The sequence below is a fragment of the Kribbella sp. NPDC050241 genome (assembly GCF_044459685.1).
Lineage (GTDB): Bacteria > Actinomycetota > Actinomycetes > Propionibacteriales > Kribbellaceae > Kribbella.
Genome location: NZ_JBITJE010000004.1, coordinates 54,881 through 110,121, shown reverse-complemented (window position 1 = coordinate 110,121; position 55,241 = coordinate 54,881). Strand labels below are relative to the sequence as shown.

General features: G+C 69.0%; 54 protein-coding genes (2 of these 54 running past the window's edge). 24 read left to right on the top strand and 30 right to left on the bottom strand.

Annotation, left to right across the window (positions count from 1 at the left end; all coding sequences use genetic code 11):
• The 3 genes in view from ACIBG5_RS20790 to ACIBG5_RS20780 are tightly spaced (at most 31 nt apart) and all read right to left on the bottom strand, a layout consistent with a single transcriptional unit that may run on beyond the window.
• Positions 1 to 427 carry the 5' portion of a DinB family protein gene (locus ACIBG5_RS20790; RefSeq protein WP_396393126.1) on the bottom strand. Its footprint begins 74 nt before the window's first position, so the window shows 427 of its 501 coding nt (coding positions 1-427); the start codon lies at positions 425 to 427; its stop codon lies off the left edge, out of view.
• A gap of 14 nt (positions 428 to 441) precedes the next feature.
• Positions 442 to 1,854, bottom strand: coding sequence for a ricin-type beta-trefoil lectin domain protein (locus tag ACIBG5_RS20785; protein ID WP_396393125.1), 1,413 nt, complete (start codon positions 1,852 to 1,854; stop codon positions 442 to 444).
• A 31-nt stretch (positions 1,855 to 1,885) separates the two neighbouring features.
• Complete coding sequence (locus ACIBG5_RS20780; protein ID WP_396393124.1) at positions 1,886 to 2,989, bottom strand: DNA glycosylase AlkZ-like family protein; 1,104 nt, start codon at positions 2,987 to 2,989, stop codon at positions 1,886 to 1,888.
• 294 nt (positions 2,990 to 3,283) lie between these two features.
• On the opposite strand from ACIBG5_RS20780, the gene ACIBG5_RS20775 reads away from it, so the two are divergent.
• Both ACIBG5_RS20775 and ACIBG5_RS20770 read left to right on the top strand, forming a co-directional pair.
• A complete protein-coding gene (locus tag ACIBG5_RS20775) occupies positions 3,284 to 4,012 on the top strand; it encodes a hypothetical protein (protein ID WP_396393123.1) in 729 nt (242 codons plus the stop codon).
• A gap of 104 nt (positions 4,013 to 4,116) precedes the next feature.
• Positions 4,117 to 4,386: a hypothetical protein gene (locus tag ACIBG5_RS20770; protein WP_360454617.1), complete on the top strand. Its 270-nt coding sequence runs from the start codon at positions 4,117 to 4,119 to the stop codon at positions 4,384 to 4,386.
• Between the two features lie 25 nt (positions 4,387 to 4,411).
• Here the strand turns inward: ACIBG5_RS20770 and ACIBG5_RS20765 are convergent, their stop codons facing one another.
• The 5 genes from ACIBG5_RS20765 to ACIBG5_RS20745 all read right to left on the bottom strand — a co-directional run bounded on the left by ACIBG5_RS20765 (position 4,412) and on the right by ACIBG5_RS20745 (position 10,021).
• Positions 4,412 to 6,778: a glycoside hydrolase family 65 protein gene (locus tag ACIBG5_RS20765; RefSeq protein WP_396393122.1), complete on the bottom strand. Its 2,367-nt coding sequence runs from the start codon at positions 6,776 to 6,778 to the stop codon at positions 4,412 to 4,414.
• Positions 6,775 to 7,518: a beta-phosphoglucomutase family hydrolase gene (locus ACIBG5_RS20760; RefSeq protein WP_396393121.1), complete on the bottom strand. Its 744-nt coding sequence runs from the start codon at positions 7,516 to 7,518 to the stop codon at positions 6,775 to 6,777. Before ACIBG5_RS20760 ends, ACIBG5_RS20765 begins: the two co-directional genes overlap by 4 nt.
• Positions 7,519 to 7,555: 37 nt before the next feature.
• The gene (locus ACIBG5_RS20755; protein WP_396393120.1) at positions 7,556 to 8,527 is read right to left on the bottom strand and encodes an RNA polymerase subunit sigma-70; all 972 of its coding nucleotides are present in this window, start codon (positions 8,525 to 8,527) and stop codon (positions 7,556 to 7,558) included.
• Positions 8,524 to 8,937 (bottom strand): VOC family protein, encoded by a 414-nt coding sequence (locus tag ACIBG5_RS20750; protein WP_396393119.1) that lies wholly within the window; start codon positions 8,935 to 8,937, stop codon positions 8,524 to 8,526. Before ACIBG5_RS20750 ends, ACIBG5_RS20755 begins: the two co-directional genes overlap by 4 nt.
• Positions 8,938 to 9,013: 76 nt before the next feature.
• Entirely contained in the window at positions 9,014 to 10,021 is a 1,008-nt protein-coding gene (locus tag ACIBG5_RS20745; protein WP_396393118.1) for an acetylxylan esterase, read from the bottom strand.
• A gap of 30 nt (positions 10,022 to 10,051) precedes the next feature.
• On the opposite strand from ACIBG5_RS20745, the gene ACIBG5_RS20740 reads away from it, so the two are divergent.
• Together ACIBG5_RS20740 and ACIBG5_RS20735 are read left to right on the top strand one after the other, a co-directional pair.
• Positions 10,052 to 11,506 (top strand): sulfatase, encoded by a 1,455-nt coding sequence (locus ACIBG5_RS20740; protein ID WP_396393117.1) that lies wholly within the window; start codon positions 10,052 to 10,054, stop codon positions 11,504 to 11,506.
• The gene (locus ACIBG5_RS20735) at positions 11,503 to 12,501 is read left to right on the top strand and encodes a phosphotransferase family protein (protein WP_396393116.1); all 999 of its coding nucleotides are present in this window, start codon (positions 11,503 to 11,505) and stop codon (positions 12,499 to 12,501) included. The genes ACIBG5_RS20740 and ACIBG5_RS20735 overlap by 4 nt, the downstream gene beginning before the upstream one ends.
• Here ACIBG5_RS20735 and ACIBG5_RS20730 read toward each other — a convergent pair.
• Positions 12,498 to 15,245, bottom strand: a complete 2,748-nt coding sequence (locus ACIBG5_RS20730) for an AAA family ATPase (protein WP_396393115.1) — start codon at positions 15,243 to 15,245, stop codon at positions 12,498 to 12,500. The genes ACIBG5_RS20735 and ACIBG5_RS20730 overlap by 4 nt on opposite strands.
• Positions 15,246 to 15,424: 179 nt before the next feature.
• On the opposite strand from ACIBG5_RS20730, the gene ACIBG5_RS20725 reads away from it, so the two are divergent.
• The 5 genes from ACIBG5_RS20725 to ACIBG5_RS20705 are packed head-to-tail and all read left to right on the top strand — an operon-like array spanning position 15,425 to position 20,999.
• Positions 15,425 to 16,144, top strand: a complete 720-nt coding sequence (locus ACIBG5_RS20725) for an SDR family oxidoreductase (protein ID WP_396393114.1) — start codon at positions 15,425 to 15,427, stop codon at positions 16,142 to 16,144.
• A 13-nt stretch (positions 16,145 to 16,157) separates the two neighbouring features.
• A complete protein-coding gene (locus ACIBG5_RS20720) occupies positions 16,158 to 17,015 on the top strand; it encodes a DUF427 domain-containing protein (RefSeq protein ID WP_396393113.1) in 858 nt (285 codons plus the stop codon).
• Entirely contained in the window at positions 17,012 to 18,694 is a 1,683-nt protein-coding gene (locus tag ACIBG5_RS20715) for an MOSC domain-containing protein (RefSeq protein WP_396393112.1), read from the top strand. The genes ACIBG5_RS20720 and ACIBG5_RS20715 overlap by 4 nt, the downstream gene beginning before the upstream one ends.
• Complete coding sequence (locus ACIBG5_RS20710; protein WP_396393111.1) at positions 18,694 to 19,119, top strand: VOC family protein; 426 nt, start codon at positions 18,694 to 18,696, stop codon at positions 19,117 to 19,119. The genes ACIBG5_RS20715 and ACIBG5_RS20710 overlap by 1 nt, the downstream gene beginning before the upstream one ends.
• Entirely contained in the window at positions 19,116 to 20,999 is a 1,884-nt protein-coding gene (locus ACIBG5_RS20705) for a Na+/H+ antiporter NhaA (protein ID WP_396393110.1), read from the top strand. Before ACIBG5_RS20710 ends, ACIBG5_RS20705 begins: the two co-directional genes overlap by 4 nt.
• Here ACIBG5_RS20705 and ACIBG5_RS20700 read toward each other — a convergent pair.
• Complete coding sequence (locus tag ACIBG5_RS20700; RefSeq protein WP_396393109.1) at positions 20,986 to 22,062, bottom strand: mandelate racemase/muconate lactonizing enzyme family protein; 1,077 nt, start codon at positions 22,060 to 22,062, stop codon at positions 20,986 to 20,988. The genes ACIBG5_RS20705 and ACIBG5_RS20700 overlap by 14 nt on opposite strands.
• Positions 22,063 to 22,389: 327 nt before the next feature.
• Here ACIBG5_RS20700 and ACIBG5_RS20695 point away from each other — a divergent pair, with 327 nt between their 5' ends.
• The 5 genes from ACIBG5_RS20695 to crcB (ACIBG5_RS20675) all read left to right on the top strand — a co-directional run bounded on the left by ACIBG5_RS20695 (position 22,390) and on the right by crcB (ACIBG5_RS20675) (position 25,986).
• Positions 22,390 to 23,802, top strand: a complete 1,413-nt coding sequence (locus tag ACIBG5_RS20695; RefSeq protein ID WP_396393108.1) for an MFS transporter — start codon at positions 22,390 to 22,392, stop codon at positions 23,800 to 23,802.
• Between the two features lie 56 nt (positions 23,803 to 23,858).
• The gene (locus ACIBG5_RS20690) at positions 23,859 to 24,710 is read left to right on the top strand and encodes a helix-turn-helix transcriptional regulator (protein ID WP_396393107.1); all 852 of its coding nucleotides are present in this window, start codon (positions 23,859 to 23,861) and stop codon (positions 24,708 to 24,710) included.
• A gap of 93 nt (positions 24,711 to 24,803) precedes the next feature.
• Positions 24,804 to 24,947 carry a hypothetical protein gene (locus ACIBG5_RS20685; RefSeq protein ID WP_396393106.1) on the top strand — a complete coding sequence of 48 codons (144 nt, stop codon included), beginning with the start codon at positions 24,804 to 24,806 and terminating at the stop codon, positions 24,945 to 24,947.
• 185 nt (positions 24,948 to 25,132) lie between these two features.
• Entirely contained in the window at positions 25,133 to 25,615 is a 483-nt protein-coding gene (crcB, locus tag ACIBG5_RS20680) for a fluoride efflux transporter CrcB (RefSeq protein WP_396393105.1), read from the top strand.
• Positions 25,612 to 25,986, top strand: coding sequence for a fluoride efflux transporter CrcB (gene crcB / locus ACIBG5_RS20675; protein WP_396393104.1), 375 nt, complete (start codon positions 25,612 to 25,614; stop codon positions 25,984 to 25,986). Before crcB (ACIBG5_RS20680) ends, crcB (ACIBG5_RS20675) begins: the two co-directional genes overlap by 4 nt.
• 22 nt (positions 25,987 to 26,008) lie before the next feature.
• Here crcB (ACIBG5_RS20675) and ACIBG5_RS20670 read toward each other — a convergent pair whose 3' ends face one another.
• The 5 genes from ACIBG5_RS20670 to ACIBG5_RS20650 all read right to left on the bottom strand — a co-directional run bounded on the left by ACIBG5_RS20670 (position 26,009) and on the right by ACIBG5_RS20650 (position 30,154).
• Positions 26,009 to 26,302, bottom strand: a complete 294-nt coding sequence (locus tag ACIBG5_RS20670) for a DUF1905 domain-containing protein (protein WP_360454558.1) — start codon at positions 26,300 to 26,302, stop codon at positions 26,009 to 26,011.
• A 57-nt stretch (positions 26,303 to 26,359) separates the two neighbouring features.
• The gene (locus ACIBG5_RS20665) at positions 26,360 to 27,355 is read right to left on the bottom strand and encodes a cation diffusion facilitator family transporter (RefSeq protein ID WP_396393103.1); all 996 of its coding nucleotides are present in this window, start codon (positions 27,353 to 27,355) and stop codon (positions 26,360 to 26,362) included.
• Positions 27,356 to 27,414: 59 nt separating this feature from the next.
• Positions 27,415 to 28,338, bottom strand: coding sequence for a ketopantoate reductase family protein (locus tag ACIBG5_RS20660; protein WP_396393102.1), 924 nt, complete (start codon positions 28,336 to 28,338; stop codon positions 27,415 to 27,417).
• A gap of 36 nt (positions 28,339 to 28,374) precedes the next feature.
• Positions 28,375 to 29,802, bottom strand: a complete 1,428-nt coding sequence (rox, locus tag ACIBG5_RS20655; RefSeq protein ID WP_396393101.1) for a rifampin monooxygenase — start codon at positions 29,800 to 29,802, stop codon at positions 28,375 to 28,377.
• 208 nt (positions 29,803 to 30,010) lie between these two features.
• A complete protein-coding gene (locus ACIBG5_RS20650) occupies positions 30,011 to 30,154 on the bottom strand; it encodes a GPGG-motif small membrane protein (RefSeq protein WP_396393100.1) in 144 nt (47 codons plus the stop codon).
• A 140-nt stretch (positions 30,155 to 30,294) separates the two neighbouring features.
• Here ACIBG5_RS20650 and ACIBG5_RS20645 point away from each other — a divergent pair, with 140 nt between their 5' ends.
• Positions 30,295 to 30,978: an ANTAR domain-containing protein gene (locus tag ACIBG5_RS20645; RefSeq protein ID WP_396393099.1), complete on the top strand. Its 684-nt coding sequence runs from the start codon at positions 30,295 to 30,297 to the stop codon at positions 30,976 to 30,978.
• 25 nt (positions 30,979 to 31,003) lie between these two features.
• Here ACIBG5_RS20645 and ACIBG5_RS20640 read toward each other — a convergent pair whose 3' ends face one another.
• The gene (locus tag ACIBG5_RS20640; protein ID WP_396393098.1) at positions 31,004 to 31,951 is read right to left on the bottom strand and encodes a helix-turn-helix domain-containing protein; all 948 of its coding nucleotides are present in this window, start codon (positions 31,949 to 31,951) and stop codon (positions 31,004 to 31,006) included.
• A 367-nt stretch (positions 31,952 to 32,318) separates the two neighbouring features.
• Between ACIBG5_RS20640 and ACIBG5_RS20635 the strand changes: the two genes are divergently transcribed.
• A complete protein-coding gene (locus tag ACIBG5_RS20635) occupies positions 32,319 to 33,014 on the top strand; it encodes a GAF and ANTAR domain-containing protein (RefSeq protein WP_396393097.1) in 696 nt (231 codons plus the stop codon).
• Positions 33,015 to 33,084: 70 nt separating this feature from the next.
• Entirely contained in the window at positions 33,085 to 33,570 is a 486-nt protein-coding gene (locus tag ACIBG5_RS20630; protein ID WP_396393096.1) for a DUF6328 family protein, read from the top strand.
• 7 nt (positions 33,571 to 33,577) lie between these two features.
• On the opposite strand, the gene ACIBG5_RS20625 is transcribed toward ACIBG5_RS20630, so the two are convergent.
• On the bottom strand, positions 33,578 to 34,162 hold the full coding sequence (locus ACIBG5_RS20625) for a TetR/AcrR family transcriptional regulator (protein ID WP_360454531.1): 585 nt from the start codon (positions 34,160 to 34,162) through the stop codon (positions 33,578 to 33,580).
• Positions 34,162 to 35,088: a GTP-binding protein LepA gene (locus tag ACIBG5_RS20620; protein ID WP_396393095.1), complete on the bottom strand. Its 927-nt coding sequence runs from the start codon at positions 35,086 to 35,088 to the stop codon at positions 34,162 to 34,164. Before ACIBG5_RS20620 ends, ACIBG5_RS20625 begins: the two co-directional genes overlap by 1 nt.
• A gap of 208 nt (positions 35,089 to 35,296) precedes the next feature.
• Between ACIBG5_RS20620 and ACIBG5_RS20615 the strand changes: the two genes are divergently transcribed.
• Positions 35,297 to 35,695, top strand: a complete 399-nt coding sequence (locus tag ACIBG5_RS20615) for a VOC family protein (protein WP_396393094.1) — start codon at positions 35,297 to 35,299, stop codon at positions 35,693 to 35,695.
• Here ACIBG5_RS20615 and ACIBG5_RS20610 read toward each other — a convergent pair.
• On the bottom strand, positions 35,689 to 35,931 hold the full coding sequence (locus tag ACIBG5_RS20610; protein ID WP_360454522.1) for a hypothetical protein: 243 nt from the start codon (positions 35,929 to 35,931) through the stop codon (positions 35,689 to 35,691). The genes ACIBG5_RS20615 and ACIBG5_RS20610 overlap by 7 nt on opposite strands.
• 259 nt (positions 35,932 to 36,190) lie before the next feature.
• Between ACIBG5_RS20610 and ACIBG5_RS20605 the strand changes: the two genes are divergently transcribed.
• Together ACIBG5_RS20605 and ACIBG5_RS20600 are read left to right on the top strand one after the other, a co-directional pair.
• Positions 36,191 to 38,200, top strand: a complete 2,010-nt coding sequence (locus tag ACIBG5_RS20605; protein WP_396393093.1) for a hypothetical protein — start codon at positions 36,191 to 36,193, stop codon at positions 38,198 to 38,200.
• Positions 38,201 to 38,220: 20 nt separating this feature from the next.
• Positions 38,221 to 39,366: a S1C family serine protease gene (locus tag ACIBG5_RS20600; protein ID WP_396393092.1), complete on the top strand. Its 1,146-nt coding sequence runs from the start codon at positions 38,221 to 38,223 to the stop codon at positions 39,364 to 39,366.
• A 4-nt stretch (positions 39,367 to 39,370) separates the two neighbouring features.
• Here the strand turns inward: ACIBG5_RS20600 and glsA are convergent, their stop codons facing one another.
• The 10 genes from glsA to ACIBG5_RS20550 all read right to left on the bottom strand — a co-directional run bounded on the left by glsA (position 39,371) and on the right by ACIBG5_RS20550 (position 51,178).
• Entirely contained in the window at positions 39,371 to 40,369 is a 999-nt protein-coding gene (gene glsA / locus ACIBG5_RS20595) for a glutaminase A (protein WP_396393091.1), read from the bottom strand.
• A gap of 1 nt (position 40,370) precedes the next feature.
• On the bottom strand, positions 40,371 to 42,167 hold the full coding sequence (locus ACIBG5_RS20590; RefSeq protein ID WP_396393090.1) for an SLC13 family permease: 1,797 nt from the start codon (positions 42,165 to 42,167) through the stop codon (positions 40,371 to 40,373).
• Positions 42,168 to 42,182: 15 nt separating this feature from the next.
• Positions 42,183 to 43,844, bottom strand: a complete 1,662-nt coding sequence (locus ACIBG5_RS20585) for an AbgT family transporter (RefSeq protein WP_396393089.1) — start codon at positions 43,842 to 43,844, stop codon at positions 42,183 to 42,185.
• Positions 43,841 to 45,370: a leucyl aminopeptidase family protein gene (locus tag ACIBG5_RS20580; RefSeq protein ID WP_396393088.1), complete on the bottom strand. Its 1,530-nt coding sequence runs from the start codon at positions 45,368 to 45,370 to the stop codon at positions 43,841 to 43,843. Before ACIBG5_RS20580 ends, ACIBG5_RS20585 begins: the two co-directional genes overlap by 4 nt.
• A 21-nt stretch (positions 45,371 to 45,391) precedes the next feature.
• On the bottom strand, positions 45,392 to 45,613 hold the full coding sequence (locus ACIBG5_RS20575; protein ID WP_396393087.1) for a DUF1269 domain-containing protein: 222 nt from the start codon (positions 45,611 to 45,613) through the stop codon (positions 45,392 to 45,394).
• Between the two features lie 85 nt (positions 45,614 to 45,698).
• Positions 45,699 to 46,211: an RDD family protein gene (locus tag ACIBG5_RS20570; RefSeq protein WP_396393086.1), complete on the bottom strand. Its 513-nt coding sequence runs from the start codon at positions 46,209 to 46,211 to the stop codon at positions 45,699 to 45,701.
• Entirely contained in the window at positions 46,208 to 46,756 is a 549-nt protein-coding gene (locus ACIBG5_RS20565; protein ID WP_396393085.1) for a hypothetical protein, read from the bottom strand. Before ACIBG5_RS20565 ends, ACIBG5_RS20570 begins: the two co-directional genes overlap by 4 nt.
• A 123-nt stretch (positions 46,757 to 46,879) precedes the next feature.
• Positions 46,880 to 49,555: a LuxR C-terminal-related transcriptional regulator gene (locus tag ACIBG5_RS20560; protein WP_396393084.1), complete on the bottom strand. Its 2,676-nt coding sequence runs from the start codon at positions 49,553 to 49,555 to the stop codon at positions 46,880 to 46,882.
• 176 nt (positions 49,556 to 49,731) lie between these two features.
• Positions 49,732 to 50,565 (bottom strand): c-type cytochrome, encoded by an 834-nt coding sequence (locus ACIBG5_RS20555; protein ID WP_396393083.1) that lies wholly within the window; start codon positions 50,563 to 50,565, stop codon positions 49,732 to 49,734.
• Positions 50,566 to 50,668: 103 nt separating this feature from the next.
• Positions 50,669 to 51,178 carry a hypothetical protein gene (locus ACIBG5_RS20550; protein WP_396393082.1) on the bottom strand — a complete coding sequence of 170 codons (510 nt, stop codon included), beginning with the start codon at positions 51,176 to 51,178 and terminating at the stop codon, positions 50,669 to 50,671.
• A 110-nt stretch (positions 51,179 to 51,288) separates the two neighbouring features.
• Here ACIBG5_RS20550 and ACIBG5_RS20545 point away from each other — a divergent pair, with 110 nt between their 5' ends.
• On the top strand, positions 51,289 to 51,972 hold the full coding sequence (locus tag ACIBG5_RS20545) for a GAP family protein (RefSeq protein WP_396393081.1): 684 nt from the start codon (positions 51,289 to 51,291) through the stop codon (positions 51,970 to 51,972).
• On the opposite strand, the gene ACIBG5_RS20540 is transcribed toward ACIBG5_RS20545, so the two are convergent.
• Complete coding sequence (locus ACIBG5_RS20540) at positions 51,961 to 52,407, bottom strand: ester cyclase (protein ID WP_396393080.1); 447 nt, start codon at positions 52,405 to 52,407, stop codon at positions 51,961 to 51,963. The genes ACIBG5_RS20545 and ACIBG5_RS20540 overlap by 12 nt on opposite strands.
• Positions 52,408 to 52,496: 89 nt before the next feature.
• Between ACIBG5_RS20540 and ACIBG5_RS20535 the strand changes: the two genes are divergently transcribed.
• From ACIBG5_RS20535 to ACIBG5_RS20525, 3 genes are all read left to right on the top strand, one after another.
• A complete protein-coding gene (locus tag ACIBG5_RS20535) occupies positions 52,497 to 53,000 on the top strand; it encodes a MarR family winged helix-turn-helix transcriptional regulator (RefSeq protein ID WP_396393079.1) in 504 nt (167 codons plus the stop codon).
• 111 nt (positions 53,001 to 53,111) lie between these two features.
• On the top strand, positions 53,112 to 54,332 hold the full coding sequence (locus tag ACIBG5_RS20530; protein ID WP_396393078.1) for an MFS transporter: 1,221 nt from the start codon (positions 53,112 to 53,114) through the stop codon (positions 54,330 to 54,332).
• Positions 54,332 to 55,241, top strand: partial view of a quinone oxidoreductase family protein gene (locus ACIBG5_RS20525; RefSeq protein WP_396393077.1) — the 5' portion only. The gene runs 62 nt beyond the window's last position; 910 of the gene's 972 nt are visible here — the first part of the coding sequence; it begins with the start codon at positions 54,332 to 54,334; its stop codon lies beyond the right edge, outside the window. Before ACIBG5_RS20530 ends, ACIBG5_RS20525 begins: the two co-directional genes overlap by 1 nt.

The following is a 55,241-nucleotide window of genomic DNA, read 5'->3' as shown; positions in this document are numbered from 1 at the left end:
TCATGTGTACGTAGACCCAGCGCAGCGAGACCTCGCCGAGGCGCTCGTGCGGTACGACGTGATCCAGCGGCAGGTCAGCCGCTATTCGGCGGGACTCGGCGCACGCCTCCTCGTAGGCGGCGATGACGTCGTCGATGGTCACGTCGTCGGCAACCGTCCAGCTCTGCTCGCCGCCGCGTGCGTCACCCGCGATCTCCTCGCGGGGCCGCTGGGCGATGCTGTGCTGGAACCAGTTGCGCTCCACGCCGGCGAGATGGTTCACCAACCCGATCGGCGTGGTCAGCGACGGCACCAGCCGGCGCCGGGCGTCCGCCTCGGACAGGCCGCGGAGCTTGTCGACCGCGACCCGCCGGTGCGCGTCGAGGAAGGCTTCGAGCACCTCGCGCTCACCCGCGGTCCGGGCGAGGTCTTCATCAAACAGATCCACCCGCTGGACTGTAGTCAGGAGCGAGTCCATTTCTGGTTGTCCGCGCCGTTGCAGAGCCACACGTCGACCGCCGTACCGTTGCCTGTCCCAGCGCCGGCAGCGTCCAGGCACAGGTCGGGATCGGCCACGCTGGTGACGGTCTGGTCGGCGTTGAGCTCCCACGCCTGGTTGGTGGCTCCGGTGCAGTTCTCGATGGTGACCGCGCTCCCGGCGGCTGCCCCGGCAGTCATGCACTTGTCGGTGTAGACGGTGAGCTGCTTGTCCGCGGTGTAGTTCCACGACTGGTTACCGCCGTTGTTGCAGTCCCACAGGTCGAGCGCCGTACCAGGGCTGGTCGAGAAGCCCGGTACGTCGACGCACCGGCCGCTGGCGACTCCACGCAGCGGTGCGCCCGGAGGCGCGGGCGGCAGGTCGTTCGTCGGCTCCGTCTTGAGCAGACCCCAGCCCCACCACAGCTGCGCGCGACCACTCTGGCTGTTGACCTCCAGGTCCGCCGGGCCGACCTGCGTGGTCATCGAGTACGAGTCGCCGGTCCGCAGTCCGGGCCAGTAGACGATGCCCATCTTGTTCTCGCGCGCGACCTGCGTGAGAGCACCGAGGTACGCCGTATAGACGTTGCCCTCGTGGTTGCCGTAGTTCAAGCCGATCGTCATCGGTGAGCCGGCCTCGTCGATCACGGTGCGCCAGCCGTACGAACCGATCCGGGGCCGCAGGTTCGCGAGCCACGCAGCCTCGGTCGTGTCGGAGGCCCAGAAGCCGTAGAAATGCAGGGACAGCAGCGTGCCCTCGAGCTCGGGAGCCGCGCCGACTCCGGTGACGCTGTCGTTGTAGCCGGTGCCCGAGATGACGAACCGGCCGCGCGGAACGCTGTGGTGCCGCTGGATCCAGGACGAGGTGAGCGACACCCACTCGGGCAGCGAGTAGCCGAACGGCTCGTTCATCGGCTCGAAGTACACCCGCGGGTTCTTGCCGTAGGCCTTGAAGACGGTGTCCCACATCGCGTCGAACTTCGCGGGGTCGTCGACCCGGCCGTCCTTGGCGTTGTCGGCCTCCCAGTAGCTCAGGATCACCTTGAAGCCGCTCGCCACGGACGCGTCGATCGCGGCACGGTACGAATTCCACCAAGCCGTGCCCACGCTCGACGGGTTGATCGGCAGCCGGATCGTGTTGGCCTTCAGTTCGTGACGGAACTCGCCGACGATGCCGGTCGCCTTCCCGTACGTCGTCTCGTAGTCGTCAGCCGTGCTCAGTCCGGACGGGACCACTTCGTCGTCGGCGTAGTTGTCCCTTGGATCGGCCCAGTTGACACCGCGAAAGTCGTTCGTCGTAGGCGGCGGTGGTGCCGCGACGGCGGGAACGGTCAGCGCGGTAGTGAGGGTGGCAGCGGCGAACAGGGCGGCGGCGATACGGCGGGCGGTTGATCTCACGCTGCGATGTTCACGTAAACATAGGGCCTCGTCAAGACTTCACGACGAGGTGCAGCTCGAGCCACTTGGCCAGGTCCCGCAGCTCGCGATGCACCGCCGTACTCAATGCCTTGGAGAACGGTGCGTCCTCGTGAATGGCGTCGACCCGGAACACACCGGCCTTCCGGTCCGAGGTCGCGTCGACCTTCCCGACCAGTCGGTCACCGTGCAGGATCGGCAGCGCGAAGTACCCCCAGCGGCGCTTGGCGACGGGCTTGTACATCTCCAGCTGGTAGTCGAACTCGAACAGTTCCAGGATCCGCTTGCGGTCGTAGACCAACCGGTCCAGCGGCGACAGCAACGCCGTACGTCCGGAGAACGGCTGACCCAGCAGCTCCGGGTCGACGCGCCATTCACCCCGGACGCCGTCGACCACGGCCGGCTCCCCCGCGACGCCTGCGTCGAGTGACTCGCCGGCGCACGCTTCACCTTTGACGCGCAGGATGCCGTGTGATCGCAGCCGCTGTCCGTCCCGGATCCGCCGCGCCTCCTCGATCGGGATCGCCGGCTCGTCCGGATACACCCGCGTGGCCAGATCCCACAGCTTGTCGCGCCCGTCCCGGCCCGCGATCGCGACCTCGCCGCGCTGGAGCATGAACTCCAGCATTTGCGAGACGTTGCGGTTGTTGGTCCATCCGCTCGATTTCCACGGCACCACACAGGTGTCCGGCAGCTCGCGCATGATCAGCGGACCGTCCTGCCGCAGCCGCTCGAGGATGTCCAGCCGGCAGCCCTCGTTGGCCTTCACCCAGTCGCGCCGGTCCTCCTGCCAGTCGAGCAGCGGACCCCTCCCCGGCCACGCCTCCATCTCGGCGCGGAACAGCACCAGGCTCTCGCTCGGCCGGGCGAACCCCCGCAACTCCAGCAGCTCCAGCGTCGCGAGCGCTTCGGCCAGTTCCGCCGGTGAGTACGACGATCCGAGCCGGCTCCACGCCACGAGGTCGGCGTTGGGTGCGACGGCCGCCGTCTGATCGAGCTGCACCGCGGTCAGGCCACGAACCATCTCCATCAGTCCGGCCGGCCGTTCGCGTCCGAGCAGTTGTGCACGCACGGCAAGGCGCCGCGCATCCCGCCGGGACAGCTGATGAACAGTCACGTCCCGAGGCTAATCCACCCTGCGGACAGTTCCGGCCGCGCGGAATTTCGACACTGCCGGGTCCACTCACAACCCGCCGCGCAGGACGTTGAAGTCGTTTGCATCGCGATGCAAAACTGGTGTTGTACACGCCCGAGCAGGTGGGGACCTGGTGAGCTCGGTGGCGTGGTCGCATGGGGGGGCATCGTGGTCGTTCGAGCATGGACGTTGGCGTGTGTTGCTGTACTCAGCCTGGTCGCGGGATGTTCGAGTGCCACGGGGGCCGATCAATCGAGTGGGGACAAGATCACTCCGTTGGTTCCACCGCCGAGCAATCCAGCTCCACTGAGGCCCGCGGCGGACTGCTCGAAGTCCGACGTACCGCTGGAGCCGGCGTCGGCGATGGATGGCGTACGGCTGGATGCCAGCACGGACGCGACCCAGACGTCACTGCTGCTCAAGAACACCGGACTCCTGTCGGTCGTCGTCATCCCGGACGAGAGCTGGACCACGCGCCTGATGGTCGCGCGGCACGGCAACCCGACCGATCCGGCCTCGGTGGCCGCGCTAGCCGCGGTGATCGGCAGCGGCAGTCTCAGCGCGGTGTCCGCGTTGCCGACGGGATTCCCGGCAAGTCAGGCGGTCATCGTTCCGCCGGGCTGGGCAGTGTGTGCCCTGTCCGACGATGTCCGCGAGCCGGCGAGCGTGCGCTATCTGAGGGACAAGGCGTCCAGCGCGGAGTACTTCGTCGTGAAGGGACTGGCGGACCAGTTGGTCTCGCGGACGAGGACGTCCGGCGCCACGCTGCTGGAGTGCGCGAAGAGCACGTTGCAACTGCTCAAGGAGCGGCCGGACCTAGGAGACATCCAGCTCTACGCGGAAGTGCTCGGCGCCGAGTCCGACTGCCGCGCCAGCTACAAGGCGCTGCTCTCCAACGACGAGCGGGCCGCCCAGCGAACCAGCACCACGGTGCTGAACCTGCTGGAACGGACTCCGCAACTGCTGGAGACGACCAGACTGTTCGCGGCTCTGGCACGCGGCTGACCCAGGGTCGGCTCCGGGTGCGATCAGGGTCAACTCCAACTGCGCGGCGACCCTGTCTGCCGGACACTGGAGACAGAATCGTTCGCACCCGGAGGAATCAGACCATGATCGGCTTCATCGTTGCCGGACTCATCATCGGCGCGCTCGCCCGACTCTTCACGCCCGGCAAGCAGAAGCTCGGCCTGCTCGCCACTCTGCTGCTCGGCCTGGCCGGATCCGTCATCGGCGGCACGATCGCCAGCGTTCTCGGCACCGGCGGCATCTTCGAACTGAACGTCCTCGGCTTCGTCGTCGCGGTGATCTCCTCGGTCCTGCTGGTCGGCACCGCGGAGTCCCTCTCCGCCCGACGTAAGCACTCGATCACGCAGCGCTGACTCAACCAAGCTGTCAGTCCGAGGCTCAGTGGTCGTTGTGCGCAATGGCCGACCGCGGCTCCCGGCCCACCGGCTGGGTCGGCCGCGGTAGCAGGGGCTGACGTTTCTCCAGGGAGCGGGTCACCGGCGAATCCGTCGTCACGGTGATCCGCTCCCCTGCATGTCGCAACGTCATGCTGGCCCCCGGACCGTCATGGACGCTGTAGGTCACGTCGACCGAGTTGATGTCCACCGTCAACCGCACGCCGCGCCAGCGGATCCTGAACACCAGCCGGGGCAGGCCCTCCGGCAGGGCCGGATCGAAGCACAGATCGCCGTCCACCTGCCGCAGTCCGCCGAAGCCGGAGACCAGAGCGGTCCACGCACCGGCGAGTGACGCCATGTGCAGGCCGTCGCCGGTGTTGTGGTGCAGGTTCCGCATGTCGATCAGCGCGGCCTCGTACGCGTAGTCGTAGGCCAGGTCCAGATGACCCACCTCGGCCGCCATCACGGCCTGGACGCACGCCGACAACGACGAATCCCGCACCGTCAGCCGCTCGTAGTAGTCGAAGTTCCGCGCCTTCTCCTCGAGCGTGAACGCATCGCCGCACCAGAACGTCGCCAGCATCAGGTCGGCCTGCTTGATCACCTGTTTGCGGTACAGCTCGAAGTACGCCGCGTGCAGCAGCAGCGGGTACTTGTCCTTGTACGCCTCGAAGTCCCACTCGGCGTACCCGGTGAAGCCTTCGGACTGCGGATGGACGCCGAGGTCCTCGTCGTACGGCACATGGACGGCGGCCGCCGCGTCGCGCCAGCACGCCTCCTCCTCGCTGTCGACGCCGAGCTCACGGGCCTTCGCCGGGTGCTTGACCGCCACCTCGGCCGCCGACCGCAGATTCCGTGCCGCCATCAGGTTGGTGAAAACGTTGTCGTCGGCAACGGCGCTGTACTCGTCCGGTCCGGTCACGCCGGGCAGATGCCACCGGCCGTGCCGGTCGTGATGGCCCAGCGAGATCCACAACCGGGCCGTCTCCACCAGGAGTTCGAGCCCGACCTCCTCGAGGAACTGGTCGTCGCCGGTGACGGTGTAGTGCCGCATCACCGCGTCGGCGATGTCGGCGTTGATGTGAAACGCCGCCGTCCCCGCCGGCCAGTAGCCGGAGCACTCCTGGCCGCGGATGGTCCGCCACGGGAACGACGCACCGCGCAGCCCCAGCACCGCTGCACGCTCCCTGGCCATGCCGAGCGTGGAGTGGCGCCAGCGGAGGGCGTCGGCCGCCGCGTCGGGCATCGTGTAGTTGAGGACCGGCAGCACGAAACCCTCGGTGTCCCAGAACGTGTGGCCGTCGTACCCGGCACCGGTCAGGCCTTTCGACGGGATCGCGCGTCGCTCCGCGCGTGCACCCGCCTGCAGGACATGGAAGAGCGCGAACCGGACGGCCTGCTGCAGCTCGGAGTGGCCGTGCACCTCGACGTCCGCGCCGTCCCAGAAGTCGTCCAGGAAGTCGGCCTGCTGCTTGACCAGACCGTCCCAGCCCGAGAAGCGCGCACTGGACAGTGCGGCGGCGACCTGGTCCCGGATCGCCGTCTCCGAGCGCAGACTCGACCAGCCGTACGCGAGGTACTTCACCACCCGCAGGCTCTCCCCCGGCTGCAGCTGGCAGATCACCGTGGACCGGGCCCAGTTCTCCCGCACATCCAGGTCCATCGCGTACCGCGCGGGTGCCTCGACCTCATGTGTCATCGCGGCCGCCATCAGCTGCCGGCTTCGCGTGGTCCGGTGGATCAGCACGACGCCGTTCTCACCGCCGTCGTGGCTGACCGGTTTCAACGGGTTGTCCAGTACGGCGGCCACCCGCGGATCGTCGGACAGCTTCGGCTGGCTCTCGTTCGCGACCAGTTCGGACTGCACCACGAACCGGGCCGGCTGGTCCACCGGCTCCACGACGTACTCGATCGCGGCGATCGCACGCTGGGTCAGCGACACCAGTCGGCGGCTGCGCACCCGGATCCGCTTGCCACCGGGTGACGTCCAGTCCACGTCGCGCTGCAGGATGCCGGTGCGGAAGTCCAATGAGCGCTCGTGCTGGGTCAGGTAGCCGTAGCGGATGTCGAACGGCGAGTCGTCGACGAGCAGCCGGATCAGCTTGCCGTTGGTCACGTCCACCAGCGTCTGCCCCGACTCGGGATAGCCGTACCCGGCTTCGGCGTACGGCAGCGGGCGCTGCTCGTAGAACGAATTCAGATAGGTGCCCGGGATCGCGTACGGCTCGCCCTCGTCCAGATTGCCGCGCAGCCCGATGTGCCCGTTGGACAGCGCGAACAGCGACTCGGACTGGGCCAGCCGGTCCATCTGCAGTCGCGTCTCGCGCAGCCGCCACGGCTCGATCGGATGGTGCCCGCGATCGATCATCGACCCTCCAGAAGCTCGGCCAGGTCGCGGACCACGACGTCGGCACCGTGGACCTTGAGCTGATCGGCCTGTCCGACCCGGTCAACACCAATCACATGCCCGAAATGCCCGGATCGGCCGGCGGACACGCCGGCCAACGCGTCCTCGAACACCGCGGCCTCCGACGGATCCACGCCGAACTTCTTCGCCGCGGCCAGGAACGTGTCCGGCGCCGGCTTCCCGTGCAACCCTTCGGTCCGGATCGTGATGCCGTCGACGACCTCCTCGACGTACTGCGCCAGCTCGGTGACGGCGAGGACCTCGCGGGTGTTGGCGCTCGACGACACCACCGCCCGCCGGAGTCCGACCGCCTCGACGGCCTGCAGGTACTGCCGGGAGCCTTCGAACACGTGCACGCCCTCGGTCCGGATCCGCCGCTGGACTGCCTCGTTCTTCCGGTTGCCGAGACCGTTGACGGTCAGGGCGTCCGGCGGGTCGTCCGGGGTCCCGTCCGGCAGGCTGATCCCGCGCGCCGTCAGGAAGTCCCGGACGCCGTCGACGCGCGGCTTGCCGTCGACGTAGGCGTCGTACTCCTTACGGGCATCGAAGGGTGTGAACGGCCGGCCGTGCTCGTCGGCGTACGCCTGGAGGAACTTGTCGAACATCTCTTTCCAGGCCGCGGCATGGACGGCCGCGGTGTCGGTGAGCACACCGTCGAGGTCGAACAGACAGGCCCGGATCCCCGTGGGCAGTCCCAGCATCTTCCACCTTCTCGTGTCCGGTGAGCGTGCCTCCAGATTAGTCAGACAAGAGGGGCGGCAGCCCGAAGGCGGGGAAGCGGGAGTAGCCGAACGTGGTGATCTCACCGATCAGACCGTCGGCGGTGACCCGGAGTACGTCGAGTTTGAACGCACGGAACTCCGTGTCCCCCGGCCGGCGCAGATACGACGCCGCGGCCGGCTGCCGGTTCGCCAAGGTGGGCACCAGCCGCCAGTCGCCGTCGCGGTCCGGGCCGAACGCCCGCTCGAACAACGGCAGGCACGCGTCCAGACCCTCGAACGACAACAGGTCCGGCGGCATCGAGACGCGCAGATCCTCGGCCGCGATGGCGACCGCGGCCGCCGCGTCGCACCGCTCGTGCGCGTCGATGAAGCGATCGAGGAGCTCCCGCTCGGCGGCGGTCGGACGTGGGGCGGTCCAGTCGGTACGGCGAGCAGGCAACTGTTGCTGCATCGTCGCCCGGGCCCGCTGCAGGGCACTGTTCGCCGCCGCCACGCTTGTCTCGAGCAGTGTGGCGGTGTCGGTGGCGGGCCAGCCCAGCACGTCCCGGGCGATCAGTGCGGCCCGCTGCCGCGGCGGCAACGCCTGCAGTGCGACCAGGAAGGCGAGCTCGATCGTCTCCCGGTCCACTGCGACCGCGTCCGGCTGGTCGGCGGACGGAGCGATCTCGTCGAGCAACCGGTCCGGGTACGGCTGGAGCCACACCATCTCCCCCGGCGACGCGTTCTGCCTGCGCGCGTGCCGCCGGGTCTCGTCCAGGCACACGTTGGTCGCGATCCGGTACAACCACGCCCGGAAGTACGTGCGGCCGTCGTAGGAGTCCCGGCCGCGCCAGGCCCGCAGCAGCGTCTCCTGTACGGCGTCCTCCGCATCGTCGAAGGACGCCAGCATCCGGTAGCAGTGCACATGCAGCTCGCGCCGGTACCGGCCCGCGAGGTCGGCGAACGCGGTCTCGTCACCCGCGAACGCCGCCTCTTCAACCGTGCTCATGACGCCTTGCCCACCTCCTGGACCGTCCAGCCGTTGCCGTCCGGGTCCTGGAAGCTGAGGAAGGTGCCGTAGTCGCTGCGGTCCGGGTGTACTCCGTCCTGCTTGCCCGCCGCGGAGAAGTGGAAGGGCTCGCTGACCTCGACACCGCGCTCCACCAGCTCGGTCCGGGCCGCCTCGACGTCGTTCACCACCAGGTGCGTGCCCTCGTACGTGCCCGGCGCGGCCTTGGTCAGTCCGGTGCCGATGGTGATCGAGCACGCGGATCCGGGCGGCGTCAACTGCACGACCCGGAAGTCGTCACCGGCCCGGTGGTCGACGTCCTCGGTGAAACCGAGCTGCTCGGTGTAGAACTTCTTGGCCCGGTCCACGTCGGACACCGGCACGATCACGAGTTCGAGCTTCCAGTCCATCTGCTGCCTCCTGCGGTCGGGTCGGTCTCAGTCTGACCGACGCTGTTGACCGTGTAACGACAGCCGCGGCGGAAACTCATCGGTCCGCCGATGACTCCTTTCCGGCGAAGATCTCCGCGAACCAGTTCAGCTGGGCGAGCTGCTGGTACGTCTGCCCGCCCTCGTGCTCGTTGTACTGGTAGACCTCGATCTCCTTCTGCGCGCTGCCGTAGTGGTTGTAGGCCGCGAACACGGTCGACGGCGGGCAGGTCGCGTCCATCAGCGCGACCGAGAACAACGCCGGTGCGGTGGCCAGGCGGCCGAGATTGACGCCGTCGAAGTAGCTCAGCGTCCGGAGCGCCGGTTCGACGTGCTCGCGGAACCCCTTCAGGAACCGGGTGATCTCGCCGTACGGGTCCTTGTCGGTGATCTGCAGCGCCCGCTGGAAGTGGCACAGGAACGGTACGTCGGGAGCGCAGCCGAGCAACTCGATCCCGGCCAGGCCCGCGAGCCCCGCGGCCGCGATCGCGATGCCGCCGCCCTGGCTGCCACCGGTGACGATGATCCGGTCCGGGTCCACGAAGGGTGACGTCCGGACCGCCTCCAGTGCCCGGATCGCGTCGATGAAGACCCGCCGGTAGTAGTAGGTCTCCGGGTCGGTGATGCCGGCGGTCATGAAGCCGGGAGTGTGGTTGAGACCGGCGTACGCGCTGTCGTCCGCCGTACTGCTGCCGCCGCCGACGCTGAAGCCCTGACCGCGGGTGTCCATCACGAAGTGGGCGTAGCCGGCCTGCGCCCACAGGTTGGTCGCGTGCGGGAACCCGCGGCCGCCGGAGTAGCCGAAGTACTGGACCACCGTGGGCAGTGGTCCGGTCGCCCCGGCCGGCACGTGCAGCCAGCCCTTGATCGGGGCGCCGCCGAAGCCGGCGTACGTCACGTCGTAGGTGTCGATCACCGCGAGCTTGTTGTCCACCTCGGTGAACGTCGCGTTGAGGTCGTCGGTACGCGCCTTCTCCAGGGAGCGGCGCCAGAAATCGACCAGGTCGGCGGGTGCGGCCACCTCGGGCCGGTACGCGCGGAGCTTGTCGAGGGAAAAATCGAACATGGCCATGGGCAACAAACCTAAGGTGGAACCATGCCTTCGCCCAACCTCGTGTTCATCATGTCAGACGACCACGCCGCGCACGCCATCTCGGCGTACGGGAGCAAGGTCAACCAGACCCCGCACCTGGACCGCTTGGCCCAGGACGGCGTACGGATGGACGCCACCTACTGCACGAACTCGATCTGCTCGCCCTCGCGGGCCTCGATCCTGACCGGTACGTACAGCCATATCAACGGGGTCGCCTCGATCTACACCGACATCGACTACCGCGTGCCGACGTTCGCGGAGGTGCTGCATGGGGCCGGCTACCAGACCGCCCTGTTCGGGAAGTGGCACCTCGGAGAGCGGCCGGAGTCCGCGCCGCGGCACTTCGACTCCTGGCAGGTGTTCCCGGGGCAGGGTGACTACGTGGATCCGTTGATGATCGGACCGGACGGAGCGCAGACCGTAGCCGGGTACGCCACCGACATCGTCACGGACCAGAGCATCGACTGGCTGCGGCAGCGCGACCCCGACCGGCCGTTCCTGCTGCTGGTGCATCACAAGGCGCCGCACCGCCCGTGGGTGCCGGACGAGAAGCACAAGGAGCTCTATCCGGTCGGCTCGATCCCCGAGCCGAGCACGCTGTTCGACGACTACTCCACGCGCAGCCGTGCGGTGCGCAGCGTCCGGATGTCCGTGGCGGACGACCTCGGTGCGGAGGAGCTCGGCGAGGAGTTGCCGGAGGAACTGCGTGGGCCGGAGAACCGCACCGAGCGGATGCGATGGAAGTACCAGCGCTATCTGCGCGACTACCTGCAGTGCGTCCAGTCGATCGACGACAACGTCGGCCGGCTGCTCGACGTACTGCAGTCCGAAGGGCTGGCCGAGGACACGGTGGTCGTCTACACGTCCGACCAGGGGTTCTTCCTCGGCGATCACGGCTGGTTCGACAAGCGGCTGATGTTCGACGAGTCGTTGCAGATGCCGATGCTGATCCGCTGGCCGGGCCGGATCCCGGCCGGCAGCACCTGCGATGCGATGGTGACCAACGTCGACTTCGCCGCGACGTTCCTGGACATGACCGGGATGGACGCCGCCGGCGTTCTGCCCACGTCGCAGGGCCGGAGCTTCCTGCCGCTGCTGCGCGGTGAGGAGGTCGCGGACTGGCCGGACGCCATGTACTACCGGTACTGGGAGCACGACGATCCGAATCACCATGCGCCCGCGCACTACGGCGTACGGACGAAGGAGTTCAAGCTCATCCACTACTACGGCGCCGGCCTCGGCGTACCCGGGTCGTCGGAGCAGCTGTCCGAACCGGAGTGGGAGCTCTACGACCTACTGAAGGACCCCGAGGAGCTGGTGAACGTCGCGGACCACCCGTCGTACGCCGACATCCGGACCGCACTGACCAAGCGGCTCGCCGACCTGCAGCAGCACTACCAAGACATCCCGTACGCCGGCCCGACAACGCCGCACCCGCACTGGCCGTGGGCCTCATGACCAGCACCGCCGAGGTGAGTGCAGCCTTGGGTACGCCGGTGTCCGGTGTGGAAGTGCTGGACACGTTTGCGGCGTCGGAGGCCGAGGTCGTACGGCTGCGAGTGCGTTCGGCGGGTGGAAACCAGACCACTGTCATCGCCAAGCGCGCGACCGGCGCCGGGGTGGCGGCGGCGCGGCGTGAGATCCGGTTCTTCGTGGAGCTCGCACCACGGTGGGACCATCCGGCGCCGCGGTTGCTGGGGGCCACGGATGCTGGTGACGAAGTCCTGTTGTTGAGCGAAGACCTGGAGGCGGCCGGCTACCGCGTGGTCGGCGCTGAGGTGTCGCACGCCCAGTTGCACGGCACGATCGACATGCTGGCGGGTTTGCACGCGCGATTCTGGAACGACGTACCGGAGTATCTCCTCAGCGCATCGGAGCCGTCGGTGACCAGTTCGGCGCAGGCGTTACCGCGCGAGGTGATCAAGCGGAACGCCGCGGCGGTGCGCAACGAGGCCGCCCAGTTCTTCCCGACGGCGACCGAGCTCGACGACGCGGAGCGCTCGGTGCTCGAGGAGATCCTGGAGCGGTGGGAGCGCCAGTTCCTGGCCCGCGTCGCCGGCGGTCGCGCGATCACGCTCGTCCATGGCGACCTGCATTTCCTCGGCAACGTGTTCTTCAGCGCGGACGATCCACGGCCGAAGGTGATCGACTGGTCGGAGCTGAAGCCCGGGCTCGGGCCGCACGATCTCGCCTACTGCCTGTCGGTGGTCCCGACCGGCGACCGGCTCGCCCGCGATCGTGAGCTGCTGCGGCGCTACTGGGAGGCGTTGCGCGCCGCCGGTGTGGACGACTACAGCTGGGATCTCTGCGAGTGGGACTTCCGGTTCTCGGTGATCAGCAATCTCTTCCAGTCGGTCTTCCAGCGCAGCGTGCGGTGGTACCGGACGTCGCTGGCCGCCATCGACGTTCTCGACGCCCAGGCGACCCTGATCGAGCCGCCGCCCATCGGCTAGGGCGGCAGCACTCGGTCGAGCTGGCTGCGGGAGGTGATGCCGAGCTTGGTGAAGACCTTGCGCAAGTGGTACTGGACGGTGCGGGCGCTGATGAACAGGCGGGTGGCGATCTCCGGGTTGGACAGGCCGTCGCGGGCCATCCGCGCGATCTGCGCCTCCTGCGCGGTCAACTCGCTCTGAGCCGGTACGACGCGTTTGCGCGCGGCAGCCCCCGCAGCCTGAAGCTCCCGGCGGGCCCGCTCGGCGAAGCCGGCCATCCCCATCGCGTCGAACATCCCGTGCGCCGTCCGCAGATACTCCCGGGCGTCGCTGGGACGACGCTCGCGCCGCAGCCATTCGCCGTACAGGAGGTGGGCGCGGGCGAGCTCGACCCGCACCCGGGTCTTGTCCAGGTGGGCGATCGCTTCGCGGTAGAGCCGTTCGGCGGTGTCACCCGCACTGACCAGTGCCAGCGATCGGGCGTGGACTCCGAGCGCCCAGTCGGTGCCGGTCGCCGTCGCCATCTCGCCGAGCCGCTCGCAGGCGCGGTACGCCGTGTCGATCGACCCACTGCGGACAGCGGCCTCGACGAGCTCGCTCGGTACGAACATCACCGACAAGGCGTCGCGCGGATCCTCACAGGCTCGCTGCGCCGCCTCGGCCGCGTCCCGGTAGCGGCCGAGTCCATTGTCGAGGACCGCGGCCGCCCACTCGGCGAACGCGATCCCGATCCCCTCGCCACGCCGCGACCCGTCCTTCTTGGTGGCCTCACCCAGGGCCAGCGTCTCGGTCCGGTCGCCCCGGAACGCGGCCAGCGCGAGCCGCCCGTACGGCGCGAGGTTCCCGCCGGTCGCCTCGTTGGCCGCCTGGACCTCGTCGGTCAGCGACGCCGCCGCGTCCAGATCGCCAGCGAACAACCTCGCATAGGCGAGTGAGGTCAGCGCCAGCGCCCGATCGTTGACCACACCGGTCTCGCGGGCGAGCTGCAGGTGCCGCCTGGACAGTTGCTCCCACCGGTCCGCGTCCCACAGCCGCAGTGCGGTGGTGGTTGCCATCCACAGCAGTTGCAGCTCCTCCTCGACGGACACGTCGGTGCCGAACGCCGCCAGAGCCTGGTGCAGTGTCGGCGCTCCAGCGGCGTACCCGTCCCGGTAGTACAGCGCAGTACCGTCCAGGAGCAGGTCCGCCGACCGCATCACCACCGGCCGCGGTGCCGTGGCTGCCTCGCGGGCGACGTCGATGACGTCGCCGCCCGGGGTCGCGAGCCGGCTGGCGAAGATCGCGGCCGACAAGGCATCCAGGTACGTCGCCCGCGACAACCCGACATCGATGGTCTCGAGCCGCTTGGCCGCCTTGAGCATCAGTTGTGGTGCGTCGTTGCCGCGGTTGGTGAAGAAGGCGAGCTGCGCACGAACGAGGTCGGCCCGGGCCCGCTGCAGGTCGGTCAGAGGCTCTGCCTCGGCCATCGCGAGCAAATCCGCCGCAGAGTCGAAGGCGCCGGTCCCGAGCTCCGCGTGCGCGGCCGCCAGCGCCCGGTCCGCGCGCTTCGCCGGGTCGAACGTCAGCGCGGCCGCGCGTTGCAGGAAAGCAGCGGTCGCGGCCAGGCCACCCCGCGCACTCGCCCGCCCGGCCGACAGCTCGAGCTCGGCAGCGACCTCTTCGTCGGGTCCGGGGGTTGCCTGCGCCCGGTGCCACGCCCGCCGATCCGGATCGGCCTCGGCGTCGGTCAGCTCGGCCAGTACGCCGTGCACCTGACGCCGTTCCCCGGCCGACGCCGACCGGTACGCCGCCGATCGCACCAGCGGATGCCGGAACCGGATCCGCGTCCCGAACTCCGCCAGCCCGGCGTCGGCCGCCGCTGCCGCGGCCTCCGGACCGATCCCCAGTCGCTCGGCGGCACGTCGTACCAGCAGGTCGTCACCGGACGGATCCGCGGCGGCGAGCACGAGCAACCGCCGGGTCTCGTCGGGTACGGCGTTCACCCGGCGGACGAAGCTCTCCTCGATGGTCCCCGCACCTGGCAGACCGAATCCGCCGGCCAACTGCGCCGGAGTCAGCCCGCGCGGCAGCTCGAGCAGCGCCAGCGGATTCCCGTGTGCCTCGGCGACCAACTGGTCCCGTACCTGCGCATCGATCGGCCCGGTCAGTACGGCGTCCAGCAGCCGGCGCGCCTCCGTGTCGCGCAGACCGCCTATGGGATACCCAGGCACGCCGGCCAGGTCGCCGGCGACCGCGCGGGTCGCGAAGACCATCGCCACCGACTCGGCGTCCAGCCGGCGGGCGACGAAGGCGAGGATCTGCGCCGAGCACCGGTCGAGCCACTGCTGGTCGTCGACCAGACAGACGAGCGGCTCCTGCTCGGCTGCCTCGGACAGCAGCCCGAGCACAGCCAGTCCGATCAGGAACAGGTCCGGAGCGGGGCCTGCGCTGATGCCGAACACCGTCCGTAGCGCCTCCCGCTGTGGTGGCGGCAGCACATCGATCCGGTCCAGCACCGGTGCGCACAGCTGGTGCAGACCGGAGAACGCCAACTCCATCTCGGACTGCACCCCCGCGGCGCGCGTCACCCGGCATCCGGCCGACTGCGTCTCGAGGTAGTCGAGCAGTGCGCTCTTCCCGACGCCGGCCTCGCCGTGCAGCACCAGAGCGCGACTCTCGCCGGCCCGGACAGCGCCCATCAGCCGGTCGAGCACGCCGCACTCCAGGTCGCGGCCCGTCAACTCGATCGCACGCCGCCAACCCGGCGGCTCGGCCTGCCCATGCACGTCATCACGCTAGCGGCTGGCGAGCACGGGCGGACCTGGCTGGCCAGTGGCGGATGCGGACGCGGATCCCCGTCCCGCAGGCTCATGCCGGGCGCCCGGGCCCGCATTCCGAGCCGCGGATCGCCGCAGCCATCCGTTCGCGTCCGGTAATCCGCTGCCCTCCCGAAAGGACCCTCGCCATGGCCACACCACTCCAGGACCGCACCGTGCTCGTGATCGGGCGCGGCGGCGGGATCGCCCGCGCCGTGACCACGGCCGTGCGCGACGCGGGGGCACAGGTCATCGCGGCCGGCCGGGACCAGGAGGCTCTCGCCAAGGCGTACGCCGACGATCCGGGCGTCCGGACCGAGTACGTCGACCTCACCGACGAGGCCACCATCGCCGCCCTCGGGGAACGGATCGGCAGCGTCGACCACATCGTCTCGACCGCCTCGGCCCGGGCGCGCGGCAAGCTCGCCGACCTCGATCGGGAGAAGGTCCGGCTGTCGTTCGACACCAAGGTGATCGGCCCGCTGATGCTCGCCAAGCACCTGGCGGTGCGGATCAGCGAGGGTGGCTCGTTCACGCTGTTCTCCGGCGTCGCCGCGGCCAAGATCGCCGTCGGCACCCTGGCGGTGGCCATCACCAACGGCGCAGCCGACGTACTGGCCCGGTCGCTCGCGCTCGAGCTGGCTCCCATCCGGGTGAACGCCGTCTCCCCCGGCGTGATCGACACCGGCGCCTGGGACGCCCTCGGGGACGCGGGCAAAGCGGACTATTTCGAGGACATGAGCACCCGCAACCCTGCCCGGCGGATCGGCACCACCGATGACATCGCGGCGGCGGTGCTGTTCGCCATGACCAACACCTTCCTGACCGGTACGACGCTGCGCATCGACGGCGGCGAACCGCTGATCTGAGAGGAGCCGAACCATGGGCCTTTCCTGGCAACAGGGTCCGCTCGCCACCGCGGCGATCGGCCGATTCCTGGTCCCCGACCCACTGCCCGAGCGACTGCTGTTCGCCGAGCCGCTGCGCCGGCGGATGCGGGTGAAGTTCGGCGACCGATGGATCGCCGACAGTGCGGACGTCGTACTGCTGCATGAGCCGGCGCGGTATCCGGTGGCGTACTTCCCGATCGGTGACATCGTGACCGGTGTCCTGGAGGCCGCCGAGCGGACCACGCAGCATCGCGACTTCGGCGAGACGACCTGGTACACCGTGACCGCGGGCGACAGCAGCAAGACCCGCGCGGCCTGGCAGCACACCGCTCTGCCCGATCACGCGAGCGATCTGAAGGGACGCGTCGCGTTCGCGTGGCGGGCGATGGACGCGTTCTACGAGGAGGACGAACGGATCGTCGGCCACGCTGCCGACGCCTACCACCGGATCGACATCCGGCAGACCAGCCGCCATCTCGTCGTCCGCGACGGCGACCGCGTCGTCGCCGAGTCCACCCGGCCGCTCGCCCTCTACGAATCGGGCTTCGCACCGCGGTGGTACGTGCCGCGCGAGGACGTGGACGACTCGGCGCTGACCCCGGTCGATGGCCAGACCTTCTGCCCGTACAAGGGTCTGTGCAGCTACTGGGACATCGGCGACGCCCGCGGTGCGGCCTGGGGCTACGAGGACGCCTGGACCGAGGTACGGCGGATCTCCGGGATGATCTCGTTCGAGCCGGACAAGGTCGAGGTGGAACTGGACGGCACGCGGCTGCGGCTGGAGCCTGGACAGAGCGTGATCTCGCACGGGGTCGACCGCGATCTGACCGTGGAGGAACTGTCCGGATGAGCGATGCGGCAACAGTGCTGGCGGTGAACGTCGGCCGGCCGAAGGACGTCGGCTGGAACGGCAAGACCGTCTACACCGGGGTGTGGAAGGCGGCGGTCGACGGCCCGGTCATGGTCCGGCGGCTGAACATCGACGGCGACGGGCAGGGCGACACCGCCGGGCACGGCGGCGAGATGCGCGCCGTACTCGTCTATCAGATCGACTCGTACCGGTACTGGGAGCAGCACTTCGGGCGGGACGACTTCGTCTACGGGCAGTTCGGCGAGAACCTCACCGTCGACGGGCTGCCCGACGACGAGGTGTGCATCGGCGACCGGTACCGGATCGGCGAGGCCGAGTTCGAGGTGACCCAGCCGCGGGTCACCTGCTACCGCGTCGGCATGCGCGTGGGCGAACCCGAGCTGCCCGCGTTGCTGGTCAGCCACCACCGGCCCGGCTTCTACTGCCGGGTGATCACGGAAGGGCACATCGAGGCCGGTGACCAGATCATCAAGACCAGGACCGGTCCGGGTGCCCTGAGCGTCGCCGAGATCGACGCCCTGCTCTACCTACCGAACCGGGATGTCGCGAAGCTGCGCGTCGCGACACAGATCCCGGCCCTCAGTCCAGGCTGGCTCGGCTCGTTCCGCGATCTGCTGGAAGAGACCACCACCCCCAAGCCGGCCTGGGACGGCTTCCGTCCGTTGCGGGTGACCGAGGTGATCCCGGAGAGCGCGACCGTCTCCTCGATCCGCCTGGCCGCGTCGGACGGGAGCCGGCTGCCGGCCGCACGCGCCGGTCAGTACCTGACGTTCAAACTCGAGGACGCCGGTCTGCCGGTCCCGGTGCGGAGCTACTCGCTGTCCTCCTCGCCCGGGACCGGCTCGTACCGGATCAGCGTCAAGCACGAACCGCACGGTGTCGGGAGCAGCTACCTGACCACGAACCTGCGGCCGGGCGCCGTACTGGAGGTTGCTGCGCCGCGGGGCGAGTTCGTGTTGGAGGAATCGACCGGTCCGATCGTGCTGCTCTCCGCTGGGATCGGGCTGACACCGGTCCTGTCGATGTTGCATGACCTCGCGGAACGACGCAGTACGCGCGAGGTCTGGTGGATCCACTGTGCTCGAGGGCCGGACGAGCATCCGCTGGCGGCTGAGGCGCGGGAGCTGCTCGGGTCTCTGCCCAACACGCACGAGTACATCTGCTACACCGCGACCGAGGGTCGCCTCACCAAGGACAAGCTGGTCGACCTGGCCCTCCCGGTCGACGCGACGGCGTACATCTGCGGACCGGCCGGGTTCATGACGGACATGCGCGAGGCGCTCACCGCGATCGGCATCGATCCGGCCGGTATCCGGACCGAACTCTTCGGCGCACTGCCGCCGACGAACCCGGGCATCACCGACCAGACCACACGACCGCCGCACCAGCCACCAGGACCGCCTGGCAGCGGGCCTCTGGTGACCTTTGCCCGCAGCGGCATCTCCACGCCGTTCCGGGACGGCAGTGTGCTCGAGCTCGCCGAGGCCTGCGACGTACCGACGCGCTGGAGCTGCCGTACCGGTGTCTGCCACAACTGCATCACTCCACTGCTGTCCGGTGAGGTCACCTACTCCCCCACGCCGCTGGAGCCACCGCCCGAAGGTCAGACGCTGGTCTGCTGCGCCCGACCGACCACCGATCTAGTTCTGGACATGTGATGGAATTTTCTCTGGAAGTCGTCACCCTGGCCGTCCGCGACGTCGACGAGGCCAAGGCCTTCTACACCGAGAAGCTCGGCTTCGCCCTCGACGTCGATTACCACCCGCGCGCCGGCTTCCGGGTCGTCCAGGTGACCCCGCCCGGCTCGGCCTGTTCGATCCAGTTCGGCGACGGGCTGACCGACGCGGCGCCCGGCTCGGCGCGCGCGAACTACCTCGTGGTCGCTGATCTGGCGGCAGCGCACGGCGAACTGGTTGCCCGCGGCATCAAGGTTTCCGACATCCGGCACAAGTCTCCGGTGGACACCTGGGACGGCGGGTTCGCACCCGGTGTGGACCCCGAACGCCGCAGCTACGCGAGCATGGCCGACTTCGCCGACCCCGACGGCAACACCTGGACCCTGCAGGAGATCAGGCGCTCATGAAGCCGAAGGACCCGGGCGACCTGCCGATGTCCATGGTCGGCCCGGCCAGCAGTCCGCTGCGTGCCTTCCTGCGGACCGAGGCGGCCAGCGCCGCGATCCTGGCGGGCGCGATCGTGCTCGCGCTGATCTGGGCGAACGTCGCCACCGACCAGTACGACGCCTTCTGGGACTGGGTTCTCGCGGTCCGGATCGGGCCGTGGTCGGCCGAGCTGGATCTGCGCACCTGGGTGAACAGCGGGCTGATGGCGTTGTTCTTCCTGGTCGTCGGACTGGAGGCGCGGCGCGAGTTCGACCTCGGCGAACTGCGGGAGCGGCGCCGGATGATCCTCCCGGTCACGGCCGGTCTGGCCGGCATGGTCATCCCGGTCCTGATCTACCTGGCGATCAACCGATCGGGCTCCGGTGTCCACGGCTGGGGCGCGGCGATGTCGACCGACACCGCGTTGGCACTCGGTGTCTTCGCGGTGGCCGGGCAGCACGTCCCCGATCGGATCCGGACGTTCCTGCTCACCGTGTTCGTCGTCGACGATGTCGTCGCCCTGCTCGTCATCGCGGTCGCGTACACCAGCGAGATCCACCTGACCGGGCTGCTGGTCGCGATCGCGGCGTACGCCGGGGTCCTCGCCAGCACGCGGTTGGGATACCGCTACCGCCGGCCGGTCTTCACCCTGCTCGCGCTCGTGGTCTGGGCCGGGTTGCTTGCCAGCGGCATCGACCCCGTCGTCGCGGGTCTCGCGGTCGGCCTGGCCACGTCGGCGTACGTGCCGCGCCGGGACGCGTTGGAGCAGGCGACCACTCTGGTCCGGCTGTTCCGCGAGCAGCCGACGCCGGAGCTCGTCCGTTCGGCGACGCGCGAGCTCACCGGGACGCTGTCGGCGAACGCGCGGCTGCAGCACGCCTTTCACCGATTGACCAGCTACGTGATCGTTCCGCTGTTCGCGTTGGCCAACGCCGGGATCGTGATCGACGCAGACCTGCTGAAGGCAGCGTTGACCGCGCCGGTCACGGTCGGGATCGTCGTCGCGTTCGTCATCGGCAAGCCCGTCGCCGTGGCGGGCACCTCGTGGATCCTCACTCGGACCACGCATGGCGCCGTACGTCCGTCGGTCGGCTGGGCCGGCGTACTCGGCAGCGGCATGATCTCGGGCGTGCCGTTCACCGTCTCGTTCCTGATCGCGGACCTGGCCTTCACCGGCCCGACGCTGGAGGAGGCGAAGCTCGGTGTGCTGGCGGCCGCCATCGCAGCGGCAGTGCTGAGCGTGAGCTTCTACCGGCTGATCGGATTGCTGCCGGTCCGCACCCGCACCCGTGCGCTGCTCGGGACCGCCACCCTGCCCATCGACCTCGCGCCACCGGTCGACCCGTCCCGCGACCACATCCGCGGTCCGGCCGAGGCGACGGTGACAGTGGTCGAGTACGGCGACTTCGAGTGCCCATGGACTCAGATGGCCGCACCGACGGCCCGGGAACTGCTCGCCGAGAACAATCACATCCGCTACGTGTGGCGGCACCTGCCGCTGCCCGACGTACACCCGCACGCCCAGCTCGCCGCAGAGGCCGCCGAGGCCGCCGGCCGGCAGGGCAAGTTCTGGCAGATGCACGACCTCCTGCTCACCAACCAGCAGAATCTCGAGCTCGACGACCTCCTCGGGTACGCCGCTGACCTCGGCCTCGACGTCGACCGTTTCCGCGAGGACCTCGTCCAGCACGACCACACCACTCGCGTCGCGCAGGACGTCGACTCCGCCGACCGCAGCGGAGTGGCCGGCACCCCGACGTTCTTCATCAACGACCACCGCCACGACGGCCCCCAAGACCTGCCCGTCCTCAACCAGGCCATCCAGCTGGCGTACGACGAGCAGCTGGCTACTTCAACGTGATGCCGAAGCCGGGTTCGTCGGACAGCGTGAGGTGGCCGTCGGCGAGTGTGTACCCGTTTCCGTCGGTGCCCACTGTGTTGCCCGGGACGCCTTCGATGATGGTGACGTTGCCGAGTCCAGCTGCGATGTGGGCGGCGTACAAGGACTTGAGCGGCATCCCCCAGGCGTGCGGGGATGCCTCGGCCGACGTCTCGGCGAGGCGTGGCATGGTGCGGCGCCAGGCGGTCAGGCCGTGGCCGACGACGTCCATCAGGGCGACGTCGACGAGGCCTTCCTGCGCGAGTCGGAGGATGTGGTCCTCGTCCGGATCGAACTCGCCGTCGGCGATCTTCGGCTGCCACGAGAGCGTCGCGAGGTGCTCGCGGAGGAAGCGGAAGTCTTCCCAGCGTTCGGCGAACGGTTCCTCGATCCAGTACAGGTGGCAGGTGGACACGGCGGCCAGGTAGGCGGTCAGCGCGTTCGCGGTGTAGCCGTCGTTCGGGTCGACCAGGATGTCCGCGTCCGGGTACAGCTCGCGGGTCAGCAGCGTCACCTCGATGTCGCGCTCGAGGCCTTCCTGCGGGTCCATCCAGCGGTAGCCGCGGCCGAGCTTCAGCTTGAAGTCGCGGAAGCCGAACTCGTAGTCCTGCGCCAGGTTCGCCCGGATCGCATCCGTCCCGGCAGGCGCGTCGTCGGGGTCCAGGTCGTCGAAGTAGATCCCGCCGCTGTAGCTCCGCACCCGCGGCGACCCGGCCGCGCCGAGCATCGCGTACACCGGTACGTCGAGGATCCGCGCGGCCAGATCGTGCAGCGGATAGTCGAGGAACTCCGCAGCCGGATCGACCACTCCCCGGGCCGGATCGATCAGCTCGGCCAGGTTCTTGCCGATCAGCCGCGCCGGATCACCGTCGTACAGCGGCAGTCCCCAGCCGCTGGCTCCGCGATCGGTCTCGACGACGTACGCCGTCGAGGTGTTGCCGCTGCCGTGATGACCGCGGAAGGAGTTCCGTCCGACGGCCCGGAGATAGCGCGAGCCGACCTCGGCGGTCGTGACGGAGCTGACCACATGCCGGGAGAGAGTCACCCTGGAACCCTACGTCCGACCGGCCGGGCACCGGATGCGAAAGGCGCGTCGTCCTGTTCGGGCCTCGTCGGCCTGGTCCTGCGACCACGACGGGTGTACCGCGAGGTTGAGTGACGCCTGCTGGCTGGCTGCTGCCTCCTTGCGGACCGGCTCGGCTGGCTCGGCCGGCACCGCTCTCGGCAGCTCACGAATCGCACTCATGCCGTCCATCAGGCCGTCCGGCCGTGGCTGTGCCTGTCACTGTCAGTGCTAGGCAGAAGGGAGTGAGGTACGGCGGGTCCGATGTCACGACAGTGGAGAAACCAACCTCCGAAAGGACTTTCTCCCATGAGTGTCGTCGGCCTGACCACCCCCACGGTCAGCCCCTCGCGGCAGCGACTGGTGTTGCTGGTGCTGCTGACCGCAGGTTTCACCCTCGCGGTCGACTTCTCCATCCTGAACGTCGCGCTGCCGACCATCGGTCAGGACGTCGGGCTGCCCCTCGCGCACCTGCAGTGGATCGCCACCGCGTTCGCGCTCTGCGCCGCCGGCTTCACGCTGCTGTTCGGCCGCGTCGCCGACCTGTTCGGCCGCAAGCGCCTCTTCCTCATCGGCATGGCCGTTCTCGGCATCGCCTCGCTGGTCGGTGGACTCGCCACCACACCGACGATCCTGATCGCCGCCCGGATCGCTCAAGGCCTCGCCACCGCAGCGGTCACCCCGGCCGCGCTGTCGCTGCTGACCACCTCGTTCCCCGAAGGGCCGCTGCGGGAGCGCGCGCTCAGCCTGAACGGCGCTCTGATGGCTGCGGGCTTCACCACCGGCGCCATCCTCGGCGGCCTGCTGACCGACATCCTCAGCTGGCGCTGGGCCTTCTTCATCAACATCCCAGTCGCAGCGATGGTGCTGCTGCTCGGCCCGCGCACCCTGGTCGAGGGCCGGCCGAAGGACCGGCTGCGGCTGGACGTCTGGGGCGCACTGACCGCGACCGGCGGCCTGCTGGCCCTCGTGTACGGCTTGACCAGGGTCGGCGAGACCTCCTGGACCGACGCCCATGCTCTGATCGCGCTGGCGGCGGCCGTCATCCTGCTGGTCGGCTTCCTCCTGGTCGAGCGGCGGGTCCAGGACGCGCTGATCCCGCTGCCGGTACTGCGTCGTCCGTCGGTCCGGTGGGGCAACCTGGCCGGTCTGCTCGCGTTCGCCACCGAGACCTCGCTGGTCTTCCTGCTGACCCTCTATCTGCAGAAGGTGCTCGGCTACTCGCCTCTGACGACCGGTCTGTCGTTCGCGGTCCTCGGAATCGGCACAGTCCTCGGCGGCCTGGTCGCACCGAAGGTGCTGGGCCGGATCGGCTCCCGCAAGACGATCGTGACGGGCTTCGTGCTCCAGGCAGCGGCCACTGTCCCCCTGGTACTGCTGGGCACCTCGAGCGGCTGGATGGTTCTGTTGCTCATCACCACGTTCGTGGGCGGCGTGGCCAACCTGATCGCCATCGTCGGCTTCATGGTCACCGCGACGTCCAACCTGCCCGACGAAGAGCAGGGCCTGGCGACCGGTCTGACCACGATGAGCCAGCAGGTCGGCATCACAATGGGCATCCCGGTGATGAGCGCCATCGCCACGGCTGCGATGCACGGCGCGGACAGCCCGGATCAGGTGATCAACGGGGTCACGACAGCCATCTGGGTGAACGCCGGCCTGGCTGTGCTGGGCGCCGTACTGACTGGCGTTCTGCTGCGGCCGGCGAAGGGCGGCGAGTGACCATGTGCCGGAATTGTGCCGAGTGGGACCCAGGCACCGGCTCTACGATGGACTTCGTGGAGACCGACCTCGGACACTTCCTGCGCAGCCGGCGAGCCCGGCTGCAGCCTCAGGACGTCGGCATGGTCTCGTACGGCGCCCGCCGGGTGCCGGGACTGCGCCGGGAGGAACTCGCTCAGCTGGCCGGGGTCAGCATGACCTACTACACCCGGCTCGAGCAGGGCCACAGCGAACAGACCTCCGACGAGATCCTGCTCGCCATCGCCCGGGCGCTCCGCCTGGACGACGACGAGACCGCCCACCTGCGCAACCTGGCCCGCCCGTCGAACCACCGCCGCCCACAGGCACCGGAGCCCGAGGCGGCTCGCGACGGCGCCCGCCGCCTGGTCACCGCGATGAGCGGTGTCGCCGGGGTCGCGATGGACCGGCGCAGCGACGTACTGGCCTGGAACTCCACGGCCCACCGCTTGCTGGCCGGCCACTACGACGAGCACAGCCCCGACTCGCCCGACACCCGGCCGAACCTGACCCGGATGCTGTTCCTGGACCCCCACACCCGCGAGCTGTACGTCGAGTGGGAACTGGAGGCCGAGCGGTCCGTGGCGTCCCTGCGGCTGGTCGCCGGGCGGCACCCGGACGATCGCTACCTGGCCGAGCTGATCGGGGAGCTCTCCATGAAGAGCCCCGACTTCGCCCGGCTCTGGTCGAGCCACTCGGTCCTCAACTGCTCCTTCGGCACGAAGGTCTTCCAGCACCCGATGGTCGGCCGGCTGGAGCTCGGCTACGAGGCAGTGCAGTTCCCGGACGGCTCGGCCCACCGTCTGCTGATGTACACCGCCCAGCCCGAGTCCGCCTCAGCCGCCGCCTTCGACCTCCTCGACCGAGGCACCGCGGACATCACGCCCTGAGCCGGAGAGCGCGGCCTGTTGCCAATTGCAACGAGGTCGGGCGAAACGTTTCTGGGGCTATGACCGATAGGTCTCAGGAGGGGGTGATCCGGTATGTGCGAGGCGACCCGCAGGATGATGGCGTTACTGCGGCTTCTGGAGGGGGAGCGCGCCCAGTCCACGGCGGCGGACGACGACGTACTGCTGGACACCCATTTCGGCGTCCATTCGCGGGAGTTCCCGTTCGATCGGTTCTGACCTGCCGACCGGCCGGCAGGCGGACTGGGGGATCGGCGCGGCCGGCGGGCTAGGTATGCTGGCGGGGCTTGACCGGCGGTGGGGCTCGCCGGACCGAACCGTCGCCACCCGGCGGCCAACAGTCCCTACCTGTCGAACCGTGCGGCGCTCGGCGCCGACGCCTGTCCAGGTAGGAGATCGATCGGATGCAGCACGAGCGGACGGACCCGGCCGCCTGGGAACCCGTCGACCCCGATGTCGACCTGCGCCACGACCGCCCGGTACGCCGTACCGGGGACACCGCTGTCCTGAGCGTCATCGCGGCCGGCGGTGCCATCGGGGCAGTGGCTCGGTATCTGGTCGGCCAAGCGTGGCCGACCACACCCGGCTCCTTCCCCTGGGCGACCCTGGTCATCAACGTCGTCGGCTGCGGCCTGATCGGGATCCTCATGGTCGTGGTCAGCGAGGTCCTGACCCGGCAACGGCTGATCCGCCCCTTTCTGGGCACCGGCGTACTCGGCGGGTTCACGACGTTCTCGACGTACGCGCTCGACATCCAGCAACTCATCGCCGGCCGGCATCCCGGAACGGCGCTCCTCTACCTCGCCGCCACGGTCGCCGGTGCCCTGATCGCCGTCTGGGCGACCGTCACCGCGACCCGAGCCCTGGTCGCCGGGAGAATCCGATGAGCGTTCTCCTCGTCATCGCCGGCGCCGTGATCGGAGCGCCGCTGCGCTACCTCACCGATCGCGCCGTCCAGAAGCGCCACGACTCCGCGTTCCCGTGGGGCACGATCTGCGTCAACGTCGTCGGCTCGCTGATCCTCGGCGTCGTGGCAGGCGCGAGTACGGCGTCCGCACTGCCGCATCAGGTCCAGCTCGTCGTGGGCACCGGGTTCTGCGGCGCGCTCACGACGTACTCGACCTTCTCCTACGAGACGTTGCGGCTCTACGAGGACGGCGGCCGGTTCCTCGCCGTCGCGAACGTGGCCGTCAGCATCGTCGCCGGTCTCGGCAGCGTCTTCCTCGGCGTCGCGATCAGTCAGGCCATCTGGCCCTAGTCAGGTTATAGTCAGGTCACAGTCAGGCCAGGGTCATCGTGACCGAGATCGTGTCGCCTTCCCCGATGCCCTCGGCCTTGCGGACGCGATCCTTGAGCGGCAGCACGTAGCCGCCGTCCTTCGGGAACAGCGACGTCGTCCATTCGGTGCCGCCGATCGTCGCGCGGACCGGCACCACACCCCAGCCGTAGGTGACCGCCGCGGCGACCTCCTGCAGTTCCGCAGCCTCGTCCTCCGGCACCGTGACGAAGTAGTACGGCGCCGGCCCACGCCACTCCCAGATCTCGCCCTCGAAGTGCAGCTCAAGAAGGTCCACGCGGCAGATGCTAGCCCCCATTCCGGACGTCTACCTTCCGGATCTGGTTGAGCGCGCTCAGGCTGACGGGTCGACGTACCAGGCGGGGAGCTGGACCGGGCGCAGGTCGGTGAGGTCGCCGGGGCGGCTCAGGGTGAGGACCGCTCGCTGGATCTCGGGCCGCGCGTTCAGGGCGTCCTCGACCGCGGTCAGCCGGACGGCGACGTCGGACTCGCGATCGTTGCCGGTGACATCGACCGCGGCGACCAGGAAGACCTTGTCCGCGCCGACCCACTCCATGTGCAGGAAGCTGACCCGCTCGATGGCGTCGTGCTCCAGCAGGGCGCGCAGGACCCGGTTGCGGCCCAAGGGCGAGACAGCCTCGCCGGTCAGGAAGTCCATGTTCCGGCTGATCAGGAACAGCGCGACACCGCCGAGCAGCAGACCGACCACGATCGATCCGATCGCGTCCCAGACCGGGTCGCCGGTGAGCTGGTGCAGCAGGATGGCCAGCGTCGCGATCACGATGCCGATCAGCGCCGACAGGTCCTCGACGAACACCGCACGCAGCGCCGGATTCGAGGTCAGCCGGACGTACCGCAGTGGCCGCAGCATCCGCTCGAACGCACCGGCCTTCGTCTGCCGCAGCGCCTGCGCGAACGAGATCCCCTCCAGCACGAACGAGATCCCGAGTACGGCGTACGCCCAGCCGTACGACGTACCGCCCTCGCCACCGTGCAGAGACTGGATGCCGTGCCAGACCGAGACCGCCGCACCGACGATGAACAGGCCGAAGGCGGCGAACATCGACCAGACGTAGCCGACCCGGCCGTACCCGAGCGGATGCGTCGCGTCGGCCGGCTTCGCGCCCCGGCGCTCGCCGATGAGCAGGAAGATCTCGTTCCCGGTGTCCGCCCAGGAGTGTGCGGCCTCCGCCAGCATCGCCGCCGACCCGGTGATCACAGCCACCACCGACTTGGCCGTCGCGATCAGCAGATTGGCCGTCAACGCCACCAGTACGGTGACGAAGCTCTCCCCGTTACCTGAAGCCGCAGCCTCCTGCCCGGAACTCACTCTCCGACCCTAGCCCGGCTTGTCCAGGAGCGGCGACAACCTGGCGACTGCGCGTGTGGTCAGCCCGCGCGGCCCTCGCTGTGCACCGACAGGATGTCGGTGATCGCGCGGTTGCACGGCGTCGGGATGCCGAGGGTGTTGCCTCGGGCAACCACATCCCCACTGAGCCACGGCACCTCGAGCCGGTTGCCGCGGTCGAGATCGTGGTGCATCGACGACGTCATGTCGGCGGGCACCGTGTCGATGAACGCGAGCCGTCCGTCGGCGAAGCCGGCCGGCAGCGGCACCCCCTGGGCTTGCGCGACCTGCACGACCTCGTCCATCACGTCGTGCAGGAAGGCGCGAGCCCGCGGGTGGCTGCGGATCGGGCCGATCGGCGTACGGGCGGAGGTCGTCGTACCGGACAGGCCGACCAGGAAGACGAACTTCTCCCAGATGGACTGCTCGATCTGACCGCTGATCTCGGCATCGATGCCACTGGCCACACAGGCGTCGTAGAACTCCTGCACCCGCGCCGAGGTGCTGCCGTCGTACTCACCGACGACCAGCTTCTGCAGCGGTCCGGAATGGCGGATGACACCGGGCTCGGCGATCGTGGCGGCGATGTAGGCGACGCCACCGATGACGTGCTCGGGGCCGAGAACGCTACGCAGGATGTCGTCCTTGACCACACCGTTCTGGAACGACACCACGCCGGTACGCTCGGTGAGCAGCGGCTCGATCAGCTTGGCCGATGCCTCGGTGTCCCACAGCTTCACGCCGAACAAGACCAGGTCGACCGGGTCCAGCTGCGCCGGATCGTCGGTGACCGCGACCGTGGGCAGTCGCGCATCGCCGAGTTGGCTCTCCAGGCGGAGGCCATGGGTGCGCAGCGCCTCGAGCTGGCGGCCCCTCGCGATGAACGCGACGTCATGCCCGGCCAGCGCCAGCCGGCCGCCGAAGTACCCGCCGATCCCTCCGGTCCCCATCACCGCGATCCGCATACAGCCTCCTCGTTGGACGCCCGTACAAGGTATCGCTCAGCCGGCGGCGGCCCCGAACCACCTCGGGAGGTGCCCCTGCAGATCCTCCTGAGCCTCACCGACCCACGCCACGTGGCCGTCCGGCCGCAGCAGCGCCGCGGGCACGTCCAGTTCCTCGCTGACGTCGACGACGTGGTCGACCCGATCCGCCCAGCCTGCCACCGACAGCCTGCCGGTCTGGTCGAGCAGGAGTCCGCGGCCCTCGTGCATCAGCTCGTAGAGGCGACCGCGCTTCAGCTCCACGTCCCGCAATCGGCGGCCGAGGAGTTCGTGACCCTCGCCGAAGTCGTAGCGGATCGCGATCGCGGTGTTCTTCTCGATCAGGTACCGGTTCACGTCCTCGAAGTCCATCAGCTCCCCCAGCAGCCGGCGTAGTGCCTGGGGACCCGGCTCGGTGGACAGCAGCTCCATCTGCGCGCGCGTGTTCACCAGTACGTCGGCCGCCACCGGATGCCGTTCGATCTGATAGCTGTCCAGCAGTCCCTCCGGTGCCCAGCCGTTGACCTCGGCGGCCAGTTTCCACCCGAGGTTGAAGGCGTCCTGGACGCCCATGTTGAGCCCCTGCCCGCCGATCGGCGGATGGACGTGCGCGGCGTCGCCGGCCAGCAGCACCCGACCGGACCGGTACCTCTCGGCCAGCCGGGTGCCGTCGCCGAAGCGGGACAGCCAGTTCGGTGAGTGCGCGCCGAAGTCGGAGCCGGCAGTCAGCCGCAACTGCTGCTTGAACTCCTCGATCGTCGGCGCCTCCGCACGGTCTTCGGACACCACCGGTGCGCCGGGAACAACGAACCGGAACACGGTGCCCCCGACGTGCATGGCACCGAACCGCAACTGGGTCTTGCGGACCTCCGTCCCCACCGCGGTGACCGTCTCCGGCGGAGCGGTCACCTCCATCTCGCCGAGCAGCGTGTCGACCCGGCTGGGTTCGCCCGGGAATCCGACGCCGAGCAGCTTGCGCACCGTACTGCGGCCGCCGTCGCAGCCGACCAGGTAGCGCGAGCGCAGTTGGGTGCCGTCGGCCAGATCGACGGTCACGCCGTCGTCGTCCTGGCTCAGCCCGACCAGCTCGGAGCCGAGCCGGATGTCGGCGCCCAGCTCGGCGGCACGTTCGGCCAGCAGGCGGTCGGTGATGGCCTGCGGGATGCCGAGCAGGTATCCGTGTGCGGTGTCCAGCCGCTCCGGCGCCGGCTTGTAGATGCCGGCGAAGCCGCCGACCGGGTACTTCGTGCCGAGCGCGAGGAACCTTTCCAGCAGACCACGCTGGTCCATCACCTCGATACTGCGTGCGTGCAGACCCAGCGAGCGGACGATCTTGGTCGGCTCCAGCGCCTTCTCCAGCACGACCACGTCCACACCGTGCAGCCGCAGCTCCGCGGCCAGCATCATGCCGACCGGCCCGCCACCGGCAACGATCACGTCGATCATGCAATCCCCCTGATTTCCGTAGGTTCTGCGTTCCGGTCGGCGATTCTCCAGCAGAACCCGGGGCTTGCGGCAAGTCCCCCGGTGCGTTATAGGTTGATAGTGGCAGGGAGTGCAAAATCTCCTTGCCTTTCCTTTTGCCCACCCCGAACGACGCCTGCCCCCACGCGGAGGCGACGTGGGGGCAGGCGACCGGTTTTCCGGTAAACAACTAGGTGAAGATGCTGACCCCACCCGGCCCGACCAGCAGGCCGATCACGATCAGCGCCGCGCCCCACAGCACCTGGCCGCGGAACAGGGAGACGATCCCGGAGATCACGAGGATCACCGCGATGATCCACAGAATGAGAACCATGGCCCTTCCCATCAGACGGGCCGGGCGAACACCCGGCAACTGAACTCCCCGTGCTCCGATCCGGTGCCCGCGCCCAACCCCGCACAAACGGTGGATCTCAGCCGGGCATGGTCGGCGGCCGGGCGGGTACTGGGCCTGACATGAAGCGCGGTGCGATTCTCGCCCGATTGATCGAGGCGATCACAGTGGCGCCCGCGCGCAGTCGTCCCGATGAGCTGGGGCGCACCTGTCGTGACCTGCTCGGCGCGGTCGGTACGTCGATCACGATCGAGAACTCGGCCACGAACCGCGTCACGCTGACCGCCACCGACTCGACAGCCGCGCGGCTCGAGGATCTGCAGGACGTCCTCGGCGAGGGGCCGGGCCATGCGGCCTACGGCGCCGGCGAGGCGGTCGCGGCGCACCTCGAGACCGACAGGCGGTGGCCGGAGTTCGTCCGCTCGGCGCTGGCCGCAGTCGGACCGCTGACCATCCGGTGCTTCCCGATCCGCCCGGGCGGACGCCCGTTCGGTGTGCTCAGCGCGTACGTCGCCAACGGCCGGACGTTCACGGAGAGTCCGCAGACCTCGCAGTTCGTCGCCGACGCACTCGGTGTCGCGCTGCTCAACGATCCACCCACCGGCGACGAACCCGACGACCGCAGCCCGTGGATGTCGCGCGCCGTCGTCCATCAGGCGACCGGGATGATCGCGGGCCATCTGGGCCTGGCCATCGACGATGCCTCGGCCCTCCTGCGTGCCCGCGCCTACGCCCGCGACGAGACACTGTCGCGGGTGGCCCGGCTCATCGTCAGTCGCCGACTGCAACTCGACGGCGATCGCTGACCGTCGCCCAGGGCAACGATCGGGTTCAGCGACCCAACGTTGTCCTCGGCAACTCGCCGTACTGCTCCCGGTAGGCGGCGGCGAAGCGACCCAGGTGGTGGAAGCCCCAGCGCGCCGCCACGGCTGTGACGGACAGCTTGGCCGGATCGCCGGCGAGGAGTTCGGTGCGGACCTCGGCCAGGCGCAACAGGCGCAGGTACGCCATCGGGGTGGTCCCGAGATGCCGCTGGAAGGCGGTCTGAACGGCACGCACAGTCACCCCGGCGGCCGCAGCGACGTCACCGACGGCGACGTCCTGATCGACACTGGACTCCAGGAAGGCGATCGCCCGCTGCACGGTCCGCGGATGCGCGTCAGGCCCGTCGGCCCGATCCTGCGCGATCAGCGCCGTGTTCGGGAACGCGGCCAGAACGCTCGAGGCGAGCAGGCGCGAGACCGAGGACTGCAGCAGCACCGACGTCCGTACTGTCGAGTCCGGCAGCACCTGATCGCCCAGATAGTTGATCGTGCTGACCAGGTGGCGGGCGGCCGCGGCCGAGTGCGGGCGATGGCCGAGCAGCCGGACCGGCCCACCGGTTCGGTTGTCAACGCCTGCGGTCCGGGTGAGCAGCGCGGGATCGAACATGGTGATGCTGTAGCGCGACCGGCAGACCTTGCCGACGTACGGGCGATCCGGCGGGGCGAACGAGACGACATCGCCCGGGCCGAAGGCGTCCTGCCAGCCATCGGTGGCGTGGTCCTGCACAGTGCCGGCCTCGACCACGCACAGGCAGATCTTGCCGAGCGGGTCGGCGTCGTACTTCATCTCGAAGCCGATGTCGAGCCGGTCGACACTGATCGAGCCCACCGCCTCGCGGGTGATCCGCGCGCTCACGTCGTCCGTGCCGCCGCCGATCCGCATCTTGGTGTACGCGCGGTTGAGGAACTCCTCGGTGCGCGCCAGATCGCGGCTCTCGAATGTGAGGGACTCCATGCACCCATCCTGCGAACAGTCCCCAGCGGCCGACTTCTTCAGCCGACCCCAAGGTACGCCAAGCGGCGCGATGCATCCATCTGGGCATTCGGGGCACAGGGAGGGGAGAGAGGTTGCTCAACGCTCGGGCGGTGGGAAGCCTCGAGGTCTGGACCCGTTCAGTGGCGCAGCGGGCCCAGACCGCACCAAACGGCTCGTTCCGACGGCACAATCCGGAGAACGCACCCTCCGACGGCCGGAGAACGACAATCCTGGCAGGGTCACTGAGTTGTTATCCCGCAGCGCGGCGGGATCGGTCATAGGACCGGCATGATGACCACGGGCGCTCACAGGCGGGCGTCCCTGGTGACCCCCAGGAGCTGTGACCATGATCGACCCGGACGCCAACGACGCGGCGATGGCTTTCGCCCGCCTGGCGGTCGAGTTGCACGACGCCTCGGGCGTGGACGAGACGGTCGACGCCGTCGTCCAGTTCGCCCTGCACGCACTCAACTGCACCTACGCCGGCGTGGCGCTGTACTCCCGTGGATCGCAGGCGGAGATCGCCGCGGTCACCGACCCGGTCGTCGCGGACGTGTACGACCTGCAGCTCACCTCCGAATGTGGGCCGCTGGTCACCGCGCTCCGTGAACGCACCACCGTGCTGATTCGTGACACCACCACCGACGACCGCTGGCCGGAGTGGGCTGCGAAGGTTGCCGCGCTCGGGGTGCGCAGCGTGCTCGACGTACCGATGGTGACTGGTGACGGCAGTCGCTCCACAGTCGGCGTACTCGGGCTTTACAGCCCGTCACCTGACGCGTTCAGTCCCGACGACGAGGCGATCGCCCACATCCTTGCGCGGCATGCCTCCGTCGCCCTCGCCTCCGCGCGGCACGAGGAATCGATGGCGCAGGCCGTCGATGCCCGCAAGCTTGTCGGCCAGGCCATGGGCATCCTGATGGAACGCTTCGACGTCGACGGCGACCGGGCCTTCGCCATCCTCAAGCGCTACTCCCAGGACACCAACACCAAACTCCGCGACGTCGCCCAGCAGTTGATCGACACCCGCGAACTCCCGTAGTACTCGACCTCGCATACGCGCAGGTGACGTGGGGTACCAGACCTGGAAACCACCGGACGATCGGGTAGCCATGACCCAGCCCTACCGGCGCGAGGACGAGAGCTCCGGCGAGCGACTCGACCGGCACTGGAACGAGTTGCTGCAGGAACTGCGGCTGGCCCAGACCGGCACGCAGATCCTGTTCGCGTTCCTGCTGAGCATCGCGTTCCAGAACGCCTTCCAGGCCGCCGACACCTTCACCCATCTCGTCTACGCCTGCACGCTGATCGCCTCGGCGCTCGCGGTCGCCCTGTTCCTCGCACCGATCTCGCTGCACCGCATCGTGTACCGGCAGGGGCTGCGCGATCGGCTGGTGACGATCGCCGACTACCTGCTGCGCGCCGGGCTGGTCTTCCTCGTCACGGCGGTCTGCGGTGGAGTGCTGCTCGCGCTGGACGTCGTCGTGTCCCGACCGGTCGCCATCGGCGTCGTGATCGCCGTACTGGTGTGGTTCCTGACCTTCTGGTTCGTGATCCCGGCGTACGTCCGGCAGACCCGCGAACCGGACGGCGTCTGAGCCGACGTCACTTGGCGTGTGGCGTGGTGAGTGACTCCTCGATGAGGTCGATCATGGCCGCGTGGCGTTTGGTCGCCGTGTCGGCCTGACCCAGGGCGATGATGTCGAGGAAGACGCGGCTGACGATGAGATCCGCGGCGGTCCGCACTCGATCCGGTTCGGCGACGACGTCCTCGGCGCCGCTGAGGATCTCCGCGACCGTGGTGGTGGCTTCGTCGAACAACTCTGCCGCGCGGTCGGCGATCTCGGGACGGGCCTGCGCCTCCCGGAAGACGATGATCCGCGCCGCGCGATTACGTTCCAGCTCCTCGGCCATGGACGACACGACGGCCCGCAACCGCCGGTGAACCGACCGGCCGCGTGCGGCGGTCCGGAGCACCTCACCTGGTGTCGGCCTCTCGTGCACGATGGCCAGCAGGAGATCCAGCTTGGTGGCGAAGTGGTAGAACACCAGGCCGGTCGGTACGCCGGCCTCGTGCGCGATCAGCGCTGTCGACGTCGCGTCGTACCCGCGCTCGGCGAACAGACGCTCGGCCGTCTCGATGATGGCCTCACGTTTGGAGGGGCGCCCGGAAGCGGCGGCGGTCATCATCAGGCCCGTCCCGGGGCGGGCTGGTGATCACCGTCCAGGTCCGCGGCCGCGTGGGCGGCACGACGGAAGGACTCGAACACGTACTTCGGGACCCGCAGACCTCGCCGGTGGGCCCAGAGCAACTCGTGCTCGACCCGCCCGACCTGATCGGCATAGTGCTGAAGATCCGCGTCGTCACCGGTGACGATGCCCAACGCGCGAATCGCCTTGCCGAACTCCAGCCGCTGCTGCTTGTTCTCGGCACCGACCGGGCCGAACGTCGTGCGCCGCAGCGTGCGCACCAGCCACTTCTGCCAGCCGCCCAACTGCGACCAGAGACCACGGGCGGCGATCTGGTAGTACGCGAAGTGCCCAGGCTCCTGGCGGCGGATCGGTGCGACCACGGTTCTCGCGACGGCCCGCTCCCCCAGCTCGAGCATGCCGGCGTGAAGCTTGTTGTAGGCAAGCACCGCCGATCGCTCGGTGGCCAGCCCGGTCAGGTAGTACAGCATCCGGCTGACGTCCTGTACGGCACCCACCCGGCCGAGCGCCCCGAGCAGCTTGAGCCGGAACGACACATCGGTCAGGTTGGGTGTGGTGGGCTCGAGACCGGCCAGGACCTGGAGACGGTCGAGGATCAGGCCGTGGTGCGTCTCCTGCGGCATCCATACGTCTGCGTAGAAATGCTGGTCGACCTCGGGTGGGTCGGGAAGCAGGATGTTGAGCTCGAGAACATTCCGTTCGACCTCGAGCTCGACCCGCGACATGTAGGCCAGGACTGACCCGAACCGCTCGGCGAGCAGGCCGGGCCGCTTCATCGTGTAGTCGACACTGTCGAGCGGGATCGGTGGGTGTTCCTCCCCCAGCCGGTCGACATGGTCGGCCAGCCTCGACTCCTCCCGCCGGGCCTTTCTCCGGCGAGACAAAGACACATCCGCAAGCGCCATGGTCGGCACCTCACTCCATCGACAGGAATGCCCCAAATGCAGCACTGTCGAGCCTAGCAAGATAACTGACTGATCAGTCAGTCAGATCCCTGTGACCTCGCTGACACGTCAGGACACATCAATCGGCGGCCAATACACCACCCGCCAGAGCAGGCCTTTGCCGGGGCCGCGGTGACGTGATCCGCCGGCGGCTGCCTAGCGTGGCCCCATGGCGATCGAACAGCAGGCCCACGTGCGGATAGCCCGTCCCAGCAGGGATCTGACCACCGTCGAGCGGTTCTGGGTCGACGGTCTCGGGCTCAGTGTGATCTACCGGAAGTCCGAGGACGGCCACCATCTCCTGATGGTCGGCTGGCCCGAGGCGGGCTGGCATCTCGAACTGGTGCAGATCGACGGCGATCCGGTGCAACCGCAGCCGACCGAGGAGGACCTCCTGGTCGTCTACCTGGACGGTCCGGTGCCGGACGAACTGGTCGCACGCCTGGTCGCGGCCGGCGGCCGGGTGGTTCCGTCGCGCAACCCGTACTGGGACACCTGGGGCGTCACGATCGCCGATCCGGACTCGTACCGCCTGGTCCTGTGTACCCGGGGCTGGAGTAATCACTGAGCGGTGCTGGATGCGGGGTCGTCGTCGGGCGGGCGGGTCGAGGGGACTTGCAGGACCTCGATGATGTTGATGCCGAGCATGTCGAGGTGGTTGAGGATGCCGGCCAGCGCCGCCTGATCGTCGAGGTGCCCGTGCAGGACTGTCTGCGCCGGCTCGGAATCGGCGGTCATCGAGGGAAAGGCGTCGGTCAGGTCGCGCGACAGTTCGCCCTTGACCCTGATGACGTAATGGCCCATGGCAAGCCCCCTTTCGCGCCCCGTCACCACGACTCTGCTGCGGGCCGGGGCCTTCGGCCTCCCCCGGACAGGGGGAGACCGAACGCGGCCCGGCGTCCGGTAGCCCCGATTCGTGGCGGCAACTCGCATCCCGGTGCGCTGTGTGCTGACGGGATCACTGACGGGCGCGAGGATCACCTGGATCGGGTGACCTCGGCCGCCGAAGTGACGCCAGAGCCGGATGGTGTGGGGAGCGGTACGTCGTGCGCATGCTGTGGAAATGACGGCCCGCGCCTGGAGACGATCCCTGCCGCCACTGCTGTTCGCCTTCCTCACCGTGACGATGCTCTGGCTGCCGGACTCAGCAGCAGCCGGCACCACCGCCTCGCCGGACGACCCCGCCGCGCAAGCACTGGCCGAGCGCTACTCCCCCGTCGTCAAACTGCAGGAAGCGTCGCCGAGGTGCGAGGACGGCGAGCAGTTCCAGCCGACCGACGTCGAGGCCGTGCTCGGCGATCAACAGGTCGCGCTGCGCGGCCCGTGGCGACCGCCGGACCTGGTCAAGACGCAGCCGAGAGGCAAGGACATCAGCCCGGGGTTCCCGGGGCACTTCCTCGACTTCCCGGGTGATCCGCTGCGTCCGGGCTGCACCTACGCAGAGTGGTCGGCGCTGATCAACGCGGTCCACCCGGCCACTGTCTATGCTCATGTCGTCGCGGATCCGGCGTTCCCCGGCAAGCTCTCGCTGGAGTACTGGTTCTTCTACGTTTTCAACGACTACAACAACACCCACGAAGGCGACTGGGAATCGATCCAGCTCATCTTCGACGCGGCGAGCCCCGCGGCCGCGCTGACCACGGAGCCGACGGCGGTCGGATTCAGCCAGCACGGAGGCGCCGAGCGAGCCCGATGGGGCGACGCCAAGCTCGAGGTCGTCGACGGAACCCATCCGGTCGTCTACCCGGCGGCCGGTTCACATGCCAACAAGTACGGCCAACGCTTGTACCTCGGTCGTGGCTCGGAAGGACTGGGTTGCGACGACACCACCCGGCCTCAGGCCGCGATCCGTCCGCGGGTCGCCTATGTACCGCTGACCCGCGCGGACTACCTGCAGGAGTTCCCCTGGCTTGGATTCGAAGGCCGATGGGGCGAACGGCAGCGCTCGTTCTTCGACGGGCCGACCGGCCCGAACATGAAAACGTCGTGGCTCACACCGATCCAGGACGCCGAGGAGACCTGGCGGGACGACAGCGGTACGGTGCCGGCCGGCACGTTGCTCGGTCCGAGCAGCACGGGTGCCTTCTGCGCCGCGGTCGCCACCGGATCCAATCTGGTCCGCGAGACCCTCGACCGGCCCTGGCTGCTGGGCCTGGTACTCGCCGCACTCATCGGGCTGATCTGGTTCGCGGCGAGCCGTACGCGGTGGACCGATGCTGCCCCGCTGCCCGCCAGACGACGGCGGGCCTGGGGTCAGACAGTGGTCGCCGCGCTGCGCCTGTTGCGGCACCGGCCGGGCCTGTTCGCGGGGTTCGCGACAGCGTTCATCGTCCTGAGTCTGGCGACTCTGACTCTCGCCAGGTTCCAGGTGGCCAGGCGCGACGCACCCACCGACCTCGGCGCGCCGACCGACAACGCCCCGGGCTTCTGGGCCTCCTTGACCACCTTGGCCGTCACGATCCTCACGATCGCGGCGTACGTCGTACTGCTCGCGGCCGTCACGAGGATGCTCGACCAGCTGGATCGAGGCGAGTCCGTCACCGCGATGGGAGTGCTGCGCGATGTCTTCTCGCGCCGGCGGCCACTGACCCGGGTGGCCCTGCAGTACTTCGTCGTACTCGCGGTACTCGCCTTCTTCGTGGCGACGATCCCGGTGGCCGTCTACTACGCGGCGAGCCGAGCGTTCGCGATACCGGTCGTGGTGGCGGAGCACTGCTCCGGAGGTACGGCGCTGAGACGCAGCCGGAGGCTCGTCCGCGGCCATTGGTGGCGGACCGCCGTACCGCTCGCGATCATCATCGGGCTGGGACTGGCCGTCGGACCGATCGCCGGGATCGTCCTGCTCCTGGCCACCGATCTGTCGCCCGTCCTGATCAACGTCGTCTCATCGCTGCTCTTCGCACTCGCGATGCCACTCACCGGATCGGCCGTCGCCTACCTGTACTTCGACCGTGCCACATCCGTACCGGCTTCACCTGGATCGGGTGACATGTCCGGCGCCCAGCGAACCTATTCTCGGGTGGGCGACGGGAGCGTCGAGCACGACGTGCCATCGGTGCGCTCCGACTCCTGAGTGGGCCAGAGGAGGTCCAGATGGTCCAGGCCGACAACGGACAGCCCGGTCCGGCAGCCACACCACCGGACGGCCGGGGTCGCTTCCGGCTCACTCGCGGACTGTCCCTGGCGATCCTGGGTGGCGCCGTCGTGGGCGCGTTGATCACCTCCCTCATCTTCGTGCTCGTGGATCGCGACGGAGGATCCGCCAACGCCTCGTCCTCCGCCTCGACCGACGCCAGTACGGCGATGTGCGCGGCGATCCCGGTGGCGAACCAGATCCTGCCGTCGATCGTGACGATCTCGGCCAGCAGCGGCGCCTCGGCCGGCACCGGTTCGGGGCAGATCTTCAAGGACGGCGGTTACATTCTCACCAACGACCACGTCATCTCGGTCGCGGCCAACGGCGGCAAGGTGGCCGTCCAGTACAGCGACGGCACGAGTTCGGACGCCACGATCGTCGGCCGTGATCCCAGCACCGACCTTGCGGTGCTCAAGGCCGCGGATGCCGCGAAGGATCGCCCAGTGATCGAATTCGGTTCGTCCGCTGAGCTGCAGGTCGGACAACCTGTCGTCGCCCTGGGCGCTCCGCTCGGACTCGCGAGCACGGTCACGTCCGGCATCGTCAGTGCGCTGGATCGCTATGTACCGGTGCCAGGCGACGGGGTGACCCATCACCTGATCGGCGCGATCCAAACCGACGCGGCGATCAACCCCGGCAACAGCGGCGGTGCGCTGGTGGACTGCTCCGGCCGTCTGGTCGGAGTGAACGCCGCGATCGCCACGGTCCCGAACGCGTCCGGCGTCGCCGGCGGCGGAAGCGTCGGCCTCGGCTTCGCGATCCCGGTGGACCTGGCGAGCCCGATCGCCGACGAACTCGTCCGTACCGGGGAGCCTGGACATCCGACGACCGGGCTACAGGTCCAGGAGATCCCGCCTGCCCTCGCGAATGCGTCGGGCAACCCGGCTGGTCTCTTCGTCGTCTCGGTCGACCCCGGAGGCCCGGGTGTGAAGGCCGGTCTCAAGGCAGGCGACATCATCACGAAGATCGACGGCCAGCCGGCCCAGAGCAGCGAACAGATCGTCGTCGCGACGCTGACCCGCAAGGTCGGCGACACCATCGAGCTGACCTACTCCAGAGCAGGTCAGACGGCCACCACCACGCTGACGCTCGCCGCGCCCTGAGCCCTTACGACACGTCGGCGGCCGGTGGGACCGGTTGTGAGGCCAGCAGATCGAGGCCGAGGTGACGGGACAGGAAGCGTGCGGTCCATTGGCCTTTGACGCTGTTGCCCGCGTGGTCCAACCGCGGCGCGAAGGTGCCCAGCGCGCCCTTGCCCGGCGAAACGGTCACGATGCCGCCGCCGATCCCGCTCTTGCCAGGAACGCCGACGTCGAGCAGCCAGTCACCAGAGGTCTCGTACAACCCCGCGATCGTCATCACGGCCAGCGTCACCCGGGCGATGTCAGGGTCGATGACCCGTACGCCGGTTGTTGGGCACACGCCGCCGTCCGCCAGCGTGGCCCCCATCACCGCGAGATCCACTGCGGTGACCGCCAGACTGCTCTGCCTGGTGTAGAGCACGGTCGCCTCGACCGCATCGCCGACCAGGCCGCCATCGCTGCGGAGCAACTCGGCGAGGGCACGATTGCGATGGTTCGTCTGCAGCGCGGACTCGAGCACCTCCGTGTCCAGGGCGAGCTCATGACCCGCGAACTGGGACAGGCCGTCGACGATGAACCTCCAGCGGTCCTCCAGCGACGTACCCGGCGTCAGACTCGTGGTCGCGATCGCCCCGGGGTTGACCATCGGATTGGTGCGTCCAGCCGGGGGCTGTTCCACCGCCTGCACCGAGTTGAACGGCAGACCGGTCGCGTTGACGCCGACCAGGTTGCGCACTGCGTCGACACCGATCGCCTGACTGACCAGCGCGAACACGAACGGCTTCGCGACGCTCATGATGGTGAACGGGCTCCGCGAGTCGCCCGCCTCGGCCAACCGGCCGTCGCTGGCCGCGACACATAGGCCGAACGCATCCGGGTCGACCCGGGCCAGCGCCGGGTACACGTCCGACACCGCACCGTCGCCGATCCCGCGGCCCAGCTCGTACGCCGCTTGGACCAGTTCGACGACCGCGACCGTTCCGGGCAGCCCGCCGGTGGATACGTACCTGTCGTCGGCCGGCATGTCAGAACGGCCAGACCAGCGGGATGATCACGAGAGCCGTCAGCAACCACCACAGCATCACCGGGAGGCCGAGCCTCCAGTAGTCGCCGAAGCGGTACCCCGCCGGATTCATGATCATCATGTTCGCGGGAGTCGAGATCGGGGTCAACAGCGCCGCGGCACCGGCGACGGCGGTGAGCATCAGGACCGGCTGCACCGAGGTTCCGGTTCCCTGGGCGGCCGCGACCGCGATCGGTGCGACGATCAGTACGGTCGCGGTGTTACTGACGACCTGGCCGAGCGTGGCCGTGAGGACGAAGAGTGCCAGCAGCAACAAATACGGGCGGCCGGGCCCGACGGCGTCGATGATCACGTCGGCGATCCGGTCGGCGCCGCCGCTGGTCTGAATCGCTGTGGACAAAGGGATCAGCGCGCCGATCAGTACGACGATCTGCCACGAGATCGCACGGTACGCCTGCCGCGGCCCGACCACCCTGGTCGCCACCATCGCCGTGGCAGCTAACAGCCCGGCCAAGGCGGGCGGGACCACACCGGTGGCGAGGAGAACGACCATGCCGGCAAGGATCGCGACGGCGATCGACGCCTTCGAACCCCACGGCACGGCCTGGCGCCGGACGAGATCCGGCGAGTCCACGAGCAGGACATCGCGGTCCCTGGTCAGCTCGTCCAAGGCGGCCCAGGTGCCGTGCACCAGAAGCGCGTCCCCTTCGGCGAGCTCGGTGGGCTGGTTGCCCCGGTCCTTGGCCATCCGTTGCACCGCGATGATCACCAGGTCGTGCGCCCGGTGCATCCCCGGGAAGACCGTCTCCCCGACCAGTGACGACCGCGGCGGGATGACGACCTCGACCACCCCGGCCTCCCCCGTCAGGAGATCGTCGACCGGCGTCGGCGCCATACACACCGCGAGCAGGGAGTCGATCGTCAGGCTGCCCACCTCTTCCGAGGGACCGGTCACCACGAGTACGTCGCCAACAGCAAGAGCGTCGCGCACCCGGGACACTCCGTTCCCGTCCTGGGCTCCGACGATCTGCACACCCGGGTACGGCGTGAGGTCGACGTCGGCCACGCCACGGCCCAGCAACGGCGAGAGTTCGCGGACGCGCAGCCGGTAGAAGCCGTCAGTCAGGGCGTAGTGCAGATCCAGCGTGTGCGCATGCCCGGCCAGGTCGGCCGGCGGGTGCGCCGGGCGTGCGGCCGGGAGCAACCGCGGGCCGAGGAACACCGAGATGGCGATCGTCCCGATGACAAGCGGTACGCCGACGACCGCGAAGGAGAAGAACGGAAAGGCGCCCGCACCGGCATCGCTCGACGCTTCGGACACGATGATGTTGACCGGCGTACCCGTCAGCATCAGCAAGGATCCCGCGCTGCCGGCGAAGGTGAGCGGCATCAGCATCCGCGACGGCGGCTCCCCGATCCGTACGGCGAGCATGACGACCAGCGGAAGCAGCGCCGCGACCGCACCGTTCAACGTGATCAAGGCCGTCAGCAGCGCACACAATGCGGTCACGGCGACGAGCAGTCGGGTCCGCTGCGTTCCGGCGTACTTCACGATCGTCTGACCGGCCCAGGTGGTGACACCGGTCGAGTCGATGCCCTCGCTCACCACGAACAGTGAGGCGATGAAGATGACGACCGGATCCCCGAAGCCCGCGATGATGCCGGGGAAGTCGAGGACTCCGGTCGCCCACAGCGACAGCGCGGTCAGGACCGCCACCAGGTCGACCGGCAGCCGGTTCCATACGAACACGGCGACGGTGAGCCCGAGGATGATCAGGCTGATCGTGCCGTCATCCATTGCGCTCGTACCGCCCTAGCCGAGGTGGACCGGGGCGGACGGCCCCCAGGGAATGCCGAGGACGTACCAGAGCACGTAGAACAGCGTCCAGGTGACCAGGACGATGAAGGTGTACGGCAGCATCATCGACACCACCGTGCCGATACCGGCCTTCTTCCGGTACTTCTGGCAGACGAGCACGATGAACGGCAGGTAGACCATCAGCGGCGTGATGACGTTGACCGGTCCGTCTCCGACCCGGTACGCCGCGATCACCGTCTGCGGCGCGATGCCGAGGCGGTAGAACAGCGGGATGAAGATCGGCGCCAGGATCGCCCACTTGGGGATCACGCCGGGCATGATCAGGTCGATGACCAGCACCAGCAGGATGAAGCCGATCAACAGCGGCAACGCCCCGATGTCGGCACGCTCGAGCAGGTCGGCCAGGCCGGTCGCGGCCAGCGTCGACATGTTCGAGTAGTTGAAGTAGGCAATGAACTGCGCGATCAGCAGCATCAGGAAGATCAGCCCGCCGAGGCCGTTGAACGTCTTGACGATCGCGTTGATGATGTTCGTGCTGCCGGTCAGCGACTTCGAGCCCCGGCCGTAGCCGAGCCCGGCGGCCAGGAACAGCATCGAGATGATGAACAGCAGGCTGCTCATGAACGGCGACGACCCGAAGATCTCGCCGGTGTCGGGGTTGCGCAGCGGAGCACCCGGGATGAAGGTCAGCAGCGAGACGATGGCCACGGCCACCAGCAGGTAGTACCCCGACCACCGCAGTCCGCGCGATTCCAGCGCCATCTCGTCGTCGCTGGGCTGGTGGTCGACCGGCGCGTCGACCGGCGCCTCCGAAGCGTCGTACCTGCCGAGCCTGGGCTCGATCAGGCGCTCGGTGACGATGGTCATGACGATCGCGCAGAAGATCGTCGAGGCGATGCTGAAGAAGTAGTTCTGGGTGACGTTGAGATGTACGTCGGGCGCGACCAGCGCGATCGTCTCGTTGGTCACCTCGGTGATGATGCCGTCGGCCGGTGTGATCAGGATGTTGACGAAGAACGCGGCGCTGACACCGGCGTACGCCGCGGCGATGCCGGCCAGCGGATGTCGCCCGAGCGAGACGAACGCGGCCGCGCCGAGCGGGACGAGCACGAGGTAGCCCGCATCGGAGGCGACGCTGGAGATGCCGCCGAGCAGGACGATGATGAACGTGATCACGCCCTTCGGCGCCACCTTGACCATCTTGCGGATCAGCGCGGCGATCAGCCCGGCCTCCTCGGCCACGCCGACGCCGATCATCGCGACCAGGATCACCGCGACGACGCCGAAGTCGTTGAAGTTCTGGACGGCGGTCGTGAAGATGAAGCGGATGCCGTCACCGTCCAGCAGGCTCTCGGCGGTGATCTTCTCGGTGTGCAACTCGTAGTCGGGTATGGCCGGCGCCGGCGGCGTGTCCGAGCCGGCGACGCTCGACCCGGCCTCGTACTCGGGCATGACCTGCGCGGTCTGGGGCTCGGCGACCTCGGTGGTGACGCTCGCCCCGGTCCAGGCCAGGACCTGCGACAGCACGATCACGATGAAGATCAGGGCGAGGAAGATGATGGCCGGGTGCGGGACCTTGTTGCCGGCCCGTTCGATGCCGTCGAGAACTTTCTGCATCGTCCCCTTCTTGGCGGGCGCCTCCTCGACCGCGCTCATCGCTGCGCCGCCTGACGGCTGTCGCCGGTGGGGGTGGCGAACGCGCGGGCGAACTCGATCAGCAACTTGGTGCCGAATCCGCTCGCGCCCTTGTTCCGCCAGGATCTCGGCGCCGGCAGCTGAGCCGTCCCGGCGATGTCGACGTGCGCCCACGGCTTGCCGTCGACGAACTCCTCGAGGAACAGTCCCGCGGTGATCGAACCGGCGTTGATCCCGCCCATGTTGGTGAGATCGGCGATCGACGAGTCGAGTTGCGACCGGTAGGACCGATGCAGCGGAAGCTCCCACACCGGCTCGTCGGCGAGCTCACCCGCACTCCGCAGCTGCTCCACCACGGCCGAGTTGTTGCCCATGACACCGGCTATCTCGACGCCGAACGTCCGCAGGCAGGCACCGGTCAGCGTGGCGATGTCGACGATGGCGTCGACGGGTTCCTCGGTCGCCAGTGCCAGCGCGTCGGCCATCACCAGACGGCCTTCGGCGTCGGTGTTCAGTACCTCGACCGTCGTACCGTTGCGCATCCGGAGCACATCACCGAGCTTCATCGCGGATCCCGACGGCATGTTGTCGGTGCACATGAGGTAGCCGGTCACTGCCGTCGTACAGCCCAGGGCCTGCAAGGCGGTCATGGAGGCGAGCACGGCCGCGGCTCCGGTCATGTCGTTCTTCATCTGCGCGTGCGACTCGTCGCTCGGCTTGAGGCTGATCCCCCCGGAGTCGTACATGATCCCCTTGCCGACAAGGGCGATCCGGCCGGTGGGCTCGGCGGGCTCATAGCGCAGGCGGATCATCCGGGGTGGCTCGACACTGCCACGGTTGACGCCGAGCAGCCCGCCGCAACCCATCTCGATCAGCTGGTCCTTGTCGAAGACCTCCACCTGCAGGCCGGTCCGCGCACCGACCTCGACCGCGACCTCAGCCATCCGGACAGCAGACAGTGTCGTCGCCGGGCAGTTGGCAAGATCGCGGCCGAGGCAGCACGCCTCGGCGATGATGCGGCCGCGCTCGACTCCGGCAGCGACTTCCGCGGCGTCCTCGTCGGAGGCGACGACCAGGAGCGATTCGAGCTGAGGGGTGTCCGCACCCTGGCCGACGAAGTACCGCCAGCGCGCCAGCAGCACGCCTTCGGTCACCGCCTGGGCGAAGTCGCCGGCCGAAAGACCGGTCGCCCGGGACGGAACCTCGATCGCGAGGCGCTTGTGCCACGGCACCGCGCGGGCGAACTCGGCCGCCAGATCACGCGCGAGCGTGACGTCGACGTGATCCGGTACGCCGGTCCCGACGGCAACCCGGACAGGACCACTTGACCGGGTCTGGACCAGGGTCTGGCCGCGCGTGCCGCTGAAGCCGGCCGAAGCCAGCCCGGCCGCGTCGGTGCCGAGCTCGTCCGGCGGCTCGGTGCCAGAGGCAACTGGTACCGCGAGCGCGTCCGCTTCCTGCTCTGCCTGCTTCAGGGAGCCGACGGTGACCGGTATCCGGTGCCGGGTCGAAGGGATTGGGTCGAAGTCGTCCGGGGTGGCGTTCACGAAATCTCCTCTGACACCTGATCAGGACTGCAGGGCCAGCGTGCCCCACAAAGCGCCGCTGGGCGCCGCGGGCCCGGTCAGGCTCATCGACTGCTGGATCCGAACCTTGCCCTTGGCATCCTTGTAGGCATAGGCGGCATCCTCCCGCTGCAACAGCTGCTGCTTGGCCAGTTCCTCGGTCAGTTGGACGACACGCTCGGCGTCCTCGCGGCTGTCCAGTCCGAGCACCACCAGATGGGTCATGAGGAACTCCTCCATGGGGCGACTGGCGCGTCGGGGTCGCGCGCTGGAGGCAATCCCATCAACCGGGCGTGGCGGCGACCTCCTCCTATTCGGGTGATTTGCCGCCGGCCCGGCTGAGGAAGTCCGACAGCGGGCCGGGGAGCTCCGCGGGCCGCTCGCCCCAGTCGTAGACGACCGCGGTCCCGGCGATCAGGTCGTGCAAGCCGCGATGCTCGCGCTGGAACACGATCAGGACGAGCCCCAGTCCGGCCGCCAGCACGCTCAGGACGGACGCGCACACCCGCAGGAAGGCCCGGCCGGGTCCGATCGTCCCGCCGTCGGACCGCACCACCCGGAGTCCGACGATCCCCTGCCCCGGCGTCCGTGCGGCGACCGCGAGGAACCCGAACGCGTAGGAGAACGCCAGGACTGCGAGCGCGATCGTCGCCCCCGTCGACTCGCGCCGTACCGACACTCCCCAGAAGGCAGTGGTCAGCAGATCGAGGCCCGCGAAGCCGATCGTGAACGACGTGAAGACGATCAGTACGTCGAGTACGGCGGCCGCGAGCCTGCTCACGGCGCCGGCGTAGTGACCCGTGACGGTCATACGCTCGTTCATTCCCGCACCTCGAGCAGGCGTGGGGTCGTCGGCTGCGATCCGATGTCTCTGCGCAGCAAACGGTTCACGACCCGGTCGAGTACGGCGTCCAGCCCGGCGAGTTGCCGGCGGATGAGATCGAGCAGTGAGCCGGCCAACTGGGTCTGGCTCTCGACCACGAGACCGGGTACGCCGGACCGGCGTACGAGGGCCTCGACATCGACCGACCGGAGCAGTTCGTCGAGGTCGACGCCGGCCAGCAGGCGCTGCACGTCGAGCCGCCCGGCCAGCCTGTCGACATCGATCCGGTCGATCAGCCGATCTGGGTCGATGCGGTCCAGGAGGTGGTTGACGTCGACGCGTTCGAGCACGCGGTTCAGATCCAGGCGGTCGAGCACATGGTTCAGGTCCACGCGGTCCAGGATGCGGTTCACATCGATGCGGTCGACCAGGGCGTCGACGTCGATGTGGTCGAGGATCAGGTCCGGCGGAACGGTCTCGACGACCCGGCCCGTGACCTTGCCGGCGAGCCGCCCGAGCGCTGCGACAGGGCGCGGCGTCGTCACCGTGGTCCGGTCCCGCAGCCGCTGTGACGCATCCCGGTGTCCGCCTGTCTGCTCCGCCTGCCAACACCTTCGTCCGCCGCCGAGGCCCTCGGATCACCTGATCCGGGGGATGAATCCAACGCCCTAGTTCGACTGCTGCGTCAGGCCGACGGTGCGGGCGACTCGCAGGGCCGCGGATCGTTTCTCCACGCCCAGCTTGCGATACAGCGACATCAGGTGGGTCTTGACGGTGTTCTCGGTGATGAACAGGGCACGGGCGATCTCGGTGTAGGAGTTCCCGAGCGCGAGCTGGTCGAGTACGTCGGCCTCCCGCGGCGTCAGCCGGATCCGGGCACCGTCGATCACCGCGTCCAGGCGGCGGGGTGGCGGTACCTGCGCGTCCGGCCGGACCCGCGCCAGGAGCGACGTACCGCCGACCTCGCTCCAGGCGGCCCGGTAGGACGACAGCTGCTCGAGCGTGGCGGCGGCGAACGGATGGGGGTTGGGCCCGGCGACATGCCTGTGCAACCGGTCGAGGAAGTCCGGTTCGCGGCCGACCGGGGTGAGCGCGTACAGCATCCGCTGCGGCGTGGCCCGGTTCAGCGTGTCCACCAGCGCGGCGTCGGCGGCGGCCTCGTCGCCCATTCGCGCCAGCAGGACGGTCCGGAACGAGGCGGCCGCAGAAGCCAGCGGAGGGTAGACGTCCGGCCGGTTGAGGGCCTCGTCGACCAGCTTCAGCGTGGTCTGGACGTCACCGCGGACGATCGAGGTGATGGCCCGGATCAGGTCGGCCTCGGACGTGTTGCCGGTCCGGTCGAGTACGTCGCACTGCGTCTCGGCACCGGTGTGGTCCCCGACCATGGTCGCCATCCGGAACCGCAGCAGGGCCAGATCCCGCGACAGGAACGACGGCAGCGGCCCGGCTGACGCAGGATCGGTGGTGAGCTCTGTCAGCGCCTCCTCGAGCCGGCCCGCCTCGAGGAGAAGCACCGCTCGCAGGATGGCGCGCAGCCCCGAGACCACCGTGTCGGAGCCGGCCACGTCCGTCGCCACCACCAGCTCGTGCTGGCGCCACGCGCTGTCCAGGTCCAGATGACCCAGCGCCGCGAAGCCCAGTACGACGTGCGCGCGGACGGCGTACTCCTGGGGAAGCCCCTGCTCGCCGGCCGCGTCGAGGGCGGCCTGTGCCGAGCCGGCCGCGTTCTCCACCTGGCCGCGCGCGTACTGCACGACGGCCCGGTGAGCCAGTCCCCCGCCGATCAGCCGCCGATGGCCGGCCATCCGCGCGGTGACGAGTGCCTCGTCCAGGTGGCTGAGCGCGGCGTCCAGCTCGTCCGCCCACGTCTCCGCCGCCGCGAGCTCGATCAGCAACCAGGCCAGCCGCTCAGGTCCGAGTACGGCGCGCGGCCGGCCATAGGCGTCCGTGGGATCGAGCGCCAGCAGGGTTCTCGCCCGTCCGATCGCGGCGTGGACGTCGTGCCAGCCGTAGCGCGATTCCCACAACCGCAGCAGTACGGCGTCCGCCTCCAACGCGTTGTCGTCCGGTGTCACCGGCTGCGGGTCTGCCGCGCACGCGAGGTCGTCCGCCGATGCCGCATCCATGATCGCGCCGGTCACGTCGCCAGTGGCACGCCGCAGCAGCCCACGGACGCCGATGAGGTGCGGATGCTGCTCGACATAGCCTTCCGGAAGGCTCTCGAAGCCGTCCGCGACGAGGCTCAGGTCGCCGGCCGCCAGGATCGCCGGCCCATGACCGAGCAGGATGCGGGCGACCAGCGCCGGGTCAGCGGCGCCGAGCGCGGCGCGCAGGGCGCTGCCGCCATCGCCGCGGTTCTCGTAGTACAGCGCCGACCGATGCTGCGCCGCGGTGACGATCTGTGCGTTCTCGCTGTGGCCGGCCACCCGCCGCCGGAGCAACTCGACGAGGAGCGGGTGGAACCGGTAGAGCGGCTCGCTGCCCGGATCGTCGGCGTACGCGGTGATCAGCAGTCCGCTGCCGGCGAGATCCCCCAGCATCGCGCCGGCGTCCGCATCGCCGCTCAGCATGGCCGCCTGGTGTCCGGTCACCGACGCGGCCCCGAACGTGCTCAGGAGGACTGCCTGGACCCGCTCGTCGAGGGTGCTCAACGTTTCACCCAGGAGCAGATCGAGCACCGGCTGCTGGTTGGCGAAGGACCACCCGGTGTCCCCGGAGGCGGCGAGCGTTCGCGCCGCGAGCACCAGGGCGGCAGCCCAGCCCGCTGTCCGCTCCTGGAACAGCTGGACGTCCGCGGCGGTGGCGTTCGAGGCATGGGCCTGGACGAGCTCGGTGGCCTCGGCGTCGGTGAAGCGCAGATCCCGTGACCGCAAGGTCAGTGCCATCCCGCGCAGTTCGAGCTCGGACACCGGCAGCGGCAGGTCGTACCGGCTGGCCAGCAAAAGCCGGACGGCGTGCGGCGACTTCTTCAGGATCTGGGCCAGGCCGGTAACCGTTGCCGCAGGCAGCAAATGGGCGTCGTCGATGACGATCGGATCCGGCGGTGTCGCCACGTCGGGACCGGCCAGATGCTCGAGGGCTCCGGCGAGCGCGTCCGGCGCCTGCCCGGGCACCCACAGCACCGACTGGCCCGACCGCCTGCGGCGCGCCACCCAGTCCGACAGCAGCACCGTCTTGCCGGTACCGGCCGGCGCGATCAGCATCGTCAGCGGCGACCGTACGCCGAGATCGAGGGCAGAATGCAACCGCTCGCGGGCCACCAGAGTCAACGGTGGCCGCGGGATGCGACCCGACGCCGAGGGCTGGGACTGCTGCTGCACTCGGTCGGGCTTCAGGCTCGTCACACGCGTCGCCCCTCCCCCTGGCTGGGCGGCTCTGCAGTTGGACTGTTCGATCCTGCGTTCCCAAAAACCGAGACTAACCGGTCTACGGCGATTCCGGCAGATGCTGAGCACGGCATGTCGTCCGGTTTCTGGACGCACGCAAGCGTTTGCATCGCTCGCCCGCGCGCCGGTGGACCTCAGGCGCGAGGAACTTTCGCCCCGATCCATACCGCCACTGCTATGAGCGCGCCGATTCCGACCAGCCATCCCCACAGGCCCTCGGAGACGGGGCCGAGCCGTCCCAGCCCGAAGCCGCCCGGGTTGTGCTGCTGCTGGAGGCTGACGACGTACGCGATGATGGCCCGCTTGTCCTCGGGGAGGAGCACCGCGTCGGAGAAGACCGGCATCTGTTGCGGGCCGGTCAGCATCGCCTGGTAGAGGTTCTTGGGTGACGTCTCCATCAACGACGGCGCGTACTTGCCGTTCGGCAGCGCGCCACCGCTGCCGGCGAAGTTGTGACAGGCCGTGCAGTTGGTCCGGAACAGCTCACCGCCGCGGGTGACTTCCTCCTGCGTCGCGTTGCTGACGTCGTAGTACTCCTCCGGCGGTATCGCGGGCCCCGGTCCGAGAGAGGCGACGTACGCCGCCAGCGCCGCGATCTCCTCCTCGGTGTACACCGGAGGCTTCGCCGGTATCTGGGCACCGGGCTGCGTCGCGGGCATCCGCCCCGTGCCGACCTGGAAGTCCACCGCGGCCGCGCCCACGCCGATCAGTGAGGGTCCGGTGAAGTTTCCCTCGCCGTCGGCCCCGCCCTCGGCATGGATGCCGTGGCAGCTCGCGCAGCCGACCGCGAACAGCTTCCGGCCTTCCTCGATCTGCTGGGACTGCGGTCCGTCGGCACCCATCGCGCCGTTCGGCACCAGTACGGCGTACGCCAGGCCGACCGTCACCAGCGCGGCACCGATGAGCAGTGCCCTGGCAAGTCGGCCTCGGCGCAACGGCCGTGCGCCCGCGCTGTCCGCACTGCGCATCTCCGCTCCTCCCGGCTGCCGCCCGACCAGCAGACACGATGCCGCGTCTGCCGGGATCACCCGATTCGGGCGATTTCTCGTCGTAAGTCTCTGCCTTGAACCCTCAGCGTGCGTCTCGCTTGGCCTGGCGGCGAGCGCCGGCGGCACGGGTGGACGCGTCCTTCTTCAACCCTCCGGTGGTCTTGGTCGCCCGCCGGGACGCCACCGACCCGGACTGAGCGGCGGGGACAGGCTGGGCGGCAGCGCGTGCCGCCGGAGCGGCGGACTTGGCCGAGCGCGCCGCTTCGAGCCGTTCGCTGCGCAACTCCATCGACGATCGCCTCGCGGCCGCAGCGACCGCCCGGCTCACCTGCGCCAGCACTGTCTCGAACAGCTCCGCCTTGTCGCGGTCCCGCTGGTTCTTCGGGTAGGACAGGCCGCGTCCGCCCGCCTTCGCCACACTCGCGCTCGCACCACGGCGATAGTTCTTCACGTACTTCGTTCGAGCCCGCCGGATCCGCTGGTGCAGCTCGAGGAGCTCGTCCTCGTCCAGGCTCTTCAACGCGTCCCGCTCCGTCTCGGCCACAAGCAGCCGCTCGGCCTCGGTCAACGAGTTCAGCAGGCCTTGATTCATCGCCGCCTCCCTAGGGCACGACTTTGATAGTGGCGCGTCGTCGAGCGGTTGGTCAACGTTCGCGGTGGCGATCGGGCATGATGTGCGTGGGCCCAGCACTGTTGGGGGTGGTGACTTTGTGGCAGGTCTTCGGCGCCGTACTGCCGCAGGCGATGGGGATCGCCCTGAGCCCGGTGCCGATGATCTGCATCGTGCTGGTCCTGATGTCGAGTGGACCGATCCGGGCCGGTCTGAGCTTCTTCGCCGGCTGGGCTGTGGCTCTCGCGATCGCGACCGGGCTCGTGGTGATGCTGACGGACGCGGTCGCCGAGGACGGCAGCGAGGGCGCGCGCGACGGCGTGGACCTCGTCAAACTGGCGATCGGTGTGCTGTTCGCGGTCCTGGCGGTCCGCTACTGGCGCAAGCGTCCGCGGCCCGGTGAGCCACCGCCCCGCCCCGCCATCGTCGACAAGATCACGACCCTCTCCGGGCCGGCTCTCGCGCTGACCGGCGCCGGCGCGGCCCTCGCGAACGTCAAGAACCTCCCCCTGGTCATCGGCGCCGGCGCCCAGATCGGCGGCTCCCCTCTCACCCTCGGCGAGCAACTCACCGCCGCCGCCCTCTTCGTCCTCGCCGCGTCCCTGACCGTCCTCCTTCCCCTCCTGGCAGTCGTGATCGCCGGCCCACGGAGATCCGCCCCGGCCCTGGCATCCCTGGAGCAATGGCTCCTGGCCAATCTGAACACGATCCTCGTCATCCTGCTGGCCGTCCTGTCCACGGTCCTGATCGGCCAGGGCCTCGACCTATTCCGCTGACGCTCCGAACCGAGGTACGGCTCCTAGTTGCTGCAGGAGATCCAGCAGCGTCGCCACGCCCCAGTGTTCGGTGATCTTGCCGTCGACGACGCGCATCACGTCGACGGTGTAGAAGCTGACCTTCCTGCCGGTCGGCGCGATGCCGAGGAACTCGCCCCGATGGGTGCCGTGGTACGTCTTGTACGTGGTGACAAGGTTGTCGGCGGCAACCTGCCAGTGAATCTCGGGAGAGAAGTCCGGGAACGCTTCGCGGATCCCCAGGTAGAGCCCCTTCACACCGGCCTTGTCGGCCCCGGCGCCCGGCTGAGGCGTGTGGTCGACGAAGTCATCGGACCACAGTTCGTCGAAGAGGTCCCAGTCCCCTCCGCCCTGCACTTCGAGACTGTTCCGGCGTACGACGGCGATCGCCGCGTCACCGACTGCGCTGCTGCCCATGTCCGGCTCCTTGCCAGCAAATGTTTGTTTGTGCAAGCATCTTACCGGTTCCTTTGCTGGAGCAAGCAAATTCGCGCTAGCCTGAGCCGATGGCCAGACGCCCTGCACTCCCAGCCGGCCTCGAGCCGCTGTCCCCCGCGGAGGACGCGGCCTGGCGGGCGCTCGCGCGCGCCGTCCTGGTGATCCCCCGGGTCCTCGACGCAGATCTGCTGCAGAAGGAGGGCCTGAACGTCACGGAGTACAACGTCTTGATGAACCTCTCCGAGGCGCCCGAACGGTCACTGCGGATGCGGGAGTTGGCGAACTACGTCTCGATCACCATGAGCGGCCTGACCCGCGTGGTGGAGCGCCTGGAACGGCAGGGCCTGGTCGAGCGGGTGCGGGCCACCGCCGACGGCCGGGGCCAAGTGACCGTCCTGACCCCGGACGGACTGAAGCGCCTGCAGAAGGCGTGGCCGGTCCATCTCGCGAGTGTCCGCCGGAACGTGATCGACCATCTCCAGGGCGTCGATCTCGAGGCACTCACCGCCGCGCTCACCGAGGTCGCCTCGATCGAGCTCGGCCCACCGGTACGACGCGCCAAGCACACCTGACCCACCCGGCCGCCGCATCCAGGGGCGGCGTCTGCTCTCCCGGTATTTGTTTGTGCCAACAACTACTGTCTATAGTTGCTTGCGCCCGCCCACCTAGCCGCTGGAGTCCCGATGTCCGCGATCGTGCAGAGACGTGGAGCAGCACCGACCGACCGGCCTTCGACCAGGGCCTGGCTCGCGGTGTCCTCCCTCGCACTGGTCGCCTTCGTGATCGTGACGACCGAGTTCATCCCGGTCGGCCTGCTGCCCAACATCACCGAGTCCCTGCACGTCTCGCTCGGCCTCGGCGGGTTGATGGTGCTCGTCCCCGCCCTGACCGCCGCGGTGTCCGCGCCGCTGCTCTACCTCGGCGCCCGCTCGTACAACAGGCGGCGGCTGATCGCCGTACTCGGTGGACTGGTGGTGGTTGCCAATGTCATCCCGCCCTTCGCGTCCAACCTGACCGAGATCCTGCTCGCCCGGATCCTGCTCGGAATCGCGATCGCCGGCTTCTGGACCGTCGTACCGCCACTCGGTCCGAAGCTGGTCGGCGAACGCCTCGGTACCCGCGCGCAGTCGATCGTCATCGCCGGGGTTTCGGCCGGCACCGTCGTCGGACTACCGGCGGGACAGTTCCTCGGCAACGCGGTCGGGTGGCGGGTCACCTTCGCGGTCGCGGCCGCGGTCAGCGCTGTCGTCGTGATCGCGCAACTCGTCTTCCTGCCGGACATCCACCCGGAGGCCACCACCCGGGCTCGCGACCTCGGCCGGGTGTTCCGGAGCGGGACTGCCCGAATCGGGCTGACCGTCACCGTGATCGCGTTCGTCGGTCAGTTCGCCGCGTCGACGTACCTGACCCCGTTTCTGGAAGACTTCGCGCACCTGGGCGGCGGATCCGTGAGCGTCGTCTTCCTGGCGTACGGCGTGGGCGGCATCCTCGGCACCCTGATCGGCGGAGCACTGGTCGGCCGCAGTCTGGTCTTCAGCCTCGTCGGCGCCACCGGAATCATCGGCGTGATCGTGCTGGCCATGCCGATCCTGCATCCGGCTCCGGCCGTGGTCGGTGTACTGATCGTCGGTTGGGGCCTGGTCTGGGGCGTCATACCGCTCGCGGCACAGCTCTGGCTGCTGCAAGCCGTGCCGGACGGCCAGGAGGCGGCCGCCTCGATCGCGGTCGCGACGATGCAGGTCTCGATCGCGGGCGGGTCAGCGCTCGGCGGCCTGCTGGTCGACTCGACCAGCCTGCGGACCGTGTTCGTCACCGCGGGCGCGGTACTGATCGCCGCCGCCGTGATCGCCGCGACCGAAGGCGTCCGGCAGAACAAGAACCCTGTTTCGACGAAAGGATTGTGATGAGTGCGGTCGTGCGGATGTACAAGCCTGGGGGACCTGAGGTTCTGCAGTACGAGTCGGAGGAAGTGGCCGAGCCTGGCACTGGCCAGGTCCGGGTCAGGCAGCAGGCCATCGGAGTGAACTTCGTCGACACCTACTTCCGGAGCGGCGCCTTTCCCCTGCCAACGTTGCCGGCGGTCATCGGCGGCGAAGGTGCGGGAGTGGTCGACGCGGTCGGAGCCGGCGTGGACTCGATCTCTGTCGGGGACCGGGTCGGCTACTACTTCTCTCCGGGCGCGTACGCCGAGACGCGGTTGCTCCCGGCAACGGATGCGATCCCGCTCCCGCACGACCTCGGTTCCGAAGAGGCCGCATCCCTGCTCGCCAACGGACTGACCGCCTGGGGACGGCTGCATCGAGTCCATGCCGTCAAGCCCGGTGAGATCGTCGTGGTCACCGGCGCGACCGGTGGCGTCGGCTCACTCCTCGCACCGTGGGCTCAGCACCTTGGCGCCACCGTCATCACGCCCGTTGCCAGCGACGAGCGAGTCGCGGCCGCGCAGGCTCTCGGACTGAAGCATGTTGTGGTGGCGGGCACCGGGCAACTCGCCAAGGAGGTCTCCGCAGCAGGTGCGGGCGCCGACGTTGTCTACGACCTCGTGGGTCGCGCGACCTTCGACGAAGCGGTAGCGGCCCTGCGAGACGGCGGAACGCTCGACCTCATCGGCACCGCCTCCGGGGCGCCCGACATCGATGCCTCCGCGCTCGAGAGGCGGCGAATCCGAGTCACCAGATCAAGCACCGGCGACCATCTCCCGGACCGGGCCACCCTCCTCCAAGCCAGCGAGGACTTGTTCCGTGCCTGGCGCGAGGGCGTCTTCGGCACCCGCCCGATCCGCACGTACCCACTGTCCAAGGTTGTCCAGGCGC

Coding starts and splice junctions, on each gene's coding strand:
- ACIBG5_RS20770 (WP_360454617.1), top strand. CDS start 4,117: ATGATCGGCTTCATCGTTGCCGGACTCATCATCGGCGCGCTCGCCCGA.
- ACIBG5_RS20765 (WP_396393122.1), bottom strand. CDS start 6,778: ATGATCGATCGCGGGCACCATCCGATCGAGCCGTGGCGGCTGCGCGAG.
- ACIBG5_RS20760 (WP_396393121.1), bottom strand. CDS start 7,518: ATGCTGGGACTGCCCACGGGGATCCGGGCCTGTCTGTTCGACCTCGAC.
- ACIBG5_RS20755 (WP_396393120.1), bottom strand. CDS start 8,527: ATGAGCACGGTTGAAGAGGCGGCGTTCGCGGGTGACGAGACCGCGTTC.
- ACIBG5_RS20750 (WP_396393119.1), bottom strand. CDS start 8,937: ATGGACTGGAAGCTCGAACTCGTGATCGTGCCGGTGTCCGACGTGGAC.
- ACIBG5_RS20745 (WP_396393118.1), bottom strand. CDS start 10,021: ATGTTCGATTTTTCCCTCGACAAGCTCCGCGCGTACCGGCCCGAGGTG.
- ACIBG5_RS20740 (WP_396393117.1), top strand. CDS start 10,052: ATGCCTTCGCCCAACCTCGTGTTCATCATGTCAGACGACCACGCCGCG.
- ACIBG5_RS20735 (WP_396393116.1), top strand. CDS start 11,503: ATGACCAGCACCGCCGAGGTGAGTGCAGCCTTGGGTACGCCGGTGTCC.
- ACIBG5_RS20725 (WP_396393114.1), top strand. CDS start 15,425: ATGGCCACACCACTCCAGGACCGCACCGTGCTCGTGATCGGGCGCGGC.
- ACIBG5_RS20720 (WP_396393113.1), top strand. CDS start 16,158: ATGGGCCTTTCCTGGCAACAGGGTCCGCTCGCCACCGCGGCGATCGGC.
- ACIBG5_RS20715 (WP_396393112.1), top strand. CDS start 17,012: ATGAGCGATGCGGCAACAGTGCTGGCGGTGAACGTCGGCCGGCCGAAG.
- ACIBG5_RS20710 (WP_396393111.1), top strand. CDS start 18,694: ATGGAATTTTCTCTGGAAGTCGTCACCCTGGCCGTCCGCGACGTCGAC.
- ACIBG5_RS20705 (WP_396393110.1), top strand. CDS start 19,116: ATGAAGCCGAAGGACCCGGGCGACCTGCCGATGTCCATGGTCGGCCCG.
- ACIBG5_RS20695 (WP_396393108.1), top strand. CDS start 22,390: ATGAGTGTCGTCGGCCTGACCACCCCCACGGTCAGCCCCTCGCGGCAG.
- ACIBG5_RS20685 (WP_396393106.1), top strand. CDS start 24,804: ATGTGCGAGGCGACCCGCAGGATGATGGCGTTACTGCGGCTTCTGGAG.
- crcB (WP_396393105.1), top strand. CDS start 25,133: ATGCAGCACGAGCGGACGGACCCGGCCGCCTGGGAACCCGTCGACCCC.
- crcB (WP_396393104.1), top strand. CDS start 25,612: ATGAGCGTTCTCCTCGTCATCGCCGGCGCCGTGATCGGAGCGCCGCTG.
- ACIBG5_RS20660 (WP_396393102.1), bottom strand. CDS start 28,338: ATGCGGATCGCGGTGATGGGGACCGGAGGGATCGGCGGGTACTTCGGC.
- rox (WP_396393101.1), bottom strand. CDS start 29,802: ATGATCGACGTGATCGTTGCCGGTGGCGGGCCGGTCGGCATGATGCTG.
- ACIBG5_RS20650 (WP_396393100.1), bottom strand. CDS start 30,154: ATGGTTCTCATTCTGTGGATCATCGCGGTGATCCTCGTGATCTCCGGG.
- ACIBG5_RS20645 (WP_396393099.1), top strand. CDS start 30,295: ATGAAGCGCGGTGCGATTCTCGCCCGATTGATCGAGGCGATCACAGTG.
- ACIBG5_RS20640 (WP_396393098.1), bottom strand. CDS start 31,951: ATGGAGTCCCTCACATTCGAGAGCCGCGATCTGGCGCGCACCGAGGAG.
- ACIBG5_RS20635 (WP_396393097.1), top strand. CDS start 32,319: ATGATCGACCCGGACGCCAACGACGCGGCGATGGCTTTCGCCCGCCTG.
- ACIBG5_RS20630 (WP_396393096.1), top strand. CDS start 33,085: ATGACCCAGCCCTACCGGCGCGAGGACGAGAGCTCCGGCGAGCGACTC.
- ACIBG5_RS20625 (WP_360454531.1), bottom strand. CDS start 34,162: ATGATGACCGCCGCCGCTTCCGGGCGCCCCTCCAAACGTGAGGCCATC.
- ACIBG5_RS20620 (WP_396393095.1), bottom strand. CDS start 35,088: ATGGCGCTTGCGGATGTGTCTTTGTCTCGCCGGAGAAAGGCCCGGCGG.
- ACIBG5_RS20615 (WP_396393094.1), top strand. CDS start 35,297: ATGGCGATCGAACAGCAGGCCCACGTGCGGATAGCCCGTCCCAGCAGG.
- ACIBG5_RS20610 (WP_360454522.1), bottom strand. CDS start 35,931: ATGGGCCATTACGTCATCAGGGTCAAGGGCGAACTGTCGCGCGACCTG.
- ACIBG5_RS20605 (WP_396393093.1), top strand. CDS start 36,191: ATGACGGCCCGCGCCTGGAGACGATCCCTGCCGCCACTGCTGTTCGCC.
- ACIBG5_RS20600 (WP_396393092.1), top strand. CDS start 38,221: ATGGTCCAGGCCGACAACGGACAGCCCGGTCCGGCAGCCACACCACCG.
- glsA (WP_396393091.1), bottom strand. CDS start 40,369: ATGCCGGCCGACGACAGGTACGTATCCACCGGCGGGCTGCCCGGAACG.
- ACIBG5_RS20590 (WP_396393090.1), bottom strand. CDS start 42,167: ATGGATGACGGCACGATCAGCCTGATCATCCTCGGGCTCACCGTCGCC.
- ACIBG5_RS20585 (WP_396393089.1), bottom strand. CDS start 43,844: ATGAGCGCGGTCGAGGAGGCGCCCGCCAAGAAGGGGACGATGCAGAAA.
- ACIBG5_RS20575 (WP_396393087.1), bottom strand. CDS start 45,613: ATGACCCATCTGGTGGTGCTCGGACTGGACAGCCGCGAGGACGCCGAG.
- ACIBG5_RS20570 (WP_396393086.1), bottom strand. CDS start 46,211: ATGAACGAGCGTATGACCGTCACGGGTCACTACGCCGGCGCCGTGAGC.
- ACIBG5_RS20555 (WP_396393083.1), bottom strand. CDS start 50,565: ATGCGCAGTGCGGACAGCGCGGGCGCACGGCCGTTGCGCCGAGGCCGA.
- ACIBG5_RS20550 (WP_396393082.1), bottom strand. CDS start 51,178: ATGAATCAAGGCCTGCTGAACTCGTTGACCGAGGCCGAGCGGCTGCTT.
- ACIBG5_RS20540 (WP_396393080.1), bottom strand. CDS start 52,407: ATGGGCAGCAGCGCAGTCGGTGACGCGGCGATCGCCGTCGTACGCCGG.
- ACIBG5_RS20535 (WP_396393079.1), top strand. CDS start 52,497: ATGGCCAGACGCCCTGCACTCCCAGCCGGCCTCGAGCCGCTGTCCCCC.
- ACIBG5_RS20530 (WP_396393078.1), top strand. CDS start 53,112: ATGTCCGCGATCGTGCAGAGACGTGGAGCAGCACCGACCGACCGGCCT.